General features: G+C 64.1%; 38 protein-coding genes and 3 pseudogenes. 22 read left to right on the top strand and 19 right to left on the bottom strand.

Going from position 1 to position 56,457, the window contains the following annotated elements; genetic code table 11:
- The 3 genes and pseudogenes from AC1DIM_RS16560 to AC1DIM_RS16550 form a co-directional block, all read left to right on the top strand.
- Positions 1–363 (top strand): annotated as a pseudogene (locus AC1DIM_RS16560) (amino acid permease); the annotation flags it as partial.
- Between the two features lie 55 nt (positions 364–418).
- Positions 419–2,173, top strand: coding sequence for a thiamine pyrophosphate-dependent enzyme (locus AC1DIM_RS16555; RefSeq protein ID WP_477711588.1), 1,755 nt, complete (start codon positions 419–421; stop codon positions 2,171–2,173).
- A 264-nt stretch (positions 2,174–2,437) separates the two neighbouring features.
- The gene (locus tag AC1DIM_RS16550) at positions 2,438–2,701 is read left to right on the top strand and encodes a sortase family protein (RefSeq protein WP_477711587.1); all 264 of its coding nucleotides are present in this window, start codon (positions 2,438–2,440) and stop codon (positions 2,699–2,701) included.
- 213 nt (positions 2,702–2,914) lie between these two features.
- Here the strand turns inward: AC1DIM_RS16550 and katG are convergent, their stop codons facing one another.
- Positions 2,915–5,209: a catalase/peroxidase HPI gene (gene katG, locus AC1DIM_RS16545; protein ID WP_477711586.1), complete on the bottom strand. Its 2,295-nt coding sequence runs from the start codon at positions 5,207–5,209 to the stop codon at positions 2,915–2,917.
- Positions 5,210–5,420: 211 nt separating this feature from the next.
- On the opposite strand from katG, the gene AC1DIM_RS16540 reads away from it, so the two are divergent.
- On the top strand, positions 5,421–7,169 hold the full coding sequence (locus tag AC1DIM_RS16540; protein ID WP_477711585.1) for an ABC transporter ATP-binding protein: 1,749 nt from the start codon (positions 5,421–5,423) through the stop codon (positions 7,167–7,169).
- Entirely contained in the window at positions 7,166–9,184 is a 2,019-nt protein-coding gene (locus AC1DIM_RS16535; protein WP_477711584.1) for an ABC transporter ATP-binding protein, read from the top strand. The genes AC1DIM_RS16540 and AC1DIM_RS16535 overlap by 4 nt, the downstream gene beginning before the upstream one ends.
- A gap of 16 nt (positions 9,185–9,200) precedes the next feature.
- Here the strand turns inward: AC1DIM_RS16535 and AC1DIM_RS16530 are convergent, their stop codons facing one another.
- The gene (locus AC1DIM_RS16530; protein ID WP_441873070.1) at positions 9,201–9,350 is read right to left on the bottom strand and encodes a hypothetical protein; all 150 of its coding nucleotides are present in this window, start codon (positions 9,348–9,350) and stop codon (positions 9,201–9,203) included.
- Positions 9,351–9,623: 273 nt separating this feature from the next.
- On the opposite strand from AC1DIM_RS16530, the gene AC1DIM_RS16525 reads away from it, so the two are divergent.
- Positions 9,624–11,444: a glycoside hydrolase family 15 protein gene (locus AC1DIM_RS16525; protein WP_477711583.1), complete on the top strand. Its 1,821-nt coding sequence runs from the start codon at positions 9,624–9,626 to the stop codon at positions 11,442–11,444.
- Positions 11,445–11,676: 232 nt separating this feature from the next.
- Here the strand turns inward: AC1DIM_RS16525 and AC1DIM_RS16520 are convergent, their stop codons facing one another.
- A complete protein-coding gene (locus AC1DIM_RS16520; protein ID WP_477711582.1) occupies positions 11,677–12,078 on the bottom strand; it encodes a hypothetical protein in 402 nt (133 codons plus the stop codon).
- Between the two features lie 763 nt (positions 12,079–12,841).
- Between AC1DIM_RS16520 and metH the strand changes: the two genes are divergently transcribed.
- Positions 12,842–16,492, top strand: coding sequence for a methionine synthase (gene metH, locus AC1DIM_RS16515; protein WP_477711581.1), 3,651 nt, complete (start codon positions 12,842–12,844; stop codon positions 16,490–16,492).
- Between the two features lie 278 nt (positions 16,493–16,770).
- Here the strand turns inward: metH and AC1DIM_RS16510 are convergent, their stop codons facing one another.
- Complete coding sequence (locus AC1DIM_RS16510; protein ID WP_477711580.1) at positions 16,771–19,794, bottom strand: ATP-binding protein; 3,024 nt, start codon at positions 19,792–19,794, stop codon at positions 16,771–16,773.
- Between the two features lie 857 nt (positions 19,795–20,651).
- Here AC1DIM_RS16510 and AC1DIM_RS16505 point away from each other — a divergent pair.
- Complete coding sequence (locus tag AC1DIM_RS16505; RefSeq protein WP_477711579.1) at positions 20,652–20,861, top strand: hypothetical protein; 210 nt, start codon at positions 20,652–20,654, stop codon at positions 20,859–20,861.
- 248 nt (positions 20,862–21,109) lie between these two features.
- Here the strand turns inward: AC1DIM_RS16505 and AC1DIM_RS16500 are convergent, their stop codons facing one another.
- The 3 genes and pseudogenes from AC1DIM_RS16500 to AC1DIM_RS16490 form a co-directional block, all read right to left on the bottom strand.
- Positions 21,110–21,256, bottom strand: a complete 147-nt coding sequence (locus tag AC1DIM_RS16500; protein ID WP_477711578.1) for a hypothetical protein — start codon at positions 21,254–21,256, stop codon at positions 21,110–21,112.
- A 104-nt stretch (positions 21,257–21,360) separates the two neighbouring features.
- Entirely contained in the window at positions 21,361–22,185 is an 825-nt protein-coding gene (locus AC1DIM_RS16495; RefSeq protein WP_477711590.1) for an alpha/beta fold hydrolase, read from the bottom strand.
- A gap of 167 nt (positions 22,186–22,352) precedes the next feature.
- A pseudogene (locus AC1DIM_RS16490) lies at positions 22,353–22,688 on the bottom strand (ECF transporter S component); the annotation flags it as partial.
- 286 nt (positions 22,689–22,974) lie between these two features.
- Between AC1DIM_RS16490 and AC1DIM_RS16485 the strand changes: the two are divergent.
- The 3 genes from AC1DIM_RS16485 to AC1DIM_RS16475 all read left to right on the top strand — a co-directional run bounded on the left by AC1DIM_RS16485 (position 22,975) and on the right by AC1DIM_RS16475 (position 26,407).
- Entirely contained in the window at positions 22,975–24,354 is a 1,380-nt protein-coding gene (locus AC1DIM_RS16485; RefSeq protein ID WP_477711577.1) for an MFS transporter, read from the top strand.
- A gap of 176 nt (positions 24,355–24,530) precedes the next feature.
- Complete coding sequence (locus tag AC1DIM_RS16480) at positions 24,531–25,499, top strand: asparaginase (protein ID WP_477711576.1); 969 nt, start codon at positions 24,531–24,533, stop codon at positions 25,497–25,499.
- A 29-nt stretch (positions 25,500–25,528) separates the two neighbouring features.
- Positions 25,529–26,407, top strand: coding sequence for a polysaccharide deacetylase family protein (locus AC1DIM_RS16475; protein ID WP_477711575.1), 879 nt, complete (start codon positions 25,529–25,531; stop codon positions 26,405–26,407).
- A gap of 22 nt (positions 26,408–26,429) precedes the next feature.
- Here the strand turns inward: AC1DIM_RS16475 and AC1DIM_RS16470 are convergent, their stop codons facing one another.
- The 3 genes from AC1DIM_RS16470 to AC1DIM_RS16460 form a co-directional block, all read right to left on the bottom strand.
- Complete coding sequence (locus AC1DIM_RS16470; RefSeq protein WP_477711574.1) at positions 26,430–28,589, bottom strand: amylo-alpha-1,6-glucosidase; 2,160 nt, start codon at positions 28,587–28,589, stop codon at positions 26,430–26,432.
- A gap of 230 nt (positions 28,590–28,819) precedes the next feature.
- Complete coding sequence (locus AC1DIM_RS16465) at positions 28,820–30,184, bottom strand: MFS transporter (protein WP_477711573.1); 1,365 nt, start codon at positions 30,182–30,184, stop codon at positions 28,820–28,822.
- A gap of 128 nt (positions 30,185–30,312) precedes the next feature.
- Positions 30,313–34,179 (bottom strand): hydantoinase B/oxoprolinase family protein, encoded by a 3,867-nt coding sequence (locus AC1DIM_RS16460; RefSeq protein WP_477711572.1) that lies wholly within the window; start codon positions 34,177–34,179, stop codon positions 30,313–30,315.
- A 465-nt stretch (positions 34,180–34,644) separates the two neighbouring features.
- Between AC1DIM_RS16460 and AC1DIM_RS16455 the strand changes: the two genes are divergently transcribed.
- Positions 34,645–35,424: an N-carbamoylsarcosine amidohydrolase gene (locus AC1DIM_RS16455; protein ID WP_477711571.1), complete on the top strand. Its 780-nt coding sequence runs from the start codon at positions 34,645–34,647 to the stop codon at positions 35,422–35,424.
- A gap of 264 nt (positions 35,425–35,688) precedes the next feature.
- Positions 35,689–36,501, top strand: a complete 813-nt coding sequence (locus tag AC1DIM_RS16450) for an IclR family transcriptional regulator (protein WP_477711570.1) — start codon at positions 35,689–35,691, stop codon at positions 36,499–36,501.
- A 100-nt stretch (positions 36,502–36,601) separates the two neighbouring features.
- Here AC1DIM_RS16450 and AC1DIM_RS16445 read toward each other — a convergent pair whose 3' ends face one another.
- The 4 genes from AC1DIM_RS16445 to AC1DIM_RS16430 form a co-directional block, all read right to left on the bottom strand.
- A complete protein-coding gene (locus tag AC1DIM_RS16445) occupies positions 36,602–37,405 on the bottom strand; it encodes an IclR family transcriptional regulator (RefSeq protein ID WP_477711589.1) in 804 nt (267 codons plus the stop codon).
- A 121-nt stretch (positions 37,406–37,526) separates the two neighbouring features.
- Positions 37,527–40,394: an ATP-binding cassette domain-containing protein gene (locus AC1DIM_RS16440; protein WP_477711569.1), complete on the bottom strand. Its 2,868-nt coding sequence runs from the start codon at positions 40,392–40,394 to the stop codon at positions 37,527–37,529.
- On the bottom strand, positions 40,391–40,951 hold the full coding sequence (locus tag AC1DIM_RS16435; RefSeq protein WP_477711568.1) for a hypothetical protein: 561 nt from the start codon (positions 40,949–40,951) through the stop codon (positions 40,391–40,393). Before AC1DIM_RS16435 ends, AC1DIM_RS16440 begins: the two co-directional genes overlap by 4 nt.
- Before the next feature lie 311 nt (positions 40,952–41,262).
- Positions 41,263–42,186, bottom strand: coding sequence for a LysR family transcriptional regulator (locus AC1DIM_RS16430; RefSeq protein WP_477711567.1), 924 nt, complete (start codon positions 42,184–42,186; stop codon positions 41,263–41,265).
- A gap of 196 nt (positions 42,187–42,382) precedes the next feature.
- Here AC1DIM_RS16430 and AC1DIM_RS16425 point away from each other — a divergent pair, with 196 nt between their 5' ends.
- From AC1DIM_RS16425 to AC1DIM_RS16390, 8 genes and pseudogenes are all read left to right on the top strand, one after another.
- Entirely contained in the window at positions 42,383–42,730 is a 348-nt protein-coding gene (locus AC1DIM_RS16425) for a CBU_0592 family membrane protein (protein WP_477711566.1), read from the top strand.
- A gap of 168 nt (positions 42,731–42,898) precedes the next feature.
- Positions 42,899–43,900 (top strand): LacI family DNA-binding transcriptional regulator, encoded by a 1,002-nt coding sequence (locus AC1DIM_RS16420; RefSeq protein ID WP_477711565.1) that lies wholly within the window; start codon positions 42,899–42,901, stop codon positions 43,898–43,900.
- Positions 43,901–44,085: 185 nt separating this feature from the next.
- Positions 44,086–45,416: pseudogene (locus tag AC1DIM_RS16415) on the top strand (extracellular solute-binding protein).
- Between the two features lie 24 nt (positions 45,417–45,440).
- Positions 45,441–46,397, top strand: a complete 957-nt coding sequence (locus AC1DIM_RS16410) for a carbohydrate ABC transporter permease (protein WP_477711564.1) — start codon at positions 45,441–45,443, stop codon at positions 46,395–46,397.
- A 2-nt stretch (positions 46,398–46,399) separates the two neighbouring features.
- On the top strand, positions 46,400–47,308 hold the full coding sequence (locus AC1DIM_RS16405) for a carbohydrate ABC transporter permease (protein ID WP_477711563.1): 909 nt from the start codon (positions 46,400–46,402) through the stop codon (positions 47,306–47,308).
- A gap of 52 nt (positions 47,309–47,360) precedes the next feature.
- The gene (gene arfA / locus AC1DIM_RS16400) at positions 47,361–48,899 is read left to right on the top strand and encodes an arabinosylfuranosidase ArfA (protein WP_477711562.1); all 1,539 of its coding nucleotides are present in this window, start codon (positions 47,361–47,363) and stop codon (positions 48,897–48,899) included.
- 151 nt (positions 48,900–49,050) lie between these two features.
- Entirely contained in the window at positions 49,051–49,365 is a 315-nt protein-coding gene (locus AC1DIM_RS16395) for an ArsR/SmtB family transcription factor (RefSeq protein ID WP_477711561.1), read from the top strand.
- Positions 49,362–49,769 carry an SRPBCC family protein gene (locus AC1DIM_RS16390; RefSeq protein WP_477711560.1) on the top strand — a complete coding sequence of 136 codons (408 nt, stop codon included), beginning with the start codon at positions 49,362–49,364 and terminating at the stop codon, positions 49,767–49,769. Before AC1DIM_RS16395 ends, AC1DIM_RS16390 begins: the two co-directional genes overlap by 4 nt.
- Positions 49,770–49,859: 90 nt before the next feature.
- Here AC1DIM_RS16390 and AC1DIM_RS16385 read toward each other — a convergent pair whose 3' ends face one another.
- On the bottom strand, positions 49,860–50,465 hold the full coding sequence (locus AC1DIM_RS16385) for a riboflavin kinase (RefSeq protein WP_477711559.1): 606 nt from the start codon (positions 50,463–50,465) through the stop codon (positions 49,860–49,862).
- A gap of 92 nt (positions 50,466–50,557) precedes the next feature.
- Entirely contained in the window at positions 50,558–53,638 is a 3,081-nt protein-coding gene (locus tag AC1DIM_RS16380; RefSeq protein WP_477711558.1) for an ATP-binding protein, read from the bottom strand.
- A gap of 111 nt (positions 53,639–53,749) precedes the next feature.
- Between AC1DIM_RS16380 and AC1DIM_RS16375 the strand changes: the two genes are divergently transcribed.
- Positions 53,750–53,950, top strand: a complete 201-nt coding sequence (locus tag AC1DIM_RS16375) for a hypothetical protein (protein WP_477711557.1) — start codon at positions 53,750–53,752, stop codon at positions 53,948–53,950.
- On the opposite strand, the gene AC1DIM_RS16370 is transcribed toward AC1DIM_RS16375, so the two are convergent.
- The 3 genes from AC1DIM_RS16370 to AC1DIM_RS16360 all read right to left on the bottom strand — a co-directional run.
- The gene (locus AC1DIM_RS16370; RefSeq protein ID WP_477711556.1) at positions 53,939–55,339 is read right to left on the bottom strand and encodes an LLM class flavin-dependent oxidoreductase; all 1,401 of its coding nucleotides are present in this window, start codon (positions 55,337–55,339) and stop codon (positions 53,939–53,941) included. The genes AC1DIM_RS16375 and AC1DIM_RS16370 overlap by 12 nt on opposite strands.
- Positions 55,340–55,396: 57 nt before the next feature.
- The gene (locus AC1DIM_RS16365; RefSeq protein ID WP_477711555.1) at positions 55,397–55,669 is read right to left on the bottom strand and encodes a putative quinol monooxygenase; all 273 of its coding nucleotides are present in this window, start codon (positions 55,667–55,669) and stop codon (positions 55,397–55,399) included.
- 321 nt (positions 55,670–55,990) lie between these two features.
- On the bottom strand, positions 55,991–56,457 hold a 467-nt coding region (locus tag AC1DIM_RS16360), incomplete at its 5' end, for a glucose-6-phosphate dehydrogenase assembly protein OpcA (protein ID WP_477711554.1).

Here is a 56,457-nt window from a genome sequence, read left to right as displayed (position 1 = left end):
CAGGCCTTCGAGATCGTGCTGAACATCGCCTCCGTGGGCATCGTCATGACCTGGGCAACCATCGTGCTCTGCCAGATCCAGCTCAAGCGATGGGCGGACAAGGGCTGGCTCAATCGCCCGTCCTTCCGAATGTTCGGAGCCCCCTACACGGGCTACCTTTCGCTGCTGTTCCTGGTGGGCGTCCTCATCATGGTCTTCATCGACTCACCCCTCACCATGCTCGTCACCGCCATCGCCTCCGCACTGATGGTGGTCGGCTGGTTCGCCTGCCGTCACCGCATCCGCGAAATCGCCCAAACCCGCGAAGGCTTCACCGGCACGGCGCCCGTGGTCGCCAACCCGCCGGCGGAATCCTTCAGATAAGACCCGCACCATCCGCTACGAACGCCAAACCAGTCCAAACAGCCAAAGAAAGCCCATGACAACGGAAACCCAAGCAAAACTGACCGCATCCCACACCCTGACCGCCGCCGTCGGAAACTCCGATCAAGACTCCCGGCAGGCAAGTCATTCGGAGGTGCCGAATGCCGATACCCACCCGGCACTGAAATCAGCCGGGCACGTGATTGTTGATTCACTGGTGGCCCATGGTGTGGAGCGCACGTACGTGGTTCCCGGCGAGAGTTTCCTCGATGTGCTGGACGGCCTGCACAACTCGGACATTGAAACGATCGTCTGCCGGCACGAGGGTGGCGCCGCCTACATGGCCGAGGCCGACGGCAAGATGCACCAGCGTCCGGGCATAGCGATGGTGACCCGGGGACCCGGTGCGGCCAACGCGCACGTGGGGCTGCACACCGCGTGGCAGGACTCCACCCCCATGCTGCTTTTCGTCGGCCTGATCCCCTTTGCGCACCGGGACCGCGAGGCGTTCCAGGAGTTCGACATCAAGGCCTGGTTCGGTACGGGGGCGAAGCGCGTGATGGTCCTTGACCACGCGGAGCGGGCGTCCGAGATCGTGGCCGAGGCGATGTTTGCGGCCATGAGCGGGAGGCCGGGCCCGGTGGTGGTGGGCCTCCCGGAGGACATTATCCGGCAGCAGATTGAACCGGCGCTGCACCCCGCCATTCCGGTGGCGGCAGGCGGCATGAGCGCGTCCGACGCCGCCGCCCTGGAGGCAGCGCTGGCAGAATCCACCAAGCCGCTCTTTGTCACCGGCGGAAACGACTGGACGCAGGAAGCAGCTGACCAGCTGACCGAATGGCTGGAACGGCACCATATCCCGGCTGCCGCTGAATGGCGGACGCAGGGAACGGTCTCCTTCGATTCCCCGTCCTACGTGGGCCCTATTGGCTACGGACGCCCCCGCCCCACCTACGACCTGCTGGAGGAAACCGACCTGCTGGTGTTTGTGGGGACAGTGCCGGGGGACGTGATTACGGACGGATTCGTCTGCCGGCAGGACTGGAACAAAAAGAACTTCCTGGTCACAGCCGACCCCTCGCTCCGGGGCCGGTCGGGACCCGTTTCACGGCAGATCCTGGCCAAGCCTGAGGCCTTTGTCCGCGACCTTGCGGGTATCGACCTGCCGGCGAAGGACGACTGGAAAGCATGGACCGGCCGGATGCGGGGCGAGCAGGAGCGGTTCGGCGCGCTGCCCCCGGCGGCGCCGGCAGCGGGGCAGGCGAAGATGGACACGTTGATGGCGAACCTGGTGCCACGGCTGCCTGAGGACTCACTGGTGACGTTCGGCGCGGGCGAGCACACCAACTGGGCCCACCGCTACTTCCCCACCCGCCGCTACGCCTCCATGATCAGTGCCCGCAACGGGTCCATGGGTTACTCCGTCCCCTCGGCCATCGCGGCATCGCTGGCCGAACCCCGGCGCCGCGTGGTCACCATCGCCGGGGACGGGGAGTTCCTCATGAACGGCCAGGAGCTGGCCACCGCGGCCCATTACGGGGCCACGCCGCTGGTGATCGTCATGGACAACCAGGAATACGGCACCATCCGCACCCACCAGGAGCGGCACTATCCGTCGCGCGTCTCCGGAACCCAGCTGAAGAACCCGGACTTCGGTCTGATGGCCCGCGCCTTCGGCGGATTCGGGATCACTGTCACCGAGGACTGTGACGTTCCGGCCGCCCTGGACGCCGCCCTGGCGGCCATCGACGAGGACGGCGTCTTCGCCCTCATCCATCTCATCGTGGAACAGCGCGTCAAGGCTTACTAAGCCAGTTGCTGAAGAAGCAGGTGGCGCGGCGGAGGCTGGGCTGCGCCAAAGGTTCCAAGACGGTCCTGACGACGTCTCCTGGTGCTGATCCCCAGAAATAGATACGAAAAGTTGATTAATTATTTGGGTGGAGAAGTGGCTCTGGTAAACGGCGAGAACCGCTTGAATCGACCCTGACCTGCCAAGATAGGAATTCAGGCGGCAACGAGCAATAGCCTGCTTCGCAGGCCTGCTAATTCCGGCCAACGCATAGCTTACCCGGCCGTGGCGATGGACCACGCCGTCCTGCCGCTGACGCCAACAGAGGAGGAGAGGAGCCTCGCGGCCACCGTCCCGCCGCCCACGGCGGATGCGTTTTGGCTCAGCCCCTACGGCGTCCGGGCGCAGGGGTCCACGAACACCACCTACATCGTCGGGCACAGCTGGGAAGGCCGCGCTACGCCTTTCACCAACATCAGTTCTCTGGCAAAACCTGGGGACCGGCTGACCGTCACCACGGCCGAAGGGGCCGCTCGACTACACCGTTGACCGGATCACCACGGAGTACAAGGACAGCCTGAAGGACAGCGCGATCTGGGACAAGGTGCCGGGCCGGCTCATCCTCATTAGGTGCTTTACCGAGGACCTGTGGGGCAGGAACATCATCGTCTGGGCCAGCCCGGTGCGTGCCGAGTAGCCGCCGGAACCGCACGACTGCTACTCGGCCCGCACAGCGGGTTCCCCGCCCGGCCCGGACCCGCGTTAGTGCAGGTCGAAGCGGTCCAGCTCCATCACCTTCACCCAGGCGGTCACGAAGTCGCTGACGAACTTCTCCCTGCCGTCTTCGCTTGCGTAGACCTCGGCCAGCGCCCGGAGCTGGGAGTTGGAACCAAAGACCAGGTCCACGGGCGTGGCGGTCCACTTCAGTTCGCCGGTGGTGACATCAGTGATCTCATAGGCGTTCTCCTCCGACTCCGATGCCTTCCACTTGGTACCTGGCGAGAGCAGGTTGACGAAGAAGTCGTTCGTCAGGACCTGGGGCCTGTCGGTGAGGACACCGTGGGTGGAGCCGCCGACGTTGGTGCCGAGGGCACGCATGCCGCCGACCAGCGCTGTCATCTCCGGCGCGGAGAGATCCAGCATGTACGCCTTGTCCAGCAGGAGGGTCTCCGGCTGGAGTTTCTCGCCGGCGCGTACATAGTTGCGGAACCCGTCCGCCCGCGGCTTCAGGTACTGGAAGGACTCGACGTCGGTCTGGTCCTGCGCGGCGTCGGTACGGCCCGGACGGAACGGCACAGTGACGGGGAAGCCGGCATCGCTCGCGGCCTTTTCCACTGCCGCGCAGCCGCCGAGGACAATCAGGTCTGCCAGCGAGACCTTCTTGCCCCCGGTCTGGGCGGAGTTGAACTGCTGCTGCACCGCTTCCAGGGCGTGCACCGCCGTCGAAAGCTGTTCGGTTTCGTTGATCTCCCAGCTGCGCTGGGGCTCCAGCCGGATGCGCGCACCGTTGGCGCCGCCGCGCCTGTCGGTCTTGCGGTAGGTGGACGCGGCGGCCCATGCCGTGCCTGCCAGCTGCGAAACGGACAGGCCCGAGTCCAGCAGTTTTGCCTTGAGCGAGGCGATGTCCTGCTCGTCGATCAGTTCATCGTCCACTGCCGGGATCGGGTCTTGCCACAGCTGGGCCTCCGGGACCCAAGGCCCCAGCATGTGCGGGCCGACTGGGCCCATGTCGCGGTGCAGCAGCTTGTACCAGGCCTTGGCGAACGCGAGCGCGAAGTCGTCCGGGTTCTGAAGGAAGCGCCGCCCGATTTCCTCATAGACGGGGTCGACGCGCAGCGACAGGTCCGTCGTCAGCATCGTGGGGCGGTGCTTCTTGCCGGGATCGTGGGCGTCCGGGATGATCTCGGGAGCGTCCTTGGCCACCCACTGGTGGGCGCCCCCGGGGCTCTTGACCAGTTCCCACTCGTACTCGAACAGGATCTCCAGGAAGCGGTTGCTCCACTGCGTTGGCTTGTCCGTCCAAGTGACCTCAAGGCCCGAAGTGATGGTGTCGCCACCCTTGCCGCTGCCATAGGTGCTGAGCCAGCCAAGGCCCTGCGCTTCGAGATTCGCGGCCTCCGGCTCGGGGCCCACATGCGCATCTGCGGGGCCTGCGCCGTGGGTCTTGCCGAAGGTGTGGCCGCCGGCGATCAGTGCGAAGGTCTCTTCGTCGTTCATTGCCATTCGCTTGAACGTCTCACGGATGAACGCGGCAGCGGCGGCCGGGTCCGGGTTGCCCTTGGGCCCCTCGGGGTTGACGTAGATCAGGCCCATCTCGGTGGAACCGACGTCCTCGGACATCTGGCCTTCGCTGACATAGCGTTCGTCGCCGAGCCAGGCGTCCTCGGGACCCCAGAAAATTTGCTCGGGCTCCCACACGTCCTCGCGGCCGAAGGCGAACCCGAAAGTCTTAAAACCCATCGACTCGAGGGCCACGTTGCCCGCCAGCACAATCAGGTCGGCCCAGGAAAGCTTTTGGCCGTACTTCTGCTTGACCGGCCACAGCAGCCGCCGGGCCTTGTCCAGGTTGGCGTTGTCCGGCCAGCTGTTGAGCGGTGCGAAGCGCTGGCTGCCGTCGCCCGCGCCGCCGCGGCCGTCGTGGACACGGTAGGTGCCGGCCGCATGCCAGCTCAGGCGGATCATGAGTCCGCCGTAGTGGCCGAAGTCCGCCGGCCACCAGTCCTGCGAGGTGGTCAGGGCATCGGTGATGTCCCGCTTGAGGCCTTCAACGTCGAGCTTCTGGAATTCCTCGCGGTAGCTGAACGAAGGGTCCAGCGGGTTGCTCTCCCGGCTGTGGGCGTGAAGCACGGAAAGGTCCAGCTGGTTGGGCCACCAGTCCTGGTTGGTCCGCGGCCGGTGCCCTTTGGGGGTTGGCGTATCAATCGCGGGGTTTTCACTTTCGCTGCCCTGAGCCGTGGCGCTGCCAGGGGCCACCGGGCAGCCGCCCTCACCCTTGCTGTCCGGGCCTTGGGCACTTCCGGGGGTGGGGACCGGGGGGTGTTCCGGGAGATCGGTCATGAGCTTCCTTCCATGTGGCCGAGGCCGTGGAGCGGACTCGGGCGGCCGGTTCAACCTTTCTATTTGACCACGTACGGGCAGCGCAGGGGAGGCCCCCTACGCCGTCAGAGAACCGGCAGGTTTTCTCCAGGGGGAACCAGCCCACTTCCCAGCCTCCGGACGTAAACTGACCTCCGCACCATAAAATGCGGGACAAAACGTTTGAGGTCTGATGCTCTGGAAACTGCTTGTTGAATACCTGCGGCCGCACCGGCAGCTGCTGATCGCCGTCGTGGTTTTCCAGCTGGCGCAGTCCATCGCGTCCCTGTACCTGCCCACGTTGAACGCGGACATCATCGACGAGGGCGTGGCCAAGGGGGATACCGGCGTCATCCTCAACCTGGGCACCCTGATGCTGGGCATCACGCTGCTGCAGATCGTGTGCTCCATCATTGCCGTGTATTTCGGGGCGAAAGCCGCGATGGGCGTGGGCCGGGACCTCCGCGGCGCGATCTTCCAGAGGGTGGGGGAGTTCTCCGAGCAGGAGGTCACCAAGTTCGGCGCGCCCAGCCTGATTACTCGCTCCACCAACGACGTCCAGCAGGTCCAGCAGTTGGTGCTGATGTCCGCCACCATGCTGGTCACCGCGCCCATGCTGAGCATCGGCGGCGTGATCATGGCCGTCCGGCAGGACGTGCAGCTGTCCTGGCTGATCGCCGTCTCCGTCCCGGTGCTGCTGATCGCCGTCGGCCTCATCATCACCCGGATGGTGCCGCTGTTCCGGAAGATGCAGAAGCGGATCGACACCGTGAACCGCGTCCTCCGCGAGCAGCTCACCGGTATCCGGGTGGTGCGGGCGTTCGTCCGGGAGGACATCGAGACCGCCAGGTTCGCCCAGGCCAACGCGGACGTCACGGACACCGCGCTGCGTGCCGGCCGGCTGATGGCGCTGGCGTTCCCCACCGTGATGCTGGTGCTGAACGTCTCCAGCGTGGCGGTGATCTGGTTCGGCTCGTTCCGGATCGAGGACGGCTCCATGCAGGTGGGCACCCTCATCGCCTTCCTGAGCTACCTGATGCAGATCCTGATGTCCGTCATGATGGCCACGTTTATGGCCGTGATGATCCCGCGTGCGTCGGTTTCCGCTGACCGCATCGGTGAGGTGCTGGGGACGGAGTCGAGCGTCCGGCCGCCGCTGAAGCCCGTCACCTCCGCAGTCTCCAAAGACGGGCACCGGCGCGGGCAGCTGGAAATGCGCGACGTCGGATTCGCCTACCCGGGTGCCGAGCAGCCGGTCCTGTCCGGCATCAGCTTCACCGCCAAGGCGGGGCAGACCACGGCGATCATCGGCAGCACCGGCGCCGGCAAGACCACTCTGGTGAACCTCATGCCCCGGCTGTTCGATGCCACCACCGGCTCGGTGATGATCGACGGCGTGGACGTGCGCGAGCTGCACCCGGACCTGCTCTGGGGGCACATCGGCCTGGTGCCGCAGAAGCCGTACCTGTTCAGCGGGACCGTGCGCAGCAACCTGCAGTACGGCAAACCCGACGCCACGGAGGACGAGCTCTGGGCCGCCCTCACCACCGCGCAGGCGCGGGATTTTGTGGAGGAGATGGAGGGCGGGCTGGACGCAACCATCAGCCAAGGCGGCACCAACGTCTCCGGCGGGCAGCGGCAACGGCTGGCCATCGCCCGGGCGCTGGTCAAACGGCCCGAGCTGTACATCTTCGACGACTCGTTCTCCTCCCTGGACACCGGCACCGACGCCCGGCTGCGCCAGGCCCTCAAGCGCAACACCGCAGGCGCCACTTTGGTGATCATCGCCCAGCGGGTGTCCAGCATCGTGGAGGCGGACCAGATCCTAGTGCTCGACGGCGGCAGGATCGTCGCGCACGGCACGCACCGCAGGCTGCTGGAAACCTCCGAGACGTACCGTGAGATCGTCTCCTCCCAGCTCGCAGCAGAGGAAACGGTATGAGCCCGGAACCCACTCCCGCATCCGGCACCAAAGACGCGCCTGCCTCGAAACCCGGGACTGCCGCCGTCGTACGCATTCCGCGTCCGGCAGGCGGACCGGGACGCGGCGGACCTTTCGGCGGGATGAACATCCCTGCGGAGAAAGCGATGAACTTCTGGCCGTCGGCCAGGCGGCTGGCCGGCACGCTGCGGCCCGAACGGCTGTGGCTGCTGCTGGTGCTGGCGGCGGCGGCGGTCAGCGTGACGCTCTCGGTGATCGGGCCGCGGCTGCTGGGGGAGGGCACCAACCTGATTTTCGCCGGGGTGGTGTCCAAGCAGCTGCCTGCCGGGATGAGCAAGGAGCAGCTGATCGCGCAGCTGCGGGCCGCGGGGGAGAACCAGAAGGCAGACATGCTCACGCCGATGGCGCTGACGCCGGGGCAGGGGATCGACTTCGCGGCGCTGGGCAACGTGCTGACGTGGGCGCTGGTGCTATATGTGCTGGCGTCGGCGCTGATGTGGGTGCAGGCGTATGTGCTGAACGGGGTGGTGCAGCGGACGGTGTTCGGGCTGCGGGAGAGGATCGAGGCGAAGATCAACCGGCTGCCGCTGCGGTACTTCGATTCGATCCAGCGCGGCGAGCTGCTCAGCCGGGTAACGAACGATGTGGACAACGTGTCCCAGAGCCTGCAGCAGTCCATCAGCCAGGCGGTCACGTCGGTGCTGACGGTGGTGGGTGTGCTGGTGATGATGGTGGTCCTCTCGCCCACGCTGGCGCTGATCGCGCTGGTGACCATTCCGCTGACGCTGGGGATCACGGCACTGATCGCCAAGCGCTCGCAGAAGCTGTTTGTGGCGCAGTGGAAGCACACGGGGGAGCTGAACGGGCAGATCGAGGAGACGTACACCGGGCATGCGCTGGTGAAGGTGTTCGGCCGGCAGCGCGAGGTGGAGGAGCGGTTCCGGCAGAAGAATGTGGAGCTGTACGACGCGAGCTTCGGCGCGCAGTTCATTTCCGGGCTGATCATGCCGGCCATGACGTTCATCGGGAACCTGGTGTACGTGGGGATCGCGGTGGTGGGCGGCTTGCAGGTGGCGTCCGGGGCCATGCAGCTGGGCGACGTGCAGGCGTTCATCCAGTACTCGCGGCAGTTCACCATGCCGCTGGCGCAGCTGGGGTCCATGGCCAACCTGCTGCAGTCCGGGGTGGCGTCCGCCGAGCGGGTGTTCTCGTTGCTGGATGAGGACGAGGAGTCAGTGGAGCCTGCTGGTTCGTCCGGGCCGGTGTTTGGGCGGGGGCGGCTGGTGTTTGAGGATGTTTCGTTCTCGTATTCGCCGGACAAGCCGCTGATCTCTTCGTTGTCTTTGGTGGCGGAGCCGGGGCAGACGGTGGCCATTGTGGGGCCGACCGGTGCGGGGAAGACCACGCTGGTGAACCTGATGATGCGGTTCTACGAGCTGGATGCCGGGCGGATAACGCTCGACGGCGTGGACGTCACCTCGGTGCCGCGGCGCGAGCTGCGCTCGCGGCTGGGTATGGTCCTGCAGGATACGTGGCTGTTCGGCGGGACCATCCGGGACAACATCGCCTACGGGCGGCCTTCGGCTACCGAGGACGAGATCTTGGAGGCGGCGCGGGCGACGTACGTGGACCGGTTCGTGCGGTCCTTGCCGGAGGGGTACGACACCGTTCTTGAGGACGAGGGTTCCAACGTGTCCGCAGGCGAGAAGCAGTTGCTGACGATCGCGCGGGCGTTCCTGGCCCGGCCTTCGGTGCTGATCCTGGACGAGGCGACGTCTTCGGTGGACACCCGGACCGAGGTGTTGGTGCAGAAGGCGATGCGGGCTTTGCGGTCTGACCGGACTTCGTTTGTGATTGCGCACCGCCTGTCCACAATTCGCGACGCCGACCTCATCCTGGTGATGGAGGCCGGCCAGATCGTGGAGCAGGGCACGCACGCTTCGTTGCTGGCCGCGGGCGGGGCTTACGCGCGGCTGTACGAGGCGCAGTTCGCGGCTCCCGTGGCGGAGGTTTAGTTGCCTGCGCTGCCGATCAGCGGCGGGTGCTGCGGCGTTCGCCCGGCAGACACGTGAAGAAGGCGGGCTGCTGGACGGGTGCGAGCGGGACGACGAGCCATTGGCCGCCATAAAATTCCACATACGAATCCGAGGGGCACCGTGCGTAGGCTTCTTCTCGTGTCATGTTGATCAGACTTTCTCGCTGGGTCATGCGTCGCTGGGATGGGAACTGCTTTTTCTTCTTTCGCCGGAGGTGGGCTTGTCATCAATCGTCCCGTCATCGGCAGGTAGGCGAAACGCTATTTCTGGATGGTTCGAACCACCCCTTTTGGTAGGTGGTCCGATTGGGCTCGACCATCCCGCATTTCGCAGTTGCCGGATTGCCGGTTCCGGGCCGGTCAGGCTGGACAGAAAACGGGCCTAACCGGGGCGAAAAAATTGTGGTTGAGTGGGGAGCATGGCTTCCCCCATCGAGGACTATGCGTTGCTGTCGGACCTTCAAACCGGGCCTCTTATAGCCCGGGACGGCAGCGTGGACTGGCTGTGTTTCCCGCGCTTCGACTCGCCGTCCGTGTTTAGCCGGATCCTGGGCACCGAGGAGCACGGCCGCTGGCTGTTGGCGCCCAGCGAAGCCGACGCCGTCGTCGTCGACCGCCGCTACATCGACTCCACCTTTGTGCTTCAAACCGTCTGGAAGACCGGCAGCGGATCCGTCCTGGTCACCGATTTCATGCCGCTGGGGGACAGCGGGTCATCCCTTGTCCGCCGTGTCACCGGTGTGGAAGGCAGCGTGGAAATGCGCCAGGAACTTCGGATCCGGCCGGGATATTCAACGGTCCTGCCCTGGATGAGCCGGGTACGCGACCAGGAGCCGACGGCGGCGCCGGTCCTGCTGGCCATGGCCGGTCCGGATGCCGTCGCCCTGAGGGGACCTCATCTTCCCCACGCCCACGCGCACGCGCACGAAGGCGAATTTCACGTGTCGAAGGGTGAGCAGCTGGATTTCGAACTGACGTGGTTCCCCTCGCACCGCCCCTTGCCCGCAGCCACTGACGTTGATGCGGCCCTCGAAGAAGCCACTGACTATTGGAGCCGCTGGGGAAGCCACTGCAGGCAGGACGGCGTCTACGGCGGTGCGGTAAAGCGCTCGTTGCTGGTGCTGCGGGCGCTGACGCATTTTGAAACCGGCGGCATCGTGGCGGCGCCCACCACGTCCCTCCCCGAGGATTTCGGCGGGCCGCGGAACTGGGACTACCGGTACTGCTGGCTTCGCGATGCGGCCCTGACGCTGGAATCGATGCTGACCCACGGCTACGAAACGGAGGCGCTGCAGTGGCGGAACTGGCTGCTCCGTGCCCTCGCCGGCGATCCCGAGCAGATGCAGATCATGTACGGCGTGGGGGGAGAACGGGAACTCCCCGAACGCGAACTGGCGCACCTTCCCGGCTATGAAGACTCCAGGCCTGTGCGGATCGGAAATGCCGCCGTATCGCAGTTCCAGGCCGATGTCGTGGGCGAAGTGATGGTGGCACTGGAACGGCTTCGTATGGCCGGCGGCAAGGAAGACCACTTCTCCTGGGCCCTGCAGAAGGCACTCCTGGGATTTGTCGAGAAACACATCGATGACAAGGACTTCGGCCTGTGGGAGATGCGCGGGACCGCGCAGTACTTCACCCATTCCCGCGTGATGATGTGGGCCGCCTTCAACTGCGGGATCCGGGCCATCCAGATCCACGGACTGCCCGGCGATGCGACCAAGTGGGAGAAACTCCGGGACCGGTTACGGGAAGAGATCATGCGTGAAGGCTTCAACCGGAGCATCAATTCCTTTACGCAGACCTATGGCGCAACGCAGACAGATGCGGCCCTGCTCGTGATGCCCCAGGTCGGATTTCTGCCCTACAACGACAAACACATGCTCGGCACCGTCGCACGGCTGGAACAGGAACTCCTGACTGACGACGGCCTGTTGCTGCGCTACCGGACTGAAACTGGCGTTGACGGACTGGAGCCGGGTGAACATCCGTTCCTCGCATGTTCTTTCTGGCTGGTGGAGCAATATGCGCGTACAGGTCGGCAGGACGACGCAAAGGTCTTGATGGATAGGCTTGTGGGGTTTGCCAACGAGCTGGGTCTGTTGAGCGAGGAGTACGCAACCGACGAGGCCCGGATGGCGGGAAACTTTCCGCAGGCCTTCTCGCACCTGACCCTGGTCAGGGCTGCGGACGCCATGCACGGGGTGGACCGGCTCAGCCTGGCGGTCGACGCTCCCGTTTAGTGGCTCGTCGCCTGAGGTGCTTCATTCTCCATTCGGGCCGGCGATTGGTGCGCCCTTGCTGAGGTCGCGGCACCAACCTCAACGGCGCAATCCTCGCCTCCGCGGTGGCTGGTCCCCGCTATAAGTGCCTGATCAAAACGGAACCGAGTGACTGCGGGACGTCCCGCAGTCACCCGCTCACTGTCGCTGCGTGGAGCAGCTAAAGGCTAATGGCTGGATTGGAGGCCGACAGCTAATCGTTGCACTGGCTTCGGTCTTGTACATTGACTGCACATCTAAAAGTTCGATGAAAATCACTTACGCGACTTTTGTGAGCATCTACTTCAGCTTGGCTTATTTTGATCTCGAATTGTTCCTCTTCGGGACTGTAGCCACTCCCCAGTACAACCTGAGTGAGCCGATTCATTGCGCTGAGTTCGGCTAGACCCCCGTGAGGGAGTACCTGGTAGGTAGCCTCCAAATAGGCGCCTTGCAGCTCCGCAACCTTGGCCTTCAAGGCGTCGTCCGCTGCATCTGTACTGGAACTTAACTCCATCTTTGCATTCCAGAGTTTATTCTCTGCGAGAGAAACATCGCCCAAGACCGGCCCAATTGCCGCCCGCTGCTCAGCATTTAATTCTTTTTTCGCATCCATGCTTTGGATCCAAAACGGAACGCCTAGTGCAAGGAGTGATATCACGATTGCGATCAACGACAGGACAATCGTCGCAACGTCCTTTGGGGGGGTCTGAGCAACAGGGTGCCCAGGTAGAACGGTCATTGCCTCTAAGTCTCGTAGCCTATCCTCGACGGTAGGTGCGACGGTAGGTTGATTGGTCAAGAAGTCCCCCATTTGTTGACATGCGAAAGGGCCCAGGCTTTCTGCACTCTCCCAAACTAGGGGTTCGTGGAACTGGCGCCCAACTCATATTATGCGAAACGCGTTTGTCACTCTTGGAGCTTTACGAAAGGGCGCTACGGAGGCTAGCAGACGGACGCAGTATCATTTGTTAGGCAAACGAAGCTCCGATAGTGCCTTTCCCAATGACTTCTCGGAAGCAGCCGCAATCGGCAGCTTTGCCGTCTGGAAAGATGTCCTTCCGTTCCAGGCGGCGCTCGGCCTGACAAATCTAATGGACGATTGCAACGTATGCGACCTCCGATCCGGCAGGCGGGGACATGCTAGTCAAATTGGTTCGAAGGGATAACCAATACGCGCGAGTGCATGCAGGAAACTCAGAGGCGCGGCCCCCTACTCCGAAGAAGGAGCGCCCAACTGCGCTTCGTCTAACCACCCACTACTCCGAGCGGTTGTCCGTGGCCAGTCGACCAATGTCCTGGGAAGCCCACTACCCCCCCCCGCCGTAGTACACGGACACACAGCGCAACGATCCAGCCCCCCGCCGTAGTCTGTTTGAATGCCTCGTTTCGCGCTAGATATTGAGTCCGTTCCCCGTCCCGTCCGCGCTCAGGAGCTGCTGGACGCGGTGAACCACCGGGTCGTCATTGCCGACGGGGCCATGGGCACCATGCTGCAGGGCCGGGAGCTCTCGCTCGAGGACGACTTCCTGGGGCTGGAGGGCTGCAACGAGATCCTCAACGCCACGCGGCCGGACGTCCTCGCGGACATCCACGACGCGTACTTCGCGACCGGAATCGACGCCGTCGAAACCAACACCTTCGGCGCCAACTGGTCCAACCTCTCCGACTACGGCATCGACGACCGGATCGAAGAGCTCGCCCGGAAGGGTGCGGAAATCGCCCGCGAGCGTGCCGAAGCGGCAGAAAAAACCGACGGCCGGATGCGCTGGGTCCTCGGCTCCATGGGCCCGGGCACCAAGCTCCCCAGCCTCGGCCACACCACCTACGACTACCTCAAGCAGACCTTCGCCCTGCAGGCCGAGGGCCTCATCGACGGCGGAGCGGACGCCTTCCTCATCGAAACCAGCCAGGACCTCCTGCAGACCAAGGCCGCGGTCAACGGCTGCAAGCAGGCCATCGTCACCCGCGGCATCCGGCTCCCCATCTTCGTCGAGGTGACCGTCGAGACCACCGGAACCATGCTCATGGGCTCCGAGATCGGCGCCGCACTCACCGCCCTCGAGCCGCTCGGCGTCGACGCCATCGGCCTGAACTGCGCCACCGGCCCGGACGAGATGAGCGAGCACCTCCGCCACCTCTCCAAGCAGTCCTCCGTGGCCATCGCCTGCATGCCCAACGCCGGCCTGCCCGTCCTGGGCCCCAACGGCGCGCACTACCCGCTTTCACCCACCGAACTCGCCACCGCGCACGAGCAGTTCGTGCGCGAATTCGGCCTCGGCCTGGTGGGCGGCTGTTGCGGTACGACGCCGGAGCACATGGCCGCCGTCGTCGAGCGCCTTGCGCCTCTGCGCACCGTCGCCGCGGTCACCAGCGGCGGGAGGGGCGCCGACGGCAGCCGCCTCCCCACCGAGCGTGAAGCCGGCATCGCGTCCCTCTACCACCACGTGAATTTCGACCAGGAATCCGCGTACCTCGCCATCGGCGAGCGCACCAACGCGAACGGTTCGAAGGCGTTCCGCCAGGCGATGCTGGAGGAGCGCTGGGACGACTGCGTCGACATTGCCCGCGAGCAGGTCCGAGTCGGCGCGCACCTGCTGGACGTCTGCATCGACTATGTGGGGCGCGACGGCGTGGCCGACATCAAGGAGGTCGTCTCACGTTTCGCATCGGCCTCCACCCTCCCGCTCGTCATTGACTCCACAGAACCGCCCGTGCTGCGGGCCGGGCTCGAACTCATCGGCGGCCGACCGGTGGTCAACTCCGTCAACTACGAGGACGGCGACGGCCCGAACAGCCGCTTCGCCCGCATCATGCCGCTCGTGAAGGAACACGGCACCGCCGTGATTGCCCTGACCATCGACGAACAGGGCCAGGCCCGCACTACCGAGGGCAAAGTGGCCATCGCCTCGCGCCTCGTCGACGCCTTGGTGGGCGAATGGGGGATGCGCGTCGAGGACATCATCGTTGACGCCCTGACCTTCCCCATTGCCACGGGCCAGGAGGAAACCCGCCGGGACGGCATCGAAACCATCGAGGCCATCCGCCAAATCACCGCCAAGTACCCCGGCATCAACACCACGCTCGGCGTCTCCAACGTGTCCTTCGGCCTCAACCCGGCGGCGCGCATGGCCCTGAACTCGGTGTTCCTGCACGAGGCCGTCCAGGCGGGCCTGACCAGCGGCATCATCGACGCCGCCAAGATCGTCCCTCTCGCCTCCTTGCCGGAGGAACAGCGCAAGGTGGCCCTGGACCTCGTCTATGACCGCCGCGAATACGACGCCGACGGCAACGTCACCTACGACCCCCTGGCCATCATGCTGGACCTGTTCGCCGGCGTCGACACCGCAGCGCTCAAGGATCAGCGCGCCGCGGAACTCGCGGCCCTGCCCACCGGCGAACGCCTGCAGCGCCGCATCATCGACGGCGAAGGCAAGGGCCTGGAAGCTGACTTGGACCTGGCCCGCAGTGAAGGCATGTCCCCGCTCGGCATCATTAACGACCAGCTCCTCGAAGGCATGAAAGTGGTCGGTGAGCGCTTCGGCGCCGGCGAGATGCAGCTGCCGTTCGTGCTGCAGTCCGCCGAGGTGATGAAGAACGCAGTCGCCTTGCTCGAGCCGCACATGGAGAAATCGGACTCCTCGGGCAAGGGCACCATGGTGATCGCCACCGTCCGCGGCGACGTGCACGACATCGGCAAGAACCTGGTGGACATCATCCTCACCAACAACGGCTACAAAGTGTTCAACATCGGCATCAAGCAGGGCATCGCCGAGATCATGGCCGCCGCCGAGGAACACAACGCCGACGTGATCGGCATGTCCGGCCTGCTGGTGAAATCCACCGTGGTGATGAAGGAAAACCTCGCCGAACTCCAGTCCCGCGGCCTCGCGAAGAAGTGGCCCATCATCCTGGGCGGCGCAGCCCTCACCCGAGCCTACGTGGAGCAGGACCTGGCCGAGCAGTTTGAAGGCACCGTCCGGTACGCCAAGGACGCCTTCGAGGGCCTCGCCCTCATGGAACCGCTGGTGCAGGTTGCCCGCGGCGCCGACCCCGCCGCCGTCGGCCTTCCGCCGCTTAAGAAGCGGATCCACAAAGGGGGCCCAAAGTTCATGGTGACCGAGCCGGAGGCAATGCCCGGCCGGTCCGACGTCGCCGCCGACAACCAGGTGCCTTCGCCGCCGTTCTGGGGCACGCGCATCGTTCGCGGCGTCTCGCTACACGACTACGCTCATTTCCTCGACGAACGCGCCACCTTCATGGGGCAATGGGGCCTCAAGCCCGGCCGCGGCGAGGACGGCGCCTCCTACGAGGAGCTGGTGGAACGCGAGGGCCGGCCGCGCCTGCGGTACTGGCTGGACCGCATCCTCGGCGAGGGAATGCTCGACGCGTCCGTCGCCTACGGCTACTTCCCGGTGGCCGCCGAGGGGGAGCAGGTGGTGGTGCTGCACCACGGGGAAGACCGCGACGGCGTCCTCGGCACCGCGGGACTGCTCGCCCCCGACGGCGGTTCAGGCGGCCCGATCGGCACCGACCGGCTGCGCTTCGACTTCCCGCGCCAGCGCCGGGACCGGCACCTGTGCCTCGCGGACTTCGTCCGCTCGCGCGAATCGGGACAGATCGACGTGCTGCCGGTGCAGCTGGTCACCGCCGGCTCGAAGATCGAGGAAGTGACGTCCAAGCTTTTCGCCGCCAACCAGTACCGCGACTACTACGAACTCAACGGCCTGGTCATGCAGCTCACCGAGGCGCTTGCAGAGTTCTGGCACGCCCGCATCCGTTCCGAGCTGGGCTTCGCGGCCGAGGAGCCCAAGGACAAGGCCGGCCTGTTCAAGCTCGACTACCGCGGTGCACGGTTCTCGCTGGGCTACCCCGCATGCCCGGACATGGAGGACCGCCGCAAGGTCACCGAACTGCTGAAACCCGAGCGGATGGGTGTGGTCCTGAGCGACGAGCTGATGCTGCACCCCGAACAGTCCACCGACGCGTTTGTGTTCCACCACCCGGAGGCGAAGTACTTCAAGGTGTGAGCTGGGGCTGGTTCCTTGGCTCGGGCGGAGCGCGCCTCCCAAGGCGCGGCAGACGAGCATGGGCGCCGCGTGGGGCACCCAGAGAACCAGGAGCGGACCTACGTGCTAAGGCTTCTGCGCCTGGCGGAGGATGTAATGCCGCCAGGTGTGCCGGAAGCGGAGCAGCTGGCTCTGCCTACGTACCAGGCAGGTTCGAGCGATCTAATGTTGGCTATTTGCGTTAACAAGATAAAGCCGTCCCCTCTACTACGATCCTTGAGCTGCGAAAGCCTCCCTGGTTAGGGGAATGGTGGTAAATCCGCCATGTCCAAGTCACAGAGTTCCACGTGGCGGGGCATGCCGAGTTTCGCGTAGACAGCGCGCGCCTCCTGCAGATACGCCGTTGCCCGGGCAGTGGATGCTGTTTCGCCTGTCTGCAGGAACATCTTCCCGTGGAATCTCAGGGTGTGGGCACGCTCCACGACGTGGGGCATGGTTTCGGCATCACGGAGGGCCTCCCGGAAGTACTTTTCCGCGCGGGCCCAGTCACCGGCCGCTGCAGCGGCGATGGCTGCGGCCCGTTTGACCAGGCGGCCACCGCGGAATTCGATGCAGACGACGCCCGTCCGCTGGATGCATTGTTCGATGGCGGGGAGTAATGCGGCGGCCTGATCCAGCTCGCCCAGAACGACTAAACCTTCCACGGCCGTAAGGGCAGCGACCCAGGAGCCGCAGGTGTTGGCCTGGTCCAGGTGTGGCAAAGTGTTGCGGTGCTTTTCAAGCAACTCCATGGCAGCTTGGGAATCGCCCATGTAGGCGAGCAATTCAAACAGGGACKACCATCCCCAGCCGACCATTCCTGTGTCCGCTTCTGTTTCCAGCGCGGCTGAGTAAGCTTCCTTTGCTTCGTCCCATTCCCCGGCGAGGAATTTGGCCAACCCGAGCCACGCCAGGGAATGCTCAGGTGTTGCGAGTCCGACGGCCTTGCAGAATGCGAGGTCCTTCCGGGCGAATTTCTCCAGGGCGACGGGGCTTCCCTGCTGGAAGAATTCGACCATGGCGTTCATGCGGGTGTGCTGCTGCTGGGCGGCGTAGTTCCCTACCCGGACCGCGAGCGGGGCAAGTTCAGCGCCTACCGCGCGGGCCTCCTCCAGGCGACCCAAGCCAACGAGTGTGTAGTTCAAGAAGCCGAGCATGCTCGTCAAGGTCCAGACATCGTCGGAGCCGCGGAGTATCTCCAGCGCCTCATATCCTGCCGAGACTGCTTCCTTGTGCTCAAGGAACGCGGGAAGCTGCATCGCGCGCATGGCCAGGGCATGTCCGCGGAGCTCCGTATCTTCGAGCCGGGAGGCAATGCCGAACTCTTCGTCGAGAGTGTTCATGCTTGCGTCGTACTCACCACTCCAGGCCTGGGCGAAAGACAACGCGCCCAGCAGCCTTCCCCGTTCTGCGCTTTCGTGACCGTCAAGCATCTTCAGTCCGTAAGCAGCCAACTCGAGGGCTTCGGGCATCCGGAAAAACCAAAACATGGTGTACGTTGCCTCGCAGCTCGTGCGGGAAATGGCTCTAAGATCACCCACTTCCGCATAGATGTTCAGGGCTTTACGCAACGAGGCCACCGACTCCGGCCAACGCCCTATCATCCTCAACGCCAAACCGCGCTGGAACCACAATTCCGCCCGGTCAGAAGCGTCGGCAGTATCCACGATCACCATGGCCTGATTCAGATAGCGCAGCCCCTCTTCCGCCGCGGAACTGCTCAGGGCGGCCCGGCCAGCCATGGTGAGATACCGCAGAATATTCTGCCTATCTGAAATCGGACCCGCTTGAACAAGGTGCCGTGCGATCTCATCTGCCCGCTCCTCCAAGTTGTGAGAATACAACTGCTCCAAAGCTGCGGCAGCTGCGGCATGTATTCGACGCACCCGGGCCGGCGATACGCTCTCAATGATTGCCTTACGCACAATGGCATGCACAAACTCATAACGTTCCACAGCGTCGGGAGAAGCGGCTGTGACGTCGTACAAAAGCTGTGCCTGCATTGCTTCCTCCACTCCCTCCAGGAGAGACTGATCGTCTGCTTCAGCGAGTCGTTGCAACACGCCAAGTTCGAATGTCTGACCTAAGACAGCAGCCATCCCTAACAACGTCTGCGTCTCTTGGCTAAGCCGCCGAACGCGCGCCGCAACGATGTCCTTCACTCCATGAGGTACATCTGCTGTACCCGCCGATCTCAGTCCGCTATCTTCCCCGAGGCTTCGGATCAGCTCTCGGGCATACAATGGGTTTCCCCGGGTTTCCGAGTAAATGTCATAGGCCAGGCGTTCGGCGAAGACGTCGACCGGTGACAGGGGCGACCCATCGTCTCTTCCAAAGAGTTGAGCAACCTCGAGCCGATGCAATCCACTCAACTCAATTTGAACCGGCGTTGCCTCCCGGCGCACCTCCCCCAGGAAATCGACTAAGGCGTCTGAAGAATATTTCGGGCGAAGAGTGCAGATAATCATGGTGCGCTTTAGCGACTCCTCCTGCATCAGGTGCCTGAGCAAAAGGAGGGTCGGCTCTGGGGCCCAGTGCAAATCATCAACTACGAACAGCAACGGAGAAGACATCGAGGCCTGACGGAAAACCCGGGTGACGGCCTCGAACAACCGCGAACGGATAAAGTGCGGATCTGCCCGCAATGCGTCAACAGGGACCCTTGGTAAACGAAGGCCGGAATTTGGGACGATTCTGCTTAAGTCTTCAGCCAGCTCACCGAGTTCCGCCGCAAGGCGATCCGGATCACAGGCACGGAGATAGGGTGCGAGGGCCTGTCCGACAGCCTCAAATGGGCCTGCCACGTCTTCATCGCAGCGTCCATGCAGCACCAGTACCTGGTTATCGACTAATAGTTGCCGCGCGAACTCTGCAACCAACCTGCTTTTTCCAATACCTGCGTCGCCCGAGACCAGCACAAGACGCTGGGCGCCTCCCTGTACCGACCTCCACTCGTTGTGCAGTTTTTGAAGCTCCGGACCACGGCCCACGAACTCGTCTGCGTTGGCCATGCGAAGCAGTGACGGGGGAGCCTCAATACGCACTGGATCAGCGGATTGGTGAGCGCGCACAGCAGCCACCAAACCCGAGCGGTCAGGGACTTCGAACTTCGTCAGGAGATTCGAGACATGACTCTCGACCGTGCGCACGCTGATACTTAAGGCCGCAGCGATCTCGCCGTTCGTCAGATGGTCGAGAACGGCCTGAAGTACCTCCCACTCTCTGGAGGTAATGCCCCGATCACGGACCGACCCGGATTTCCGTTCTGTATAGTCTGCCGGCATTGATGGATTCCTCTCTGAACCCGAGTGGGGCAGGTCAACGCCACAATCAACCGGAGGCCCTTGTCCGGTACCAGTCTCGGTGCGCACATCCGGCTCGTTTGAACTTCATCAGTAACGCATCATGCGCGCGCCTGGAGTAAAGCCGCATTGCTCTGCCCCTATGTTTAGAATCTCTCCGCAACTGGCGGATGTCGAGTCCCCGTTGTAGAACCGCAAAGTCCGGAAAGAGCGGCGCCACCGATTCTCACGTCGGTGGCCGCCCGAAGCTAAAGAGACGGGTGTGCACTTCAAAGCGCCACCAATCCGACCTGTCTCTCTCGACAGCCATTACGTTCTGCCCACGGGTCGCCAGTAAAGGTGCCTGCTGGCACTCTAGCGGCTGATCACGGAAAGTTTTCACGGCCGCTCGCAAAGATTCTGGCCCATGGACGACAAGCCCCGGACATCCTTCCGTACTGACTCCCACCCTGTTCCCGTGGAGAAATCCGTGATGGTCACGGATGTGCAGTGCATATGACACATTCCACACTGATAGGGACAGATTGTAGTCCCAGGGTCATGGCCAGCACCCCGCCGGCGGTACCTCCCCAACAGCCCTATTTGGCGAGAAAGGCAGACTGAAATGACACGCGAAGAAGCCTATGCCGATTGCCCCTCAGATTCGTATGTGGAATTCTATGGCGGCCAATGGCTCGTGGTCCCGTTTGCGCCCGTCCAGCAGCCCGCCTTTTTCACGTGTCTGCCCGGGAACGGCCGGGTCAGCCGCCATAACCGCTCCAAATGACCTTCGGCACCCCAACCGGTCACGACCTGCGCACAGACGCCAAAAACAATCCATACCCCTCTCAAGGAGAATAATGCAGTCCACTATTGCGCCCATTGATATTCATGTGACCAGTCGCGAAGCCCTTGATGAACGGCTCGAGACCGCCGTCAAGCACCTGCAGGAAACCGCGATGCTGACCGGCAGGCACGGGATCTTGGTCACGCGCAACCGGGCCGGAAGCTATACAGCTGCACTCTCAGACCAGGTCCCTTTTGGGCTGACGCGCGAATTGGTTCGATAAGGCACCAGGAGAAGTGGACGGAACCGGCGCGGAGGCCCACACCGTGAGGTGGGGTCTCCCGGCGGTGTCCTTAGACCTTGAGTCGAAGCCGGTCCCTGGCCTCGTTGGAGTGGGCCTGCGGACGTGCCCGCCAGCGCTGGAGACCGGTTTTACCCGCCGGAGGGCGGCGAGAATGGCCCGGCCCACCACAGCGATTCCGATGATGGTGGTGACGGCCCGCAGGGTGTCCCACCCCGCCGTCGAGGTCACTAGCGAGCAGAGCAGGAAGCTGCTGAGGTCGGTGCGCCGGGCAGGTAGGAGATGCCGGTTCCGGCGCCCACCGCGAACGGCCAGAACCACAGGTTGGTCAGCAGGCCGAACACGTAGGACGCCACGATGCCGTAGCCGCACAGCATCCACAGCTCGGCTTTGCCCGCAGCCGCCGGAGGAGCAGACCGGCCCAGGGTCCCTGATTAAGGAAGGCTGTAAAGTCGAGCGGGGGATGGGCCAGCAGCGCCTGTTACGAACGGGTGTCGAGGTAATGCCGAATCTCTTGGGCGGTTTCCCCTGGAGCGCTGACGTGGGGGCAGTGCCCGGTGGCCTGAAGCTGCACCAGGGTGCTGTGTTCCAGATTCTTGTGCAGGTAGGCGCCCACTTCCGGCGGGGCAAGCCGATCGTCGGAGCACTGCAGAATTAGGCAGCTGGTGCGCAACTTTTTCAGTTCAGGGCGAGTGTCGGAAAAGAAAGTTACCCCGGCGAAGTGCCGTGCGATGGTCGGATTTGTCCGGCAGAAGCTGACACGCAGGTCCTCCGCTAATTCCGGCTCCTGCGGGTTGCCCATAACCATGGGGGCCACGGCCGCGGCCCAGGCGAAATAGTCTCTGTCCAGAGATGCCAGCAGGCCCTCGATGTCTTCCCGCGAAAACCCGCCCACGTAGCCGTCGTACGGGTCATCCGTGTGACGGGGTGAAGGAGCAAGCAGGACCAGGTGGGAGAAACGGTTGGGCTCCTGCACCGCGGCGATCACGGCGATCATCGTGCTGACACTGTGGCCCACCAGGATAACGTCCTCAAGTTCAAGGGCGGCGCAAATCTCCAGCAGATCCGACGCGTACCCATTCAGGGACCCGTACTTCTCCCAGTCATAGGCGCTGATGTCGGAGTGTCCTGCACCAACATGATCAAAAAGCACCAGCCGGTAATCATCAACGAAATTGGGCAGCAGCTTCTGCCACATCGCCTGATCGCAGCCAAAACCGTGGGCAAACATCATCACAGGCCCATCATCCCGCCCGGAAATAGTGACGTTGTTCCGGCCGATTACGGCAGCAACTGCTTCGATCACATTCTCACTGACCCTCCATTGGGTGGCGTCCTGTCCCAGACTATCCACGGGAAATTGCGAATCCTAGGGATCCTCCCACTATGACGTTCAAGGCGACGTCGATTCAGCCCACTGCATGCGGCACGGCCCACGGGACTCCTCCGTCAGGGACCATGATCGCGGGTGTCTCAGGCCCGGACTTGAAACTTGTCCCTGTCCTGAGCGGGTTGGGTCTGCGTGGCCCGCCCACCCGCACTTCCGCCCGCCGTCGACGTCACCAGCGAGTAGAGCAGGAAGCTGCTGAGGTTGGTGTCCAGCGGCGCGCCGGGCAGGTAGGGGATGCCGGTGCCGGCGCCCACCGCGAAGGGCCAGAACCACAGGTTGGTCAGCAGGCCGAACAGGTAGCACGCCACGATGCCGTAGCCGCACAGCATCCACAGCTCGGCCTTGCCCCGCACCCGCCGGGGGAGCAGGCCGGCCCCCGCGCCCACCCACGCGCAGGCGAAGATCTGGAACGGCGTCCACTACGTTGATCTGCGCGTCACCGATGCGGAACTGAGCGTCGCGGACGAGAAAGGGCCGCCGTCGCCCGTCCCTGACAGCATCGCCAACTGGTGCTGCAGAGTCCCCGAAGGCCTCCCTTTATCACAGCAGTAATAAAGACAAAATCCTTGACTGTTGCTACTAAAGGAAATATGTTGTTGTGTGATCAACGGTGATCTGGATCATATTCGCCAGGCACTTCCCGGTGGGCTGGGCTGGAAGTGAAGCCCGGCGCGGTCTTGGTGCCATCCCCTGAATGGAGACAACATGGAACGCGATCTTGCAGACAATTCACTGGAGAAGGTGAGCCCGGAGCGCCTGCGTAAAGTGGTGCGGGCCTCTTTTGCCGGGACCGTGGTGGAGTGGTTCGATTTTGCCATCTACGGCTACATGGCAACCCACATTGCCGCTACGTTCTTCGCATCCAAGGATCCGGTCACAGGTCTGCTCGAGACATTCGCCGTGTTTGCTGTGGCGTTCGCGCTGCGGCCCTTGGGCGGGATCTTCTTCGGACGTCTGGGCGACCGCCTTGGACGCAAAAAGATCCTGGTGCTGACCGTCCTGCTGATGTCCGGGTCTACGGCCGCAATCGGCCTCATCCCAAGCCACGAGACGATCGGTATTTGGGCTGCCGTCCTGCTGGTGCTTGCCCGGTGTTTGCAGGGCTTTTCCGCCGGCGGAGAATACGCGGGCGCCACTATCTATGTCGTCGAGCACAGCCCCGACAAGCACAGGGCCCGTTACTCGTCCGCCATGTCGGCGGCGACGTTCTCCTCGTTCGCCCTCGCCGCTGGACTCGGGGCGCTGCTCAGCTTCTTCCTCCCGGCCGCGGCCATGGGTGATTGGGGCTGGCGCATCCTCTTTCTGCTGTCCGTGCCGATGGGCCTGATTGCCTTCTACATCCGCGCCAAGCTCCACGAGTCCCCTGAGTTCCAAGCCATGATCGATGATTCCGCCTCCCGGCCCGCCCCGTCCCTGGGGGCCGTCTTCCGCACCCAATGGCCGGCGATGCTGCGCCTGGGCGGGTTCGTGATGCTCACGGCACTCTCCTTCTACATCTACTCCACGTACATGTCGACCTTCCTGATCAAGGTGGTCGGCCTGCCCCAGCACCTCGCACTGTTCTCGAGCTTGATCTCGCTGACCCTCGCGACGGCGCTGGCCCCCGTCATGGGCCGTGTCTCGGACCGCATCGGACGCCGCCGCACCATGCAGACCGCAGCCGGTCTCCTCGCCATTCTCACCATTCCGGCGTACATGATCGCCGAGCAGGGAACGTTCGCAACCGCCGTTGCCAGCCAACTGCTCATCGGGGTCGGTGCCGTGACCGCTAATGTGGTGACCTCGGTCCTGATGTCGGAAATGTTCTCCACCGACGTACGCTTCGCAGCATCGGGCACCTGCTACAACATCACCTACGCGGTGTTCGGCGGTACCGCACCCTTCCTGGCAACGTGGCTTGTTGCAGGGACCGGATACTCGCTCGCCCCCGCCATCTATGTCGCAGCTATCGCCGTCGTATCGTTCCTCGTCGCCACCTTCCTCATACCTGAGACCGCAGGACGGCCTCTGCGCCGGTACCACGACGACCCCATGCCCGCAGTGCCCGCGCGCGCAGTAGCCTCACAAGCGGTGCCTGGACGCTGAGTCCGGGCCCCGTTTCAGGGAACTGCGCTTCGGCTAGGTCCGCAGCCAACCGGCGGGACCTAGCCGAAGCCCTTGCTTTCATTGGCGTGATGTGAATTACATTGGACCAGCGGTTGCATCTCTCTGCAGGGATGGTCCGCTCCTTCGGACCGTCCCGTTCGAAAAGGAGGCGCACAATGGCACACATCCAGCTGTTGGGCACCGGCGGCACCATCGCCTCGCGCAGCCACGGCATCCGGGGGGCTGTGGCTAGCGACGCCTCGGCCGCACTGGTCCCGTCGCATTACGGTGACGTCACGGTCCACGCACGCGACGTTCTGACCACTGGCAGTTACCGGCTCGACCTGGCCGACCTGCGCCGGATTGCCGAGGCGGTCGGGCAGGCCCTCGCCGATCCCGGAACGGACGGCGTGGTGGTCACCCACGGCACGGATACCTTGGAGGAGACGGCATTCCTGCTCGACCTCGTGCATGCATCCCCCAAGCCTGTGGTGCTCACCGGTGCCCAGCGCACCGCCGACACCTCGGACGCAGACGGTCCGCGCAACGTCGCGGAGGCGGTACGGGCAGCGGCCGACGAGCATTTGCGCGGGACCGGAGCACTGATCTGCTTCAACGGAACGATCCGTTCCGCCCGCGGCGCCCGCAAGGTACATACCACCGCAGGCAACCCCTTCGGCGGCGGCACCACGGTGGCCCACATGGCTGGTGACCGGCTTGTGGTCACGGCCACGCCCTGCCGCTACCCGCCGCTGCCGACCCCGCCGGCCGCGTTCGATGACACGAGAGTGGAAATCGTCACCGCTTACCCCGGCGCGACGCCGGACCTGCTGGACCACGCCGTCCAGCTCGGAAGCCGCGCAGTCGTGCTGGCCGGTACCGGGGTCGGTAACGCTGGACCGGGGTTCGCCGAGGCCGCGAAGCGGGCGACGGAGAAAGGCTGCGTCGTTGTGCTCAGCACCCGGGCGCCCTGGGGACCTGTGGTACCGACCTACGGCAACGGCGGCGGCATCGATCTGGTGGCGGCCGGCGCCGTCCCGTCGGGGGACCTCAACCCCTTCCAGGCGCGCATTCTTACCGCTGTCCTGCTCTCCTACGGCACCGCGCCGGAAGAATTCCCGGAAGCGTTCGCAACCTACCGCTAAAAACACCCGCAGCAAGCAGAGGAGAGATTATGCCCAAGAAAATCTACGTCTCGGTCGGCATCGACGTCGATGCCGTCGGCGGCTGGCTGGGCTCCTACGGCGGGGAGAATTCCCCGGGCGACATTTCCAGGGGCCTGTTCGCCGGCGAAGTCGGTGTGCCGCGGCTGCTTCAACTCGCCCAGCGCCGGGAGATGCCGGTGACCTGGTTCTGGCCGGGACACTCAGTCGAGACATTTCCGGAGCAGTTCGACGCCGTCGTGGCCGCCGGACACGAAATCGGGGTGCATGGTTACAGCCACGAGAACCCGATCGCCATGAGCCGCGCGCAGGAAACCGACGTCCTTGACTACTGTACCGACCTCATCGAGCGGCGTTCCGGGCGGAAGCCGGTGGGCTACGTGGCGCCATGGTGGGAGTTCTCCCCGGTGACCAACGAGATCCTGCTTGAACGCGGGTTCCTCTATGACCACTCCCTGATGCACAACGATTTCACCCCCTACTATGTGCGGGTCGGGGACTCCTGGACCAAGATCGACTACGACGCCGGGTCCGCAAAGGAGTGGATGAAGCCGCTGGTGCGCGGCCAGGAGACGGACCTGATCGAGATCCCGGCCTCCTGGTACCTCGACGACCTGCCGCCGATGATGTTCATCAAGTCCAGCCCCAACAGCCACGGATTCGTGTCTCCGCGGGACGTCGAACAGCTCTGGCGCGACCAGTTCGACTGGGTATACCGCGAAATGGACTATGCCGTTTTCCCCATCACCATCCACCCCGATGTGTCGGGCAAACCGCAGAACCTGTTCATGCTGGAACGGCTCTTTGACCACATCCAGTCCCATGACGGCGTGGAGTTCGCCTTTATGGAAGACCTCGCCCGCGACTTCGCCCGGCGTAGCCCCCGTTAGGGATTGCTTGCGGACCTGCCGCCTATTGAGACTTGGGGTGCCGGCCGGCCTGCTCCACGAGTTCAGTCATCCACGGCCGGTGCCCGCGGTGAAAAACCATTCCTTCGGGCAGCCCCTGGACTGCCGGGACTGAATTGGCGATATCGATGGTGATCCTGCCGCCGGCCAGGGGCGCATTGGTGATGTGCAGGTCGCCGTAGGATTCCGGGAGCACAGGGTCCATCCAGAGGCTGCCGCGGGATACATGGGTGTCGTAGCGCATCAGGCTCGTTACCAGCAGAATCGGTGCGGTCGCCGCCCAGGCCTGCGGCGAGCACGCTGTCGGATAGGGCACGGGCTCTGCGAACTGGTCCCGGCTGAAGCCGCAGAAGAGCTCCGGCAGCCGGCCTCCGGAGTATTCGGCCGCTTCCAGCAGGGCGGTGGAAATGCGTTGCGCCTCTTCTACGAAGCCGTAGCGGAGCAGGCCGGTCGCGATGATCGCATTGTCGTGGGGCCAGACGGAGCCGTTGTGATAGCTCGCCGGGTTGTAGGCGCCCATGTCGGTTGCCAGTGTCCGCACACCCCAACCGCTGAACATCTCCGGGGACATCAGCCGTTCAGCCACCCGCGGGGCCTTGTCCTCATCCATGAGGCCCAACCAGAGGCAGTGGCCCATGTTGGAAGCGCACGAGTCCACGGGCCGCTTGTCGCGGTCCAGGGCGATGGCGTAGTACCCGTGTTCGGGCATCCAGAACTGTTCGTTGAACCGTTTCTTCAACTGCGCCGCCCGGTCCGCGAGCTCGTCCGCCAAGGCCGCGTCGCCGGCGTCGTACGCCATCCAGGCGCGCGCCATGTACGCCGCGTAGACGTAGGCCTGCACCTCGCACAGTGCAATGGGCGGCTCCGCCAGGGTTCCGTCCGCGAAGTTTATGCCGTCCCAGGAGTCCTTCCACCCTTGGTTGATCAGGCCCTGATCGTTGAGCCGCTGGTACTCGACGAATCCGTCACCGTCCTTGTCCCCGTAGTCCCGGATCCAGTCCAGGGCACGGTCCGCGTGCGGCAGCAGCGCGGCGATGGTGTCTTTGGCGAATCCCCAACGGCTCACTGCTCCCAGCACGCTCACGAACAGCGGTGTCGCATCAACGCTGCCGTAGTAGGCGGACTTACCGCCCAAGGCCAGGCCGGTGGAGACATCGAACCTGACCTCGTGCAGGATCTTGCCCGGCTCTTCCTCGCTCATCGGATCCACGACGGTACCTTGGTGGTCCGCCAGTGTTTGCAGCGTCCCCAGGGCCAGAGAGGGGTCCACGGGCAGTGCCATTTCCGAGGCCCACAGCGAGTCCCGGCCGAAGAGTGTCATGAACCAGGGCGCACCGGCAGCAACCACGACCCGTTCGGGATGCTCCGGGTCCTCGATGCGGAGGGCGCCCAGATCGTCATAGCTGCGCCGCAGCGTCCGTTCAATCGACCGGTTACCCATCTGGAGCAAGGGAATTTTCGCCACCCACTCCCTGTGGCGGCGGTCCCGCGGAGATAGGCCGTCCCCCTCAGAACGGCCGAAGGTCGCTTCGGGGCTGGTTCCCTCGACACCGGGTGTTACGGTCAGGACGGTGCTCCATTGTCCGTGCGGCGGGACGGACACGAGGTACGTGAGGCCCTCCGGCGAAATGTCTGCTCCGGGCGCCTGGATCACGACGTCCTTCCTGACCTCCTGCCAGACGGCCCGGATGGTCAGCGTGTCGCTGCCCGGCTGGCGGGTTTCCTCCCAGCGCCGCTGGATCCGCGCCTCCTTCACCTCGAAAAGATCCGCGAAATCCGCCTCAATCCGCAGGGAGATCACACATTCGGCTGGCTTCAGGGAGTAATTGCGGATGGTGATCTGCTCCTGGATGCCGGCCCCCACCTCGCGCAGCCGTTCCACGATCAGCGGGCTGTCCGCATACCCGTCCAGGCGGGGAGCGCGGGCTGCAAACAGTGCCCGGTACGGCTCCTTCGTCTCCGCCGCCAGCGGCTCCAGGGGCTGGCCGTTAATAGTCAGCCTCCAGCCGGACAGGATCCGGGTATCGAGGACGAAAACACCGTGCGGATGTTCGGGATGGATGTCCCCGTTCGCGAAGGAGATGCAGAACGAGGACCCCTCCACCAAAGTGACCGCCCCGGCCCCCAGCGGGCCGGCGCCCGTGTCGGAATTCCATCCAGCCATCCCGGCCCCTTAAGAACCTTTGCGCCAGTATGCCTTCCCCCCCCCCGGGCACGCTGCTGCACGTCGCCTCTAGAATCTGCAATCGACGCTACTCTTGCTTACACTCCGGCGCCAGAGGAGTCTCTGGTTCCTGGACACGGCTTTAAAGTCATCCGCCCGGCGAGAACTCTCTGGGGGCCAGGAGTTTCTCGCCGGGTGGGTGGTGTTTGTGGTGCGGGGGTCCTGTCCTGTCAGTCCTTGCGGACCTTGCTGGGGTCGACGTTGCGGGCGGCGAAGATCAGCAGTCCGGAGGCCAGGATGGGGATGACACCCCACCAGAGGGTGGCGTTGATCCAGCCGGCGCCGGCGCCGAGGGTGGCGGTGATCAATAGTCCGCCGACGATCGCACCGACTTGGCCTGAGGCGTTGATGATGGAGCTGCCCGTTGCCCGGGTGTGGACGGGGAAGCTTTCGCCGGTGAAGAACAGCAGGGCGGAGAAGGGGCCGATGAGGAAGAACAGCCCGGCGCTGTAGAGCCCGATGATGAGCGGGAAGTTCCCGTTCGGGGCCTGAAGCATGGTGAAGAAGGAGACGGCACACAGGATCCAGCCGATTCCGATCGCGTTGCGGCGCCCGATCCGGTCGCCCAACCAGCCGTGGAACAGGTACCCGGCGAAGGCCGTCGCATTGGAAATGATGAGGACCAGCAGCGCGTTGTCGAATTCGACGTTCTTACCGTCCGGTGCCGTAAGCAGCGACGTGCCGAGGATCGCAAATGAAAGGACCCCCAGCCAGTTCAGGAGGAAGGCCCCGCCGATCGTCAGGGTGGACCGCAGCGATTCGCCGCGGAAGACCGAGACGAGCGGGCTGGCCTTCTCCGAGACATCGATTCCGTATTTGTTACCGAGCTGCTGCGCCTCTTCCACCCGGCCGTGCTTGATCATCTTGTCGATTTGGTGACGGTGGCCGAATTGGGGGCTCTCTTTGAGCCAACGTCCGGCGATGACGATGAAGACGGCGGGGATGGCGGCCACAGCGAAGCAGAGCGCCCACCCGCCGATGGGGAACAGCAGGTAGACCGACCCGGCAGCCAGTACGGAGCCGACCGGCCAGCCCGACTGGACGAGTGAGTAGATGAGACCGCGGCGGCGAGCCTTGGCGGGGTCGCTTTGGTGAGCGAACATTTCGTTAAGGTAGGCCGCGTTGATGGCTTGTTCGGCGTAGCCGAGGCCGGCCAGTGAACGCACGAGGACCAGGAAGACGATTCCCAGGCCTGCAGCGAGGCCCACAACCCAGCCGACCGTGGCGGTCAGCAGCGAGGCGACGGCGGCACCGATGACGGCGATCAGGATGCCCTTGCGGCGGCCAATCCGGTCGACGATCGGGCCGATCGCGAAGGCCACGAGGGCAGTGCCGGCGGTCACCCAGGTATTGATCCCCGTGGACTGGGCCGGGCTCCAGCCGAGGTCTGCGGCCAGCACCGGCAGGAGGTTGCCGAACAGGACGAAGTCATAAACAGCGAAGGTCCAGGCGAAGAAGCAAATCCAAGTGGCCAGCCGGACGTCCTTGGGCGTGACATCAGACTCGACAAATTGAAAGGTTGGGGCAGTGGACATAACGGTTCCTAATTCACGGGGATAGGTGGGGTGGTGTGATGGGAATGTGATACGTACGGAATAGGGGCGGCCTGGAGGCCAGAGTCGCTAACTGGCCTCCAGACCGCCCCCTCACTGCTGCTCCGGGATCAGCTTGCGGGGCTGAGTTCGGAGACCAAAACCTTGCGGCGTCCGGCGGTGGCCTCCAGGTCGACGGTGAGCTGGCCGTTGACCTCCTTGAGGACCACGCCGTAGTCGCGGGCGGCCGCCTCGGCGGTCGTGAAGCCGTCCAGTACGTCCTCGAGGACCTTCAGCGGGTCCCGCTTGTGCGGGTCACCGAAGCCGCCACCGCTGGGTACGGTGATCTGGAGGGAGTCGCCGGCCAGCAGCTGACGACCGGTGACCTTGGACGGCCAGGACTCCTCGCCCGCCCGGCCGGGGTTCTTCACGAGCGAGCCGTTGAGGCCGTCTTGGCCGCCGAAGGCTCCCCATGGCACGTCCGACTCGTGGCGTTCACCCTCGCAGGTGATCGCGGTGTCGGTCAGGAAGGTGTTCTCCCGGACGATGCCGATGCCGCCGCGGAATTCACCGGCCGCCGCCGGTTCGGTTCGCAGTTCGTAGCGGTCGGTGCGCATCGGGAACCGCCACTCGAGCTCCTCGATCGGGTTGTTGCGGGTGTTGGCGATGAGGTTGTCCACGGAGTCCGGCCCGTCGCTGGTGGCGCGTCCGCCGTAGGAGCCCTCGTTGACCTCGAGGTAGACCCAGTACTCGCCCTGTTTCTCGTCCCATCCGGAGTAGGAGATGAAGTGGATGTGGGCGGAGTTGCCGGCGGTGACGCGTTCGGGAATGACCGGAGCGAGGGCCCGCAGGGCCAGGTCGACGGCCCGCTGCACCTGGGAGAACCGCGAGAAAGTCGCAGCCGGGTACTTCGGGTTGAAGATGGTGCCCTCCGGGGCGATCACCTTCAGCGGCTTGAGCATGCCCTCGTTCTGGGGCACGAACACCGGGAAGGCGACCTCGTCCAGGAATATCATCCGGGTGATGAACGTGAACGCCGAGACGGTGGTGCCCTCGAAGGCGCAGTTGTAGGCGGTCGGCACCTGTTCAGAGGACCCGGTCAGGTCGTACGTGATCTCATCACCCTCGACGATCACCTTCACGACGATCGGCAGCTTCTTGCCATAGTTGCGGCCGTCGTCGTCAAGGTAGCCGACCTCGGTCTCGTAGACGCCGTCGGGGATCTTGGCGATTTCCTGGCGCAGCATCCGCTCGGAGTAGTCGATCCAGCTCTGGCCGGCGTCGCGGACCGCGCCGAAACCGTAGCGCTCTATGAGGGCGGTGTAGCGGGTCTTGGCCAACTCGCAGGCGGCGATCATGGCTTGGAAGTCGCCCTCGTTGGAGGTGGGTGTCCGGGTGTTGTTGAGGATGTGCCGGATCAGCGATTCCTGGCGGACGCCCTTCTCGGAGATCTTGACCGCCCGGAAAATGGTGCCCTCGGACTGGATGTCCTGGATGTCCACCATCAGTCCGGAGTATGCGCCGCCATTGTCGATCAGCTGGCCGGAGGCTCCGGCGAAGCCCACGAGTTCCCCGTCGTGGAAGATCGGTTCGATGATCGCCACGTCGGGGGAGTGCGTGGCGCCCAGATATGGATCGTTGTGCAGGATGATGTCACCGTCGTGGATGTCGTCGCCGAGGACCGAGATCACGCCCTTGACGATCTTGGGCATTGAGCCCATGAACATGGGCGTGGAGTCGGACTCGGCCAGCACGTTGCCGTCCTTGTCGAACAGGCCTGCGCCGAGGTCCTCGGACTCGCGGATGATCGAGGAGTAAGCCATGCGGAACAGCACCGAGGCCATTTCCTTGGCCGCAGAGTTCAGGGCGCCGCCGATCACGCGCATCAGGATCGGGGTGGCCAGTTTCTCGGCGCTCTGGGCGGCGGCCGGGCAGTCGATGACGAGGTTGCCGGCCGGGTCCACCGCTCCGGAAAATCCCGGGGGAATGACGACGGTGGAGTCGTACTGTTCGATGATGGCGGGGCCGGTGAAGGTGATTCCCACCCCCATCCTGTCGCGGTCGTAGAAGCCGGTGTCCAGGGTGACCGGCTTGCCGTCCTGTTCGAAGGTCACCGGGCGGGTTTCGACCAGGGCCTCCTTGAGGGAACCGGACTTGATCGCTTCCGGCGTGGGCAGCTCATCCATCACGGCGCTGGCCTCGACCCGGATGTTGATGACTTCCACGGTGCCGTTCTTGAAGCGGTGGCCGTATTCCTCGAAGTGGGCGTCGTGGAAGGCTGCCTCGGCCTTTTCCAGCCAGGCCTGGTTGACGGGGCCGGCGGGGGCGGTGAAGCGGATCTCGTATCCCTGACCCTCGTAGCGCGCATCGGCGAGCCAGTCGAGCTTGCGCCGTTCGGCGGGGACGTCCTCGGCGTCGAGCTGGGCGTTGGCCTCGCGCTCCAACTGCTCGTAGGAGCCCTGGATGGCGGCAGAGTCCGCGTTGGCGAACGTGAACCGCCGGGTGGCGACGAACTCATATTTCTCGTCAGTGGCCAGCAGACCGGTGGCGGCCATAATGCCGGGGTGGGCCGGGATCAGCACCTTCGGGACCTCCAGCTCCGCGGCAATCTCGCAGGCGAACAGTGCGCCGGCACCGCCGGCGGCGACGAGGGTGAAGTCGCGCGGGTCATAGCCACGGCGTACGGAGTTCTGCTCGATCGCTTGGGTCATGCCGAACTTCTGGATCTGCAGCGCGCCGAGGGCCGCCTGGTCCACGGACATGTTGAGCTTTTCCGCGAGACCTTCCATCGCCTTCCGGGCGCCCTCAAGATCCATGTCCATTCCTGAGCCTGCCAGGACACGGTCAGGGCGCATGCGGCCCAGCAGCACCTGGGCGTCGGTCGATGTCGGCTCCGTGCCGCCGCGGCCGTAGCAGACCGGGCCCGGGACAGCTCCCGCCGACTGGGGACCGACGCGGAAGACACCCCCGGCGTCGACGTAAGCGATGGAACCGCCGCCGGCACCAATGGTGTCGATGTCCACCATGGGGACCATGGCCTGGTGATCGCCGATCTTGGTGTCCAGCAGGTGACGCATGCGCAGCTCACCCTGGTAGGCCACACCGATATCCGCCGAGGTACCGCCGATGTCCAGGGTGACGACGTTGTCGAAGCCGGACTGGCGACCGGCCCACATGCCGCCGATCAGGCCGCCGACAGGTCCGGACATCATCAGGGTGACGGGCCGCTTGGCGGCCTCCTTGATCGGCACCATGCCGCCGGAGGACTGCATCAGCAGGATCTCCCGCTTGTAGCCCAGGCCCTCTGCCTGCTCCTGCAGACGGTATAGGTATTTCGAGACCCGGGGCCCGACATAGGCATTCAGTGCGGTGGTGGAGAACCGCTCATACTCCCGGTACAGAGGGACGATTTCGCTGGACAGGGACAGGTACGCCTCGGGGAATTCCTCCGCGACGATCTCCCCGATCCGCTGCTCGTGGGCGGGGTTCAGATACGAGTGCAGCAGGCAGACCGCGATGGCCTCGACGCCGGCCGCCTTCAGCTCGAGGACGCGCTCACGGACCTCGTCCTCGTTCAGGGCAACCAGGACGTCGCCGTTCGGGGCGGTGATGCGCTCCTTGACCGTGAGCCGGTGGCGGCGCTTGATCAGCGGCTTGGTCTGCCACGGCAACTCCTGCTGCAGCGAGAAGTTGTACGGCTTCTTATGACGGGCGATGTGCAGGATGTCCCGGAAACCCTCCGTGGTGATCATCCCGACCTCCGCACCGGTGTGCGTCAGCGCGGTGTTCGTAGCCACCGTGGTCCCGTGCACCAGCTGGTCGATCTCCGCAAGCGAGACACCGGCCTTCTCACAGAGCTTCTTGATGCCGGAGATCACGGCTTCGGACGGGTCGTGCGGGGTGGACGGGACCTTCTCCACAACGGCAATGCGCTGGGCGTCGTCCGAAAAATACAAGTCGGTGAAGGTGCCGCCGACGTCTACTCCGATGCGCTTCATGCTGGGGTCCTTTCGGAAGTGAGCTCAGGACTGCGTTGAAGGGGAAAGGCCTGCGTGGGCCTCTCGGCCATTAGGCCAGCCCCCGGGTTGGAGTCCGCTGGGGTTGGACCGCAAATCAATGTGCTATAGATCACAAAGTTGCTTAGTAAGCAATGTAGTTCCCGTGGAAGCAACATGCAATGGCTAGCGGTTCTTTTTTTCAGGCGTCCCCTTCGCTTGCGGGCCGGATGCTGCGAGTGGTCAAAGGTTGACCCCCAACTCGCCTTTGGATAAATCGCATTGCTCCGAGTTCAAGCTTTTCGGAGGGCGTTGGCCCTTGGGTCCCTCGGCCGACGCGGGGCCTGGAAGCGAATTCCGGCAAATCTCAAATAGGGGTTGTGCGTTGCACAAACAGCAACTACTGTGATGGCACAGCAACAAAATGCGGACAGGAAAAGCCCGGTCCCCGAGAGAGTGGAGAGAACCATGACAGCAGAGACAGAGACGTTCAACGACATCGAAGCCCGTCTTGCAGCCGTGCTGGCGGAGGCGTTCGAAGCAGGCACGGACATCTACAACGAGCGCGGCTTCAAGCGTCGGATCGGCTACGGCAACCGCCCCGCCGTCATCCACATCGACCTCGCGAACGCTTGGACCCGTCCGGGCCACCCGTTCAGCTGCCCGGGCATGGAGGAGATCATCCCGAACGTCCAGCGGATCAACGAGGCTGCGCGCGCCAAGGGTGTCCCGGTCTTCTACACCACGAACGTGTACCGCAACCGCGACGCCACCTCCGGGACGAACGACATGGGCCTGTGGTACTCGAAGATCCCCACGGAGACCCTTCCGGCGGATTCCTACTGGGCGCAGATCGACGACCGCATTGCTCCCGCGGAAGGCGAGGTCGTAATCGAGAAGAATCGCGCCTCGGCGTTCCCGGGGACGAACCTCGAGCTCTTCCTGACCTCCAACCGCATCGACACCCTGATCGTGACCGGTGCGACAGCGGCCGGGTGCGTGCGCCACACCGTCGAGGACGCGATCGCGAAGGGCTTCCGCCCGATCATCCCCAGGGAGACCATCGGCGACCGCGTCCCGGGCGTCGTGCAGTGGAACCTCTACGACATCGACAACAAGTTCGGTGACGTGGAGTCCACGGATTCGGTGGTGGATTACCTGAACCGCCTCCCGCAGTTCGCGGACACGGTCCCGAAGACCCTCTCGGATCCCCAGCCCGAGGTGGCGTGCCCCGCGGATCCGGCCTAAGCCGCACCGTACTCTCGGAGCCCCGCGGTCCGGCATCCCCGGGCTGACCCGACGACAGCCGGCACCCCTCAGCGGTGCCGGCTGTCGCCGTCGACGTCGTGGCCTAGGCATATCCTCATGCCACAGCGCGGCCGCGGGATCTCCTGGGACGCGCCAGCGGGGTGCCGGGACAGGTGTGACCCGTCCTCCGGCGCAGGGTGGAATGGGCACGCCGTACGATGGCTGCTACGAAGATTGCGCTTAGCGCCCGAAGAGGGAGAACTCATGCTGGACCCACAAACCACCACCGACAAACCGCAAGGGGCGGCAGCATCGCTGCTTAACGGTCTGACGGTCCTCGAAGCGTTTTCCGTCGCCAAGCGATCCCTCCTGGGCGTCACGGAGATCTCCGAGCTCGTCGGCCTGCACAAGAGCACCGTCTCCCGGATGCTCACCGGCCTGGACGAAGCCGGATACGTGCAGCGGGACGAAGACACCGGGCGATACCGCCTCGGACTCGGGATGATCGGGCTGGCCGGACCGCTGCTCGCAGAGCTCGGCGTCCGCCGTGTCGCCCTGCCCCACCTCGAAGAACTCACCGAAGCCACCGGCGAGACGGCCGCGATCGCCGTCTGGAACGGCACCAATGCGATCGTTGTGGAACAGACGGCGAGCCCCCATCAGGTCAAGCACAGCGCGGCGATCGGCACGCGCTACAACAAGTTCGCCAGCTCCTCGGTCCGCGTATTCCTCGCCGAACTGCCGCCCGAAGAGACGGACCGCCTCCTGGCCGGCCGGACAGTGCTGCAAGACGGCTATCGGGGACTCGAGGACCGGGCCCATGAACAACTGGCCGAGGTCCGGGACCTGGGCTTCGCCGTCAACGACGGCGAGACCACGTACGAGGAATACGGTGTGTCCGCCCCCGTGCGGGATTACCGGGGCGAAGTCGTCGGCTGCATCACAGCCAGCGCGCCCCGGGCCCGGGTACAGCACCAGCAGAGTCAGTCCATCCTGCGCGAAGCCGTGCTCCAAGCCGCTGAACGCGTATCAACACGCCTGGGCAGCATCCCGGGAGAAACACCTCCCGCCCGCTGACCGGCAACCATAGCCCACCTCCGGGGGAGACAAACCCCGCCACTGCAAACAACAGCCATGGTGTGGTGGAGTCCGAAGGACGCCAAGATGAGTGGGTGAATCAGTCCGGAAGGGAAGGCGACCAGCCCAAGCGGGTGGACACTTCCAAGGCAGCATGTTGTACGGCTTTAACCAGCGGGTCCCACGTGGCGTGGTTGTGCACGCGGGAACGGGGAGCGGACACCGTGATGCAACCCACCACCTTGCCCCGATAATCCCGAACCGGAGCGGAGACCCCAAACTCCTCCTCGGCAGTCGAACCGTCGTTGACCGCGTATGCCTGACGTGCAACTTCCTGCAAGTGTGCGGTGTGGTCCAACGGCAAACCATCTCCGGCCGCGCGTAGTATTCGCCCCGATTCGATCAGTTCGGTCGAGAGGGCCGGCGGCAGCTCCGCCATAAAGACCCGCACCGAGGAACTTTCAAATTTGTTGTACCGGGTTCCGATGGTGGCAGTGTGTTTGACCTGATGGGGGCTGGCCACCTGCTCCACGACGATGGCCTCATGACCATTCCAGACAGAGATTGCGCTGGTTTCCTGGGTGCTTTCAGTTAGCTGCTCCAAGTACGGAAGCGCAGCGCGACGGACATCCAAATCCGCCAGCAAAGGACCGGACAACGCAAGGAGGCCCAGCCCGAGCCGATACCGTCCCGTCTCCTCGTCCCGCTGGACATATCCAGCTTCTGTCAAACCAGCAAGAATGCGTGACACTGTGCTCTTGTGGAGGCCAACGCGCTGAGCAACCTCGGTCACACCAAGAACCGGACTTTGCACCGAGAAGGCTTCCAGTACAGCAAGACCGTTCAACAGCGAGGCCGCAGCTCCTTGGACCTGGCTGTTGTCCTGCCTCGGTCGTCCCGCCATCTGCGTCCCTTCGCGTTTCGTGACCATGCCGCCACTCTGGTGGCCATCATATGCCCAGCCCAGGGGCCGTTACGGAGGATGCGGCGCGGCACTGCCCTGGCCGGGTTTCCCAGCGGTGTCCTCAGGCTCCCAGGTGAAGCCGGTCCCTGGCCTGGGCGGGTTGGGTCTGGGCGGGTTGGGCCTGCGCCGCCTGCCGGCCCGGTCCAGGAGCCTGGCCGGAGACCGGCTTCACCCGCCGGAGGGCGGCGAGAATGGCCCGCCCCACCACGGCGATTCCGATGATGGTGGTGACGGCACGCAGGGTGTCCCAGCCCGCCGTCGACGTCACCAGCGAGTAGAGCAGGAAGCTGCTGAGGTTGGTGCCCAGCGGCGCGCCGGGCACGTACGAGATGCCGGTGCCGGCGCCCACCGCGAAGGGCCAGAACCACAGGTTGGTCAGCAGGCCGAACAGGTAGGACGCCACGATGCCGTAGCCGCACAGCATCCACAGTTCCGCCTTGCCGCGCACCCGCCGGGGGAGCAGGCCGGCCCCCGCGCCCACCCACGCACAGGCGAAAATCTGGAACGGCGTCCACGGCCCGATGCCACCCCACAGGGCGCTGGAGAGGGCGATGGTGGCAGCCCCGAGGAGCATGCCGAACCGGGCACCGAAGGCCCGGCCGGCCAGAATCAACAGGATAAAGACTGCCTCCACGCCCCCGACGCCGGTGCTCGCCACCCGCACCGCGGAACCGACCGCTGCCAGGACACCGAGCAATGCCACCGTATGTGCGGAGCTGACCGAGCCGTCGAGGGACACCACGATCGCGACGACGGCGAGCGGCGCTATGGCCAGCGCCGCGTAGGGGAGTGCCGCGGCGGCATCCTCCGGGAAGGCCGCGGCGAGCAGCGGCCAGCAGAATGCTGCGAGGGCCAGCACGTTTGCGGCTGCGAGGACGGCGAGTTCTGCGGCGCGCGGCATGCGGATGCGGTGGGGTCTAGCCGCGCTCTGGGTTTCTGGTTCGATGACGCGTGGTTTCGGTCCGGCGTTTGCCTGCCGGGGAACCGCGAGGGCTGGTTCGGGCGCTTCGGTCATCGGAGAAGAAGGCGCGACGCCGTCACTCATCGGGAGGATCCGGGCGCCGAGGCTATGGGCAAAGGCGAGGTCGTGGGTGGCGATAAGGACCGCGGCGCCGTCGTCCGCGGCTGCCCGCAGCGCTGCAGCGACTGCCGTGCGCGCCGTCGGATCGAGTCCGCGGGTGGGCTCGTCGATCAGGAGCACCTGGGGGTTGTCCATGGTCTGCAGCGTGATGGCCAGGATCCGGCGCTCGCCGGCCGAGAGGTCGCGGGGGTGCTCATGACCGATGGGAATCCTGATGTCTCCGCGCAAACGGGCCAGACGTGAAGCTGCGGATCCAGATGCAGACTGCCCGCCGTTCTTTCGGTGGGCCAGGCGGCGCTCGGCGGCGCGGAGTTCTCCTGCCACGGTATCCCTGGTGAAGAGGTCGTCCGAGGCATCCGGCACGAGGGCGACGCGGCCGCCGTCGAGAGCACCGCCGTCGTCCGTTCCTCCTCGCACCGTTCCTTCACCCAGCGCGAGCGCCACCAGCAGGGTGGACTTTCCGGCGCCGTTCGGCCCCACCAGGGCGACGATTTCGCCGCGGTGCAGGGTGAGGGACGCGTCGCTCACGAGCGGCTGGCCCTTACGGTGCACCGCGAGGTTGGTGGCCGTCAGGACGGGCGTTTGCCCGGTCTCTGGGACGGGGGCCGGGTGTGCGCCCGCCCCGACCGATACGGCTGGCGCGGCACCCGGTATCAGGGCGCCGTCGTTGATGGTCCACCAAGAGTCGGCAACGGGGACGAGCGCTTCCGCCCGGTGCTCCGCCGCGATGACGCAGACGCCGTCTTCGCGGGCGAGGGTGTTGAGCACGGCGATGACGCGTGCGCGGGCTGCGGTATCAAGATCGGCCAGGGGTTCGTCCACCAGAAGCAGGGCCGGATGGTCCACCACGGCGGCCGCGATGGCTACAAGCGTCGCCTCGCCCGCCGAGAGGGTGCTGATGTTCCGGTCCAGCAGCGCTGAGACCCCCATCCGCTCAGCGACCTCGAGCACACGGGCCTTGGCGGTGGCGGAGGCCATGCCGCGCAGCTCAAGTGCGAGGCCAATTTCGTCCCGGACCCTGGTGGTTGCGAAGGCGGCGCGGGGATTTTGCAGGACGACGCCGATGTGGCGCGCGGCATCGCGCGGCGGCGTAGTGGCACGGTCCGCTCCGGCGACGCGCACGGTGCCGCAAATTTCGCCACCGTCGACGTGTGAGAGGAGGCCGGCGATGCCCCGCAGGATGGTGGACTTTCCGGAACCGGTGGGCCCGGTGACGACTGTGATGGACCCGCTGGACGGCGTGAAGTCGGTGACGCGCACCTGGGCGTCACCGATACGGAACTGTGCGTCCCGGACAAGAAGCGGTTCTGCGCTGTAGTGGTCGGGTTGGTGCGCCGCCCGGCTGCCAAAACCGCGCAGCTCCAGGGCCGCGGCAACCCGGCTCGCGTGCTCAAGCGTGCGCTCGAGCACGGGCACTAAAGCGCGGGGACCGAAGCGTTCGCCCCGCAACCGGAACGCCAGGCGGACGGAGGCGGCGGCGTCGTACAGTGCAGGAAGCGCCGCCCACGCCACTACCAGCGTCCGGGCCAAGCCTTGCATGGGGCCGCGGCGTGCCAGGTACACAAAGCCGCGCGCCACGTCTACCCAAGCGTTGAGCAGGCCGAACGCGAGGAACATCCCGGCAATCGGCAGGGCGGACACTACCGCGGTCCACAGGCCTTGTCCGCTGACTGGACCAAGAAAGACCACATGCGCGTACGGGGCAGGCAGCCGCATCGGCGGCAGGTCAAGCAGGACGGGTTCGCCGAGGCCCGCCCCGTTGAAGAGGATGCGGTAGATGACCCGCGCCGCGATGAAGACGACGGCGAGGGCCGCCGCTGCGCGTAACGGCGCGGGCCGGAAGGTCATGCCGCGGGGGCAGCCGGTTGGTCGTCGACAGTGAAGAGCAGTTCCAGGCTCTGTCCCGGGCTGACCTGCAGGGTGGCGAGGCCTTCCTGCGCGTAGGCCCAGTCGCCGGTGGCCGGCTTCACCCAGAGACCCCAGTAGGCAAAGGCTGCAGGCATCTTGCTGCAGTCCTCGCGGTAGGTTCCGCCCTTGTGGGTGATGTCCAAGTCGGCGGCGGGAACACCGTTCACCCGGCATACCACTTCGGTGGGGTACTGGGTGGTGCCCTCGGTCTTCACCTTGGCCACGTCGAGCACCTTGGACGCGGGAGTCGCCGCGGTCACGGGCACGCAAACAGAGGTGTCGGCGGCGTCCTGCTTCAGGGAACCGGAATCGACGATGACCTTCACGCCAGTGCAGGGCCCGGCGGCGGCGCTGGACGACGCCGCTGCGGTCGACGCCGGCGCGGAGGAGGCAGTTGTCTGGGTGGCGGCCGGCGTGGAACAGGCGGCGAGGGCAAACAGGAGACCGGCGGCGGCGAAGGAGCTCGCGGCGGCGGTGCGAATCTTAGTCAAAGTCACGCTACAAGGGTAGGGCGTGGCGTGTCGGGATCTGGAGGCTGTCACGTTGTGTGACGTCAGGTATCCGGTAAAGCCAAGGTGGTTGGACCTGAGGCTAGTGAGGCTTGTAGACCTCTGCCCGGTGTTCGATGCGGTGGACGAAAAGGGTGTGAGCGGCCGACGGCGGCACTCAGGTGAGTGCCGCCGTCGGCCTTTCTGCTGGGTGTTACGACGCTGCTGACGCGGGCACCAGCGAATGTTCCGGGGCCGCGGCACGCATGCTGACAGGTGAAATCACGTGGCGGGTGCATCTTGCACGACTGCCGAAGCGGTCAGGACGCGGACCGGGTGTCGAAGCCTGCCGCCGATTCCCGCAGCAGGCGCGCGACGGTGTCCACGGGTGTGCTGGCTGCCCGCCGCCGGTCGAACCGCCGCAGGACGATGCGCCTGGTTCCGAGCCCGGGGACGTCCAGGACGTCCACTCCGTCGTGGACCACACCGCTTAACGCCAGCGTGGGAAGGATGGCTATGCCCTCTCCCGCCGCGACGAGTGCCAGGGCGGTCAGCGTTTCCTGGTACTGGTGTGCCGTGTCCATCCGGGTGCCCGTTGACTGGCGGAGCCGGCCGAGCACCAAAGCGTTGGCCGCTGTGGATTCGACGCCGAGCCAGGGAAGCGGCAGCCGGGCAAGATCGATGTTCTCGGTGGTGAGCAGGGCTCCCGAGGGAACCACCAGCTTCCACGGCTCGTCCATCAGGGGCTCCTCGGTCATTCCGGCCGAGAGTAGGCGCGGATCGGCCGTCGTCGAATCATGCTCGACCACCACGGCGTCGAGCTGGCGCTGGCGGAGCATCCGCATCATGGCAGGAAAGTCGTCCTCGATGATCCGGATCTGTAATTGCGGGTACTGGGTGCGCCACTCGGGCAGGCGGGGGATCACCACCGTCCGGATAAAGCTGGTGAACGCACCCACCCGCACCACTCCTGCAACCGTGGCCCCGCCTTCGATGCGGGCGCGGGCGACGCTGAGCGCCCGTTCGATCTCCTCGCCGGCCTCCGCGACGGCCAGGCCGGCGGGTGTCAGGACCGAGCCTTTGGGTGTGCGCAGTACCAGCGCATGGCCCGTCTCGTCCTCCAGCTTGTTGAGTTGCTGTGACACGGCCGACGGCGTGATCCCCAGTTCGTCAGCCGCTGCCAGCACCCCGCCTGTGCGGGCGATTGCGAGGAGAACCCGAAGCCTGCGGGGATCGATATCCATGTTAAGTAGTTCTAAACCATGTCTTCAGGAGAATGCAATTGCCCTACAGTCTCGGCGTCCTCATAATTGCTCTTGAGAGCCAAATCCAGGGACGCCTGATCCAACCGGTATTAGTCCCGAAAAACCAAAACTTCAGCCCGTCACGTGCCCACTCCGCCCAGCGGATGCCAGCCGGGCACCACCCTGAAAGGGCATCATGGAAGTACTGTGGGAAATCGCCGGCTGGACCGGCGCGGCCCTGATTCTGAGTGCGTACCTGTCGGTGTCCATGGGGTGGTTGAAGGCCGGCAAGGGCTTCCAGGTAGCCAACCTCGTGGGTGCCTGCGCTTTTATTGTCAATGGCGCGGTCCACGAAGCCTGGCCGTCCGTGGTCACGAATATCGCCTGGTTCCTCATCTCCGCAGTGGCCCTTCTTCGCATGCGGTCCACACAGGCTTCGCCTGCGGCCGCTGCCGAAGCCCCGCAGGTGCAGTTTCCCGGGGTCCCTGACACCACAGGCCAACTGGCCATCGTGGACGCGTCCCGGGCGCCCGCCTTTAGTTAGTCTTGCGTCGAAGTTAGCGGGAGTGGCCGACGGCGGGGAGCTGTCAGTCCGCCTCCGCAGTCGTAGCATCGGGCAGGGCCGGGAGGTGGGTAACATCATCAGCAGACAATCCGCGGCGGCCGGTACCGGCTGCTGCCTTTGGATCTGAACGGTTTTGAAAGGGGATCAGTGCGCGCAACAGTCAAGGACGTGGCGCACAAGGCAGGTGTTTCTCCCAAGACGGTCTCCAACGTCATGAACGGCATTGTTCCGGTGAGTGAAGCCACCAGGCTCAAGGTGGAGCAGGCCATTCTTGAGTTGGATTATGTACCCAACCTCTCCGCCCGCGGCCTACGCAATGGCAGGTCCGGCGTGATTGCGCTGGCCCTGCCTGATCTTGCCACGCCGTACTCTGCGGAAATTGCCCACAATATTGTGGAGGTGGCGCACGAGCAGGGATGGATCGTACAGATAGAGGAGACGGGCTCTGATCCCCGGCGCGAACACGAGCTCATGGTGCGTGCCCGCTCCAACCTGATCGACGGACTGATTCTCAACCCGGTCGTGCTGGACGAGAGCGCTGTTCAGGTGGGCGTGGCCCTTCCACCCGTGGTCCTGCTCGGCGAGGTCACGCAAAAGCTCGCCGACCGCGTTTTTGTGGACAGCATCGCGGCCGCCCGCGACATGACACTTACTTTGGCGAAGCCGGGCCGCCGGCGGATCGCCGTCCTGGGAACCGCCCAGGACAGGGGATCGGCCGCTGCAATGCAGAGAACCCAGGGCTACGAAGAGGCGTTGGGGATCCTGGGCATCGAACGGGATGAGTCGCTGCTGATTCCCTGCGAAAAGTGGACGCCACAGACCGGGGCCGAGGCGCTCGCTGCCTACCTGGACTCCCATCCGCTTCCCGAGGCGCTGTTCTGTTTCACGGATTCCATGGCCATCGGCGCCTTGAGTGTGCTGTGGAAAAGAGGTCTGCGCATCCCGGAAGACATTGCGGTGGCGGGCTTCGATGACATCGCCGACGGCCGATACGCCGTCCCCTCGTTGACCACAGTCTCCTTCGACAAGCAAGCCATGGCCAGGGAAGCCCTGCGCCTTCTCACGGAGCGGATGGCCGATAGGGCCCATGAGCAGCGTGTGGTCGCCATAAGCCACGTCATTGTGGAGCGGGACAGCAGCCGCATCTGAAGCGAGAGTGGCCCATTAGATTGTTTGCGCTAACAATTTTCTCTTGTCCTAATTATTACATCGATGTAATGTGAGGCCTGCGTCACACTCCTGAACGCCTCGGCCCGGGAACGGGGACGTGCAGGAACCGGAGTTTTGAGCAACAAGAAGTGACCTTTCAGCGGACCCATCCAAAGGAGTGACGGGTGAAGCAATTTGAATTTTTCGGGAAGCAGTTGTCCCGAAGGCAGTTACTGACAGGATCGGCGGCCCTGGGCAGTGTCCTGGTAGCAGGAGGCCTGGCAGGCTGCGGCGGAAACGCCCAGGCCTCGGAGATCCGGGACATCGGGTTCTGGCACCTGCTGTCCGGGGGTGACGGGATCAAGATGCAGGCAATGATCACCAGCGCCAACCAGGCCAACCCCGGCTTCAGGGTGCATCCGACGGTTCTGGCCTGGGGGCCGCCGTACTACACCAAGCTGGCCATGGCATCGGCAGGAGGACGGCCGCCGGAAGTAGCCATCATGCATGCCAGCCGGGTTCCCGGATACGCCCCCGGCGGGCTGATTGACCCTTGGGACCTGGACCTGTTGGCCGAGCACGGCATCAGCGGTGAAAACTTTGCGCCGCGCATCTGGGAGAAGAGCCAGCAGAACGGCAAAGTGTTCTCCATCGCCCTGGACTCGCATCCGTTCGTGATGTTCTACAACACGGACATCGCCAGCAAGGCCGGCGTCCTGGGCGGCAACGGGCAACTGCAGGGAGTGACTTCCCCGCAGGAGTTCATGGCCGTGGCCAGGGAAATGCAGAAGGTCACGCAGGCCCACGGTTTGTCCTTCGGTTACCTGGGCAGCGGCTCACAGATGTGGCGGCTTTTCTACACGCTCTACAAGCAGCATGGTGCGGAGATGGAACTGACCCCCGGCCAGCCGATGAAAGTGGACCGCGACGCCGCGGTTGAGTCCTTGGAATTCATGGCCTCGCTCTTTGATGACACCATCGCGGCCAAGGCCGGAGACATAGGCACCGGAATCGCGGAGTTCGCCCGCGGCGGCTCGGGAATGCTGTTCAGCGGCGTGTGGGAACTGCCCACGCTGAAGAAAGCCGGACTTCCGGTGGACGCTGCCACCATTCCCACGCTGTACGGAACGCAGCCTCCTACGCAGACTCGCACTCGTTCGTCCTGCCCCGGCAGCTGAACGTGGATGAAGAAAAACGGCGGGACGTCTATAAGTTCGTGAGCGATGTCCTCAAAGGATCGCTCTCCTGGGCAGAAGCCGGGCACATCCCGGCCTACCAGCCCGTGGTCCAGTCGCAGGCATACCGCGATCTCACGCCGCAGATCCACTACGCCAACGCAGCGGACATCATCGCCTACGATCCCGAAGCCTGGTTCAGCGGCTCGGGCTCGGACTGGCAGACCTACTTTGCGGAGAACGTCCAGAACGTGCTCCTGGGCCGCGACAAGGCGGCCGCGGGGTGGGACGCCTTTGAGCACCGCACCAACACCCTTCTTTCCCGGCCCAACCCGGTCTAACGGCGAGCGACAAAGGAGTCCTTTATGAGTTCTTCACTAGCGTCCCGGCGCAGCACCGGTCAGCCGGGCACCGCCACGGCAACCCAACCCCAACAAATGCGCCGCCCCTCCCAGGCCCGGACCCGGAGCAACCTCAGCGGCTGGGGATTCGCCGCCCCGTTCCTGGCCTTCTTCCTTGTCTTCCTGGTGTGGCCCATTCTCTATGGCTTCTACATGAGCCTCACGGGCAAGTCCCTGACCGGCGCCAATGACAGCCTGATCGGCTTCGCCAACTACGCCGAGGCGCTGGCCGACGCAGACATGTGGCGCTCCCTGGGAAATACCCTCTACTTCACCGTCATCAGCACGGTCCCCCTGGTCCTGGTGGCACTGGTGATGGCCGCCCTGCTGAACGTTGGGCTGCCGGCCCAGTGGCTGTGGCGGCTGTCCTACTTTGCCCCTTACCTGCTGGCCTCCACCGTGGTCTCGCTGTTCTTCACCTGGATGTACAACCCCCAGCTTGGCCTGTTCAACGAGTTCCTCTCCACGCTGGGCCTCCCCGGAGTCGCCTGGCTCAACGACCCCAACGTGGCCATGTGGGCAATCGTCATCGCTACGCTGTGGTGGACCGTGGGGTTCAATTTCCTGCTGTACCTGGCCGCGATGCAGAACATCCCCGCACAGCACTACGAAGCTGCATCCCTGGACGGCGCCGGAGCCTGGCGGCAGTTCTTCTCGATCACCCTCCCGCAACTGGCCCCCACCACGGTGATGATCGTGCTGCTCCAGATCCTCGCGTCCCTGAAGATCTTCGATCAGGTGTACCAGATGACCGCCGGCGGCCCCGGAGGTTCAACCCGCCCGGTGGTGCAGTACATCTTTGAGACCGGCTTCACCGGCTACCGGCTGGGGTACTCCGCTGCCATCTCCTACATCTTCTTCGGACTGATCGTGGCAGTTTCGGTCATGCAGTTCGTCATCACCCGCCGCAGGAGTGCATAACCATGGCCATCCCTACCCTCACCCGTTCCGCTCCAAACACCACCACCCGGTCCACCAAAAGCCCCAAGGGCCGCCAGCCCCGCAGGAAGATGACCGCAGGCAGGATCGCCGCGATCGTCGTCGCTGCCCTCATCGCGGTGCTGTGGCTGATTCCTTTCGCCTGGGCCACCGCCACCGCTTTCAAGACCGAGACGGATGCCGCAGCTCCGAAGGTCAGCTGGATACCGCCGTCGGGCTTTACCGCCGAAGCGTTCATCAAAGTGTTCCAGGACGGCAACATCCCGCTCTGGACCTGGAACTCGCTCTACACCTCGGCAGCCATCACGGCCATCACCCTGGTGATCTCGGCGCTGGTGGCCTACGCCCTGTCCCGGATCGACTTCAAGGGCAAGAAGGTGCTGATGACGGTGATCATCGCTTCGATCATCATTCCGCCGCCCGTCCTGATCATCCCGCTCTTCTACCAAATGCTGGCGCTGCACCTGATCGATACCTCGTGGGCCATCATCCTGCCTCAGGTCATCCACCCCGCCATGGTGTTCGTGCTCAAGAAGTTCTTCGACCAGATTCCCCGTGAACTAGAGGAAGCCGCGGTGATGGACGGTGCCAGCCGGTTGCGGATCTTCACCCAGATCATCCTGCCGCTGTCCCGGCCCATCCTGGCCGCTGTTGCAATTTTTGTGTTCATCGGCGCCTGGAACAACTTCCTGTGGCCCTTCATCGCCACGAACGACGGCGCTCTCCTCACCCTTCCGGTGGGGCTGCAAACCATCAAGAGCGCGTACGGCATCCAGTACGCGCAGAACATGGCCTCCGCCCTCCTCGCGGCGCTACCACTGATCCTCGTCTTCCTGTTCTTCCAGCGCCAGATCATCAAGGGCGTCGCGACGACGGGACTCGCCGGAACCTGATCCGGCACCAACGCTGACCAACAGTTTTGAACAACAAACAAGGAGAGACCGAATGTCCCGCGCACGGATCACCCTCGACCGCGACTTCACCATCGGCGAAGTACCCCGCCGCCTTTTTGGCTCCTTCGTGGAGCACATGGGCCGCTGCGTCTATACCGGCATCTACGAGCCCGGCCACCCGGAGGCTGACGAGAACGGCTTCCGCCAGGACGTACTCAAGCTCGTCAAGGAACTCGGTGCCACCGTCATCCGGTACCCCGGCGGAAACTTCGTCTCCGGCTACAACTGGGAGGACGGCATCGGCCCGCGGGAGAACCGTCCCCGCCGGTTAGACGGCGCCTGGCACACCGTGGAGACCAACGCCTTCGGCCTGCACGAATTCGTGGACTGGTCCCGCCAGGCCGGCACGGAAATCATGGAGGCCATCAACCTGGGCACCAGGGGAGTGGATGCTGCCCGTGAAATCGTGGAGTACGCCAACCACCCCGGCGGCACCTACTGGTCAGACCTCCGTGCCAAAAACGGCCACAAGGATCCGTTCGACATCAAGCTCTGGTGCCTGGGCAACGAGATGGACGGGCCGTGGCAGATCGGCCACAAGACAGCCGAGGAATACGGCCGCCTGGCCCAGGAGGCCGCCAAGGCGATGCGCTTCGTGGACCCGGACATCGAACTGGTGGCCTGCGGAAGTTCCAGCTCCGGCATGCCGACGTTCGGTGACTGGGAGCAGACAGTCCTGACGCACACCTATGACGAGGTGGACTACGTCTCCCTCCACGCCTACTACCAGGAGCTCGAGGGCGACGTCGGCAGCTTCCTCGCCAGCGCCGTCGACACGGACTACTTCATCGAGTCCGTGATCGCCACCGCCGACGCCGTGCGCGCCAAGGGCAGACACAAAAAGCACATCAACCTGTCCTTTGACGAGTGGAACGTTTGGTATCAGCGCGGTTTGGACACCGAGGACCAGCCGCACAACGTGGCCAAGGCGGGCTGGCGCGAGCACCCACGGGTCATCGAGGACAAGTACAACGTGACGGACGCCGTGGTGGTGGGCACCCTGCTCAACTCACTGCTCCGCCACGGTGACCGCGTCAAGATCGCCAACCAGGCACAACTGGTCAACGTGATTGCGCCGATCCTTTCGGAGGAGAACGGGCCGGCCTGGAAGCAGGCCATCTTCCATCCGTTTGCCCGCATGGCGGAGCTGGCCAAGGGCCAGATCCTGCGCCTGTCCGTTGACTCGGACAAGTACGAAAATGCACGCTTCGGTGGCACCGACCTCGTGGATGTCAGCGCAACGTGGAACGAGGAAACGGGCCGTGTGGCGCTGTTCTTCGCGAACCGCGGGCTGGAAGAAGCTGCCGACGTCGAGGTTGCCCTGCGCGGGTTCGACGCCCGCCGGGTGGTCCGTGCCGAGGTCCTGGAAATTCCGGAAGGCGGGGACCGTTTCACCGCCAACACCCAAAGCAGCCCGGACCAGGTGGGGCTCAAGCCGCTGGAAGGCGCGAAGGCGAGCGGCTCCGAACTGCGGGCGACGCTGCCGGCGCTGTCCTGGGCTGTGATTGAGCTGGACGTCGTCAAGAACTGACACCGCACCCAACTCTGAGCGGACGACGGCGGGAGGTCCCGGCGTCGTCCGCTCGCGTTGGTGCCGGGGTTCTACTGGTGCGTGCTCACGTCCGGGCGCTTCGGGGCCGCCGCCGGATAAGCGTCGGGATTTTCCGACATATACTGGTCCGGTGCTTCCTGATGTCTTCGGCGCTGTCTCCAACCCGGCACGGCGCGTCATCCTCGATGAGCTCTCCCATGGGCCGAGGACGGCGGGTCAACTCACCGGGCTGCTCGAGCTGAGCCGGTCGGCGGCGTCTGAGCACCTGGGCGTCCTCCGCGAGGCCGGCCTGGTCAGGGAAGAACGGCACGGCCGGAACCGGCTGTACCATCTCCAGCCTGCGGGCCTGGCTGAGGTCAGCGACTGGGTGAAGCACATCGAGCAGTACTGGAACCGGCGCCTGGACGCGCTGGGAGAACTTCTGGACGAGGAGAAACCATTGTGACCGAGAACGCCATCCGGTTCGAGCGCCGCTTCCCGCACTCGAGTGCAGCCGTCTGGGGCGCGCTGACTACCCCCGAACTGCTGGCCCGTTGGTGGGCGCCGGGCGACATTGCCGCCGTCGTCGGCCACCGCTTCACCATGGACATGGGCTCCTGGGGCCAGCAGCAGTGCGAAGTCCTGACCGTGGACCCCGGCAAGTCGATCAGCTTCCTGTTCTCCGAGGGCATGCTGGACACCACCATCACGTGGCGGCTGGAATCTGTCGACGACGGCACCGTCCTTCACCACGAGCACGCCGGTTTCCAGCTCGACACCCCCATGGGCAGGCGGGCCATCGAAGGCATGGGGAACGGCTGGCCGGGCCTGCTGACACGGATCGACGGCGTCCTGGACGGGGTCTCCTGACGCTGTCAGCGGACGACGGCGGGACGTCCCGCCGTCGTTCATTCTCAACAAATGAATTCATGCGGCAATCCGCGAGGGCCGGCTGGTCCGCTAGCCGTTCAGCGTTAGAAATTCCGACAGCCAAGCGCCTCGGTCGGGGCGACGGTGCCCGATGGCAATGGTGTGCGCGGTACCAATAGGGTTTGAAGGCGAGCGGCTGGGCTCCTCGTCGGCGCGGAGGCAGGTCCCCAGGCCCGCTTGCAGCCCCCAGCTGCGAACACGAGCCACATCGTCCTGGATCTGGTCGACGAGCTCGGACGTACCGGCGAACTTGCGTTGGGGACGGATGAGGAGGCGCAGCGTCACCACAACGGTTTGTCCGTAAAGGTCGCCGGTGTAGTCCAAGAGGTTTGCCTCCAGCAGGCTCTGCCCTCTGGCGTAGTACGTCGGCCGGTCGCCGATAGATATGGCAGCGACATGAAGGGAACGGCGATCCGGTGAGTCGAGGTGAACCGTGCCAGCCCATACGCCATTGCGCCCGCCATTTGGCGGTATGGCGATATTGGCCGTGGGAAAGCCCATCAGGCGTCCCCGTTGGTCTCCATGACCAACCACGCCAGTGATCTGGAAATAGTTGTGGTTCGGCTGCTTTGGGGACCGCAGTGTACGCACAGCAGCAGTCCATTCCGTCGGGTCTGTTTTCAATTTAAACTCCAAGGCAAGTGACTAAGTGTTTAGCTCGATGACGTAAAACTGACTGGCGATTATGAAAGGTATCGACCATTCAGTAATGCATTCCTTCCCGCTGTTTACTCCCCATACATCAGATTTGTGAGAAAGCCGAAGAGGCCGGCGTCAGGGAGTGTGGACCTTTTGCTTGATACCTGGGCCGGCTCTGGATCGCAGAGCGCAGCGTGACGGGGCATCTTGAGTTTCACGTAGGCAGCGCGCGCCTCCTGCAGATACGATTTGGCCCGCGCGGCCGATGCTTCCTCACCGGTTTGGAGAAGCATCCTCCCGTGAAATCTCAACGTGTGGGCGTGCTCCACGACGTGGGGTATGTTTTCGGCATCACGACGAGCCTCGCGAAAGTATTTTTCGGCGCGATTCCAGTCGCCGGCCGCTGCAGCGGCAATTGCTGCTGCCCGCTTGACCAGGCGGCCACCCCGGAACTCGATGCACACGACCCCGGTGCGCTGGATGCATTGTTCGATGGCCGGGAGCAACTTGCCGGCCTGCTCCAAGTCTCCCAAAACGACTAAACCCTCGACGGCGGTGAGCGCCGCCACCCATGAGCCGCACGTGTTGGCCTTATCCAGTTGCGGAAGGGTGTGTCGATGCTCTTCAAACAAACGCATGGCAGCGGGGGAGTCGCCCATATATGCGAGCAATTCAAACAGTGCAGACCATCCCCATCCGACCATTCCGGTGTCCGCCTCGGTTTCAAGCGCGGCTGAGTAGGCATCCTTAGCTTCCTCCCATTCTCCGGCGAGAAATTTGGCCAGCCCAAGCCAGGCAAGCGAATGCTCAGGCGTTGCGAGCCCCACGGCCTTGCAGAATGCGAGGTCCTTCCGGGCAAATTTTTCCAGGGCGGCCGGGCTTCCGTCCTGGAAGAACTCCATCATGGCGTTCATCCGCGTGTGCTGTTGCTGGGCGGCGTAGTTCCCGACACGAACCGCGAGTGGGGCCAGTTCAGCGCCCACCGCACGAGCCTCATCCAGACGGCCCAAACCCACAAGGGCGTAGTTCAAGAAACCGAGCATGCTCGTCAAGGTCCAGATGTCATCTGAGTCGCGGAGTATCTCCAACGCCTCATATCCGGCCGATACCGCACCCTTGTGCTCCAGGAACGCGGGAAGCTGCATCGCCCGTATGGCCAGGCCATGCCCTCGAAGCTCCGTATCCTCAAGCCGGGATGCCATGTCCAACTCTTCGTCGAGAGTGTTCATGCTTGACTCGTACTCTCCACTCCACGCCTGGGCAAAAGACAACGCACCAAGCAGCCTTCCCCGTTCCGCGCCCTCGTGACTGCCAAGCATCTTCAGTCCGTAAGCTGCCAAATCGCGGGCTTCAGGCATCCGGAAAAACCAAAACATAGTGTGGGTGGCCGCAAGGCACGTCCGGGAAATGGCTTTCAGGTCGCCCACTTCCGCATAAAGGTCCAGGGCATTGCGCAGTGCGGCCACCGAATCCGGCCAGCGACCCAGCGTACGTAACGTCAAACCACGCTGGAACCATAATTCCGCACGGTCAAAGGCTTCAGCCGCATCTATGTACACCAGAGCCTGGTCCAGAAAGCGAAGTCCCTCTTCCGCCGCGGAACTGTTCAGCGCCGCCCGGCCCGCCATCGTCAGATACCGCACAATATTCTGGCGATCTTTTATTTGACCTGCTTGAACCAAATGCCAAGCAATCTCATCGGCCCGGACTTCCAATGTGTCGGGAAACAGCTGCTCCAATGCTGCGGCAGCTGCGGCATGTATTCGACGCGTCCGGGCCGGCGACAAGCTTTCAATGATTGCCCTGCGCACGATGGCGTGCACAAACTCATAGCGTTCCACAGCGTCGGGAGACGTCCCCGTGACGTCATACAAAAGCTGCGCCTGCGTTGATTCCTCCACGGCTACGAGGAGAGTGTAATCATCAACTTGGGCAAGATGTTGCAGCACGCTGACGTCAAATGTCTGACCTAAAACGGCAGCCATCCCCAACAGCGTCTGCGTCCCTTGCTCAAGTCGCCGAACACGAGCGGTAACAATGTCTTTCACTCCATGAGGAACGTCGGCATTGCCCGCCGACCTCGGCCCGCTACCCTCTCCCAGGCTCCGGATAAGTTCTCCCGCATACAGCGGGTTTCCCCGTGTTTCCGAGTAGATGTCATAGGCCAGGCTTTCGGAGAAGATTTCATCGCGCGACTCGGCCGAGCCAATATCTGAAGCCAGCAGTTGGGCAACCTCGATCCGATGCAATCCACTCAACTGAATCTGAACCGGCACTGCGTCGCGGCGCAATTTACCCCAGAAGTCGATTAAGGCATCTGAGACGTTCCCGGGGCGAAGCGTGCAGACAATCATCGTGCGCTTAAGCGCTTCTTCCTGCATCAGGTGCTTGAGCAGCAGGAGGGTTGGCTCAGGAGCCCAGTGCAAATCATCGAGTACCAGCAACATGGGGGAAGAAGCCGACGCTTGACGGAGAATGCGGGTGACGGCATCGAACAGCCGCAGACGGGTAATGTTCGGGTCCGAGCGGACCGCGTCCACGGGAGTCCCTGGTAAACGGATGCCGGAAATTGGAATGATCGTCTCCAGTTCGGCGGCTACGTCACCAAGCTCTCCCGCTAAGGTGGCTGGATTGCTGGCACGAATGTAGGGTGCGAGGGCGTGGCCCACTGCTTCAAACGGGCCCGCCACGTCTTCATCGCAACGTCCATGCAGCACCAGTGGTTCATCATCGAGCAATAGTTGCCGCGTGAACTCAGCAACCAGCCGGCTCTTTCCTATGCCTGCATCGCCCGAGACCAGCACAAGACGCTGCGCGCCTTCCTTTACCACCTCCCACTCGTCACACAGCTGGCGGAGCTCCGGAAGACGGCCGACAAACTCACCTGCCTTGGCCATGCGTAGCAATGAAGGTGGAGCCTCAATTCGTGCGGGTCCCACGTCCTCGTTGGCCCGAACAGCAGCCACCAACCCCGACCGCGAAGTGACTTCGAACTTGGTCAAGAGATTTGAAACGTGGCTCTCCACCGTGCGCACGCTGATCCCCAACGTCGCAGCGATCTCGGCGTTAGCCAGATGGTTACGAACTGCCTGCAGGACCTCCAGCTCCCTGGAGGTAACGCCCCGGTCACGGAATGACTGAGGTTTCGATTGCTTAAGGTCTACCGGCATTTTTGGATTCCTCTCTGAACCCCCAAGTGTGGCAGCGCAACTTAACGATCAATCGGTCTCCTTCGACCGGCCCCTCGCTTAGTTTCGATCTGATCGCAATACTTTACCTTGGTGACCAAAAACACGTGGTCTCATAAAACATGGACGTCCCGCCGGCGCTATAATCCGCCGAACCACGTCGTAGAGAAAGCGAACCCCGTCCTTGAAAAAGCAGGCCCGTGGGAGGAATGGCGGCCGCCGATCCACAAATCGGTGGCCGCCATTCTCATCCTGTTCAGCCTTGCTGTTCAGGTGACTTCATCAGGAAACTGACGCCTCAACACCCAGCCTGTAGCCGGCGCCAGCGTGTTCTGACGGGAGCCTCGAGTCACCTGTGAGACGTTCACGCAGGGTCATGGGGGCGAGCGGTTCCTGCGGCACGTGACCTCGCTTGCGCAGTTCGGGAACGACCAGGTCCACGAAATCCTTCATGGTACCGGGTGCAATGACCCGGCCCAGGTTGAAGCCGTCGACATCTGCGATCTCCATCCATCGCTCCATCTCATCGACGATGGTTTTCGGCGACCCAACTACTGAAGCGCTAAATCCGCCGATGCACAGCCATTTCGCCAGTCGCTCCTTGGTCCAGACAACCTCACTGTCAACGCCGGTCAGCATCTCCATCATTGCCCGGATGGCGTCGCTCTCCATGCTCTCCAAGGGCTGATCTGCTGGCGCGGAAGACATATCGATGCCTGTCCAGCCGCCGAACAGGGTCAGTGCCGCGTCCATGTCTATGTACTGGTTGAAGTCCTCAAGTTTGGCCTGGGCTTCCTCGTCCGTCGGTGCCGTGATCGGGGTCAGCATCACGATGATCTTCACGCTGCGGGGGTCCCTGCCTGCCGCAGCGGCCTGCTGGCGCAGCTTGTCCACAGTGGGGCGCAGCTCTTCGGGGCTGGTGCCAATGACGAACACGGCCTCGGCGTGCTTCCCGGCGAACTCCATGCCCTTCTTGGATGTGCCGGCCTGGAACAGGAAGGGGGTGCGCTGTGGACTCGGCTCCCCCAGGTGGGCGCCGGGAACCTTGAAATACTTCCCCTCGTGGTTGATGTCATGGACTTTAGACGGATCCGTGAAGATACGGTTCTTCTTATCCCTAACCACGGCGTCGTCCTCCCACGACCCTTCCCAAAGCTTGTAGCAAACCTCCATGAACTCGTCCGCCACCGCGTAACGCTCGTCATGCGGGATCTGCTTATCCAGCCCCAGGTTCTCGGCTGCGCTGGCCTGATACGACGTCACGATATTCCAGGCGACCCGGCCCTTGGTGATGTGGTCCAGGGTGGTCATGGTCTTGGCGAAAGAATACGGAAGTTCGTAAGTCAGTGACTTCGTAACCCCGAATCCCAGCCTTTCTGTAACAGCCGCCATCGCTGCCACCGGGATCGCCGGATCTCCGACAGGCGCCTGGGCCCCGGTGCGAAGTGCCGTGTCACGTGATCCGCCGTAAACATCGTAGAAGCCAAGGACATCTGCAATAAAGAGGGTGTCAAATCCGCCACGCTCAAGGAGTTTTGCCAAGTCGGTCCAGTAGTCGACGTCCTTATAGCGGTGGGATTCATCATCGGGATGCGCCCACATTCCCGGGTTCTGATGCACCACGCAGTTCATATCGAACGCGTTCAGAATCATGCGCTTCTTGGTGTTCTGCTCATTTGCCATGTCTATATCCTTTTCGTTTAAGGGGTATGTCGATGAAGAACGGTTTCGAGAGCGGGGTTATTTGAAGGCCAGGACCTCTATGGGCTGAATCGACGGCGGGGAGGCGAGAAGCTCATCCGCCTTAGCTCCAAGGGCTGTGGCGACCTTTCCGGCCAGATGGGCTTTACGACCTTCCTCATGGGGAAACGTGTCATAAATTCCGAACTGGCTGGAATTGATCCTGAAGGCGTACCAAGTAGACGTGTCAGGCTCCTCAACGACGAGGTCCCGAGCGGCGTTTAGGAAGTCAGCCAGTTCGGCCTCCTTGCCCGACTTCGCCTGCAGCGTCACCAGCAATCCAATAGAGCTCGACATGCGCTTGCCTCCACCATCTTCAGCATCACTGTGATGCTGATCACTGCCTAACCTACGTTCACCACGCACGGCTCTACATCCGTGCCCACCACTGAATTGACCACGGAAGGTAACCCCTAGGGGGCCGTGGAGTTAGCTGTTGCCCTGGACAACTGAGGCAGTGCGGTTGTTGGGCGCAGCCCTGCGGAACCCTCGCAGGACGAGGTTTGGTGGCCCGCGCCGATGTCACGCTGGCCAGATCCATGGGCCGCCAACGGGACTTCCGCCACGCAATGGGGGGAAGCGTCAGTACGTTTCCTAGACGGTGATCAGTGAAGAACGGTCTCCGACCGGTTGCAGCTCGGCGTTGCCGGTCAAGGAGTCGTGGACTCGTTGGTGTGTTGCGGGGGTGTGGAGGTTGGTGATGGTTTCGCCGAAGATTTCGTCGGGGTCGAGGCGGCGGAGTTCTTCGGCGAGGCAGTCTTTGAGGCTGCGGCGGGGTAGGGAGATGCGTTGGGTGGGTTGGCCTGGTTGGGTGAGTTCGGCGAGGGAGGTGCCGGGGCGGTAGAGCTGGATGTCGCCGGCGGGGCGGGTGAGGCGGACGCGGCGGATGCCGGTCCCGGCGGGGTCCGCGACGATGGTGACGGGTGTGTCCAGGGCCAGGGTGAGCCAGGCTGCGAGGAGGATGGTGGAGGGTGAGTCGGAGGCGCCTTCGACGGTGACTGCGGTGACGGGGGACGGGTCGGCTTGGTCCAGGACGGCGGCGAGTTGGATCCGCCAGTTCG

This window comes from Pseudarthrobacter sp. 01T43 (assembly GCF_056398665.1).
Note: the sequence above shows the minus strand (reverse complement) of the source record. Positions and strands in the feature narration are given on the sequence as shown.

Coding starts and splice junctions, on each gene's coding strand:
- AC1DIM_RS16555 (WP_477711588.1), top strand. CDS start 419: ATGACAACGGAAACCCAAGCAAAACTGACCGCATCCCACACCCTGACC.
- katG (WP_477711586.1), bottom strand. CDS start 5,209: ATGACCGATCTCCCGGAACACCCCCCGGTCCCCACCCCCGGAAGTGCC.
- AC1DIM_RS16540 (WP_477711585.1), top strand. CDS start 5,421: ATGCTCTGGAAACTGCTTGTTGAATACCTGCGGCCGCACCGGCAGCTG.
- AC1DIM_RS16535 (WP_477711584.1), top strand. CDS start 7,166: ATGAGCCCGGAACCCACTCCCGCATCCGGCACCAAAGACGCGCCTGCC.
- AC1DIM_RS16530 (WP_441873070.1), bottom strand. CDS start 9,350: ATGACACGAGAAGAAGCCTACGCACGGTGCCCCTCGGATTCGTATGTG.
- AC1DIM_RS16525 (WP_477711583.1), top strand. CDS start 9,624: ATGGCTTCCCCCATCGAGGACTATGCGTTGCTGTCGGACCTTCAAACC.
- AC1DIM_RS16520 (WP_477711582.1), bottom strand. CDS start 12,078: ATGGATGCGAAAAAAGAATTAAATGCTGAGCAGCGGGCGGCAATTGGG.
- metH (WP_477711581.1), top strand. CDS start 12,842: ATGCCTCGTTTCGCGCTAGATATTGAGTCCGTTCCCCGTCCCGTCCGC.
- AC1DIM_RS16505 (WP_477711579.1), top strand. CDS start 20,652: ATGCAGTCCACTATTGCGCCCATTGATATTCATGTGACCAGTCGCGAA.
- AC1DIM_RS16500 (WP_477711578.1), bottom strand. CDS start 21,256: ATGCTGTGCGGCTACGGCATCGTGGCGTCCTACGTGTTCGGCCTGCTG.
- AC1DIM_RS16485 (WP_477711577.1), top strand. CDS start 22,975: ATGGAACGCGATCTTGCAGACAATTCACTGGAGAAGGTGAGCCCGGAG.
- AC1DIM_RS16480 (WP_477711576.1), top strand. CDS start 24,531: ATGGCACACATCCAGCTGTTGGGCACCGGCGGCACCATCGCCTCGCGC.
- AC1DIM_RS16475 (WP_477711575.1), top strand. CDS start 25,529: ATGCCCAAGAAAATCTACGTCTCGGTCGGCATCGACGTCGATGCCGTC.
- AC1DIM_RS16470 (WP_477711574.1), bottom strand. CDS start 28,589: ATGGCTGGATGGAATTCCGACACGGGCGCCGGCCCGCTGGGGGCCGGG.
- AC1DIM_RS16465 (WP_477711573.1), bottom strand. CDS start 30,184: ATGTCCACTGCCCCAACCTTTCAATTTGTCGAGTCTGATGTCACGCCC.
- AC1DIM_RS16460 (WP_477711572.1), bottom strand. CDS start 34,179: ATGAAGCGCATCGGAGTAGACGTCGGCGGCACCTTCACCGACTTGTAT.
- AC1DIM_RS16455 (WP_477711571.1), top strand. CDS start 34,645: ATGACAGCAGAGACAGAGACGTTCAACGACATCGAAGCCCGTCTTGCA.
- AC1DIM_RS16450 (WP_477711570.1), top strand. CDS start 35,689: ATGCTGGACCCACAAACCACCACCGACAAACCGCAAGGGGCGGCAGCA.
- AC1DIM_RS16445 (WP_477711589.1), bottom strand. CDS start 37,405: ATGGCGGGACGACCGAGGCAGGACAACAGCCAGGTCCAAGGAGCTGCG.
- AC1DIM_RS16440 (WP_477711569.1), bottom strand. CDS start 40,394: ATGACCTTCCGGCCCGCGCCGTTACGCGCAGCGGCGGCCCTCGCCGTC.
- AC1DIM_RS16430 (WP_477711567.1), bottom strand. CDS start 42,186: ATGGATATCGATCCCCGCAGGCTTCGGGTTCTCCTCGCAATCGCCCGC.
- AC1DIM_RS16425 (WP_477711566.1), top strand. CDS start 42,383: ATGGAAGTACTGTGGGAAATCGCCGGCTGGACCGGCGCGGCCCTGATT.
- AC1DIM_RS16410 (WP_477711564.1), top strand. CDS start 45,441: ATGAGTTCTTCACTAGCGTCCCGGCGCAGCACCGGTCAGCCGGGCACC.
- AC1DIM_RS16405 (WP_477711563.1), top strand. CDS start 46,400: ATGGCCATCCCTACCCTCACCCGTTCCGCTCCAAACACCACCACCCGG.
- arfA (WP_477711562.1), top strand. CDS start 47,361: ATGTCCCGCGCACGGATCACCCTCGACCGCGACTTCACCATCGGCGAA.
- AC1DIM_RS16380 (WP_477711558.1), bottom strand. CDS start 53,638: ATGCCGGTAGACCTTAAGCAATCGAAACCTCAGTCATTCCGTGACCGG.
- AC1DIM_RS16370 (WP_477711556.1), bottom strand. CDS start 55,339: ATGGCAAATGAGCAGAACACCAAGAAGCGCATGATTCTGAACGCGTTC.